Genomic DNA, 57,671 nt, shown 5'->3' with positions numbered 1-57,671 from the left:
AATCACCTTCCGGGGTTTCTATCACTGCTGGTACTTTTCTAATCGCTCCAAGAGCTAAAATCCCAACTTGCGGCTGATTTAAAATTGGCGTTCCAAAAACACTTCCAAATGTCCCTACATTGGTAACCGTATAAGTTCCGCCTTGCGTGTCATCCGGTTTCAATTTTCCTGCTTTAGCACGTCCACCAAGATCATTCACGGCTTTGGCCATTCCTACCAAGTTCAATTGATCTGCATTTTTAATAACAGGAACAATTAAATTACCGTTAGGCAATGATGCAGCCATACCCAAATTGATGTTTTTCTTTTTGATGATATAATCACCATCTACAGAAATATTCAAACCTGGAAAATCTTTCAATGCTTTAGCCACCGCTTCCATGAATATTGGAGTATAGGTCAATTTCTCCCCTTCTCTTTTTTCGAAAATATTTTTATTTTTTTCTCTCCATTTTACAATGTTAGTCACATCTACCTCGATGAACGATTGCACGTGTGCTGAAGTTTGTACAGAAGCGACCATGTAACCCGCAATAAGCTTGCGCATTCTGTCCATTTCTACAATCTCATCACCACCGTTTACCGAAACAGGTGCTGCTTTTTGTGCTAATGGAGCTGCTGCTTGCACAACCTTAGGAGCTTCAACCGTTTTTGCCGGAGCAACAACTGCTTGACTTCCTTTATTTTTAACGTATTCTAAAATATCATTTTTAGTAACTCTTCCGTCTTTTCCTGTACCATTAATCTGCTCTAATTCAGCAACAGAAATACCTTCTGCTGAAGCAATATTTTTCACCAATGGAGAAAAGAATTTATCAGAATCAGAAAAATCAGTTGGTGTTGCCACGCTATCTTTAGCGGCATCAACCGTTTTTGTTACTTCGGCTACAGCCTCTGGAGTTGCAGCTGTTTTAACAACTGAAACCATCTCTCCACCTTCGGTTTCAATAATAGCAATGGTTTGACCCACTTGAACTAAATCATCTTTACCAAATAATTGTTCCACCAAAATACCTGAAACCTCACTCGGTACCTCACTGTCAACCTTATCAGTTGCAATTTCAAGTACCGCTTCATCCGCTTCAATTTTGTCGCCTACTTCTTTTAACCAGTTTGTAATGGTTGCTTCTGCGACACTTTCTCCCATTTTAGGAAGTTTTAATTCAAATTTTGCCATATTGTTAACCTAAGAAGGCGTTTTTGTTTTCAGTTTGCGAAATTACTAAATATTTTAAACATAAATTACATTAAATGTAATTTATCACTCTAATTTTACAATCGCTCCTCTTTCATTAGAATTATCACTACCTATAAGAAAAGCGGTGTTTTTTGGTAATAATTTAAAGGATAACCCCTTGTTTTTTAACGATTCTATAAAATTTATAATCTCCTTAAAAGAAACATAATTATTATCCAATACCATTTCTGTTTTTGTATCCAATGAAATCTTTGACGAAATTACCATTTTTTCTGTTTTCAAATCGTGAAAAAATACTTTTTTTTGAAGTTTTGACACTATTTTTTCAATTAACTCATCACTAGAAGAATATAAGACATAGGACTGTGAGATCTTTTTTTCTTTGGCTTGACCTTGAAACATTTTAATAAAAGAAAAAAACAGAATTCCTGTTTTCATAAAAAACGAAAAAAACCTCGAAACCTCGAAGTGTTTTTTATAGAAAAACTCCATGGCTTCCTGAAACCGCTTCATGTAAACTCCGTCCTTAATAGTGCTTTCGCCCTTAAAATGCATCACTGTTGTTTTGGGATAATAATAGTTCGATTTTCCTTTAAGCAGCATTCTATAGGACAAATCTATGTCGTCTGAATACATGAAACAGTTCTCATCAAACCCCCCTAATTCCAGATATAAATTGTGTTTCATCAGCATAAAAGCGCCAACGAGAATATCTACTTTCGCCGTTTCGTTTTCCGATACATGTTGTGCATAATACTTTCCTAGGACTTTCACTTTTGGAAACGCCTTGTAAAGTCCCATCATTTTAGTAAAAGCGACAAAAGGCGTAGGCACCCCTCTTTTACTTTCAGGCAGAAAATTACCTGCCCCGTCGATTAGTTTTACCCCCACGATCCCTAAGTCTTTTTGCCTTTCGGCGAAAGCCAATACTTTTGTAAAAGTATCCTCGGCAACCACGGTATCGGGGTTCAAGATGCAAATATATTCGCCCTGAGCGGCGGCAACCCCTATATTATTCCCTTTTGGAAAACCGTAATTACCTTTGTTTTCTATGAGTTTTACATTTGGAAAACGCTGCTTCATCATTTTGCAACTATCATCTTGCGAGTTGTTATCGACGACGATTATTTCGCCCTCAATATGCTCTAAAGCACTTTGTACACTTAAAACGCATAATTCTAAGAAATAGCGCACGTTATAGTTGAGGATGATTACTGACAATTGCATGTCTCAAAGATATCTTTTAAGATGTAAAATCACAACGGTAAACTACAATACAGTAGCAATTGTCTAAATAAAACCTAATGATTCAATCTCAATTCTAATTTTAATCCCGCGAATAAATTACTTTTGAAAAACAAAAGACCGCAACAAATCTATTCCAAGTCATTGAAAAAAGCATTTTTATTAGTATTCCTATTTTTGATCAGTCAAATGCATGCCCAAATTTTGGGATGTACTGACCCATTGTCAAAAACCTTCAATCCGTCCGCAACTATAAATGATGGTAGTTGCAGCTATCGTTCAGCAAAAGTAAAACCGAGATATTCTGCGCAATTGCCAGCAGTTCTGCATGAAACATCTGGTTTAACCTTTAGCGATAATCTATTATGGACGACAAACGATGATACGGACACCACGATTTATGGAGTCGATACAAGCGGAGTGATTAAAAAGAAAATAGTACTACAAAAAGTAGCTAACAAAGACTGGGAGGAGATTGCGCAAGACAGCAGCTATTTCTATGTTGGTGATTTTGGAAACAATGTCTCCGGAAACAGAAAAGACCTTCATATTTTAAGAATTGAAAAAAAATCTATTGAAGGGAATATTCAGAAAATTGATACCATCTCATTCTCGTATTCTAATCAAACTAACTTTACAAAACTAAAATCTAATACGACTAATTTTGATTGTGAAGCCTTTGTCGTCATCGATGACAGCATCTACTTATTTACAAAACAATGGAAGCAAAAAAGAACGACTGTATATGTCATCCCAAAAATTCCCGGCAATTATACGGCACGATTGAAAGACACTTTTAATGTAAAAGGCTTGATTACGTCGGCTACAATTCTACCCGATAAAAAATTACTTGTCTTAAGTGGCTACAGTAAATCGCTATCTCCGTTTGTCTATCTTTTCTATGATTACGACCATTCAGCATTCTTTTCGGGTAACAAACGAAAAATAAAAATAGCGCTTCCTTTTCATCAAATTGAAGGGATTATTACCCAAAATGGCCTTCAGTATTATCTAACCAACGAAAATTTTACAAGAAAACCATTTATAGCTGTACCGCAACAATTACATCAGTTGGATCTAAGTCCCTTTTTGTCGCAGTATCTTCAAAAATAATTCCAGTACAACTATTATTTTTATGTTTCTCTTTTATAAAAAAAACGGTTTTCTGAAAAATATTCCACAATAATTACTTACATTTCTACTAGTTACGAAGTCCTTTTAAACTAATAATATTCATGAAAAACAACCTCGGATCGATCTCTTTATTTGTTGCCTTCGGAGGCCTAGTACTTTTTGAATCACTACTGCGTTTGGACATTCTAAACCATCAAGGATGGAAAATTGTCACAGCAGGTTTTGAGGCGGCAACCATCGGTGGATTTGCTGACTGGTTTGCAGTTAGTGCTTTGTTTCATGAAATTCCAATTCCCTTTGTACGTAAGCACACAAACATTATCGCCAAAAACCGAGAAAAACTGACAGAAGGAATCGTCGATTTAGTGACTAATAAATGGCTTTCGCCTGACGTTATTGCTGAGAAACTAAATGAAGTGGACTTGGCTAAAACCATTTTGAATTTCATCCAACAACCCAAAAATCAACAGAATGCAATTCATTTGATTCAAAATATAGTTTTAAAATTAGCCAACGAATTAGACAATCCAAAATTTGCAAATGCTTTGCAAAAAATATTACGAGAGCAGATTCTCAGTATAGATTTGGCTTCCCCGCTGGGAACTTGGATAGAAAAATCCATCAAAAACGGAGACCATCACCAAATATGGGAACTGATTATCGAGGAGAGCGCTTCCGCTCTTACTAATCCCGAGACAAAAAACTTGCTTCTTTCTAAGCTTAAAGATGCAGCCGATGAATACTCGGATAAAGGTTTTCTCAAAAAAACAGCCTTGTTTTTAGCCGAAAAAAGCGGAGGAATAGATTTAGACCTTATTGCAGATGAACTTCTGACTAAAGCAAAAGAACTCATATCTGAATCCAAAACAGATGTTAATCACCCCATTCGTGCCAAATTTGACAACTGGATTCTTGAATTTGCTAAAGAACTAACTTCGGGCGATGAAAAGTCTATCAAGCTAATCCAGAACCTAAAAGAACGTGTTATGCAGCATGTGGAAGAAGAAAAAGTGATTCATACTCTTTTAAGTCGTTCCAAACAAACTCTTGCAGCGCAGCTTGAAAATAATGAAACTCCATTGATGCAATTCTTAATTTCGAATCTAAATCGCATGTTAGCTGATTTACAGCAGGATTTAGACGCCCAACAAAAAATAAACATTTGGATTCGTGAAACCATTTCTGAAATGTTGGTGAAATTCCATAGTGAAATCGGGAATATGGTTCGCTCTAGCATGATGAAACTCAACAATAAAGAATTGGTCGAACAAATCGAAGATAAAGTTGGCAATGATTTGCAATATATTCGCTTGAATGGCGCTGTTGTGGGTGGTTTAGTTGGTATTGTACTTGCTTTATTGAAATTGCTTTAAGTTAAAGGCTAGAATGTCATACAACTGTCAACTATTCCCTACGAAGACTCATTTAACCAACTTAAAGTCGTTGAATTAGAGAAAGTTCTTCTTTCCAAATAATTTTAACCTAAAAATAATAAACTACCTTTGCACGGTGGTTTTTTTTTGGCACCTGATAATTAGATATCTAATTAGCGATTGCACATTAAAAAAGACCCTAATCATAACAAATACATCTCGTTACACGCATGAATTACTTATCTGTTGATAAGAGCTTTCGCTTGTCCGGCATCCCCTATAAACACTACGAAAATCTGTACCTAGCAATAGTTACAACGGTTATATCAAAAACCAAAGTTGTCAATTGCTTCCATAAGATATCAAATAATACCATAAAATTAGAGACCAAATTAGAGACTAGTTTGGGTACATTAGTATTTTTTGCAAAAAAAGAAAACTTTCTCTTCAATGTTTCATATAAGATAAAAAAAACATCATATGAGAAATATTAAGGTCAGATATCTATTGAAAGCAAAATGTAAAGACATAGCTAAAAGAACAGTAAAAGAAAGAGTATACGCTGAAATCAGTTGTGCTTTCAAACATAAGCTAAATCAAGATGCCATTTATGAAAAATTTCAGTTTTCACTGGAATGCACTGTTTTACCGTCGCATTTCGGAATAATAAAAGAAAATAGAGGTGTTTATAACTACTATTATGATAAAGGGGCAACATTAGAAAAAAACAGTAAGGTAACAAAGGCCGTTCGAGATAAAATAGCTCTTTTTGAAACTTATTTAAACGGTGCTGACAGCCATTTTACAAATCTAGGCTTAGAGCCTACTCCTAAAGATTTGAAAGATTATCTTATGGTCGCCAGCAAAAGATCAGCGCGTAAAATTAAAGAAACAACTTATATCACCGATTTTATAGAAACTGAAACTACGCGTCTATATAACCTTATTGGAAGTGTCGACATTGAAGAGTTGGCACATAAAACAATAGCCAACAGAGCTACCTTAGGTAATATAATAAAGAGATATGAAAAAGTAAAAAACATACGTTTGACTTTTGATAACCTAAACAAAGCTACCTACACAGACATTTGGACTGTTCTTGATGATATTGCTAAAGGCGTAATAAAAATTGACACCTACAAAAGAAAAGTCTACAATAAGGAAGGTCTAGCTGACAACAGTAAAAAGCAATATCAAACTAATCTACTATACTTTTGTAGACAAGCAGAGAAAAATGGTGTTGAAATAGGTCTTAATGCAGAGGATCGAGATTTAATAATAAAAGTCGACTCTAATGCAATTACTGAAAAAATCGAGGCTGTTTTAACCGAAAATGATATTCTAAAGGTAATAAGTTATAAATCAACCTCAATCAATTTAGAGCTTGCCAAAAATTATATTATAATTGCCTCCTTAATGGGAATGAGGCATCAAACCATGACACATACTAATGGAAAAAAAATTGAAACTTACTCAAAAGATAATGTTAATTTCGATTTTATACACAATTACCACGATAAAACAAAGACAGAATGCCACACGCCACTCTTTAAGGAAGTACATTTAATTTTACAAAAAAATGAAAATAAATTTCCTGATTTCACAGGTTTGACCCTGTGCAACTTAAACTTAAATATTAGAAGAGTCTTAAAGACGATTGGAATCAAAAATCATCAATTTTATAGTACTCATAATTTCAGAAGTACCTTCGTTACAAATTTAGTCTTGCTTGAGGTAGCAGAAAAAAACATCAGTTACATAACGCATCCAAGTAAAAAAAACAGGACAAGCAGCGTGCACATATATAATCGGACTAAAATGTCAGATAAAGCAAAAAAGTTTTTTAATGCTGTAAAGAAAGCGAACCGGACAAACCCGTCCAATCTTTATTCATTCTAGTCAAATGTAATTCTATCCTCGATGAAAGAGTCAGCGTACAAGCTAACTCTTTCATTGTTCTTATTGTAGTATTCCCTTTTCTAAAGCACATTATTTGAAGAAATTTGGGGACTATTAATAACTTTCAACACTGTTAAATCGTTTACATTCTTCTTTTGAAAAAGAAAGGTAAAAAAGCTTTTATTCAGTACGTTATTGGATATGTACGCGTAAGACAACTCATAGAGTGAAATAATAAGAACGGATATTAATGTATTACTTTCTACAAATCATAGCTATTATAACACCTTGAAAAAAAACTCAATCACCCCTTAGCATAAGTTATTTCAATGATCTCACTAGATCTTAACTTTCACCGAAGTCCGTCTTCTAAATCTTCCAGTAGGTCTGAGAAATTTATTTCATCAAAGACACCTAGGCTATCCCATACCCCATAACAACCTTGATATTTGAAAAATAACTTAAGATGATCGCGCGGAACCTCTATGTCCTCTTCCGACGTACAAACTTTTGAATTTCGAAATACTTGAGTAAAATTATTTACACAATAACCTGTGTAAAGATTTTTCACTGAATTATCAAACATAAAAGTACCCCCTACATCTATTGGTGCATATTCTAGGCTCATTAACTGATTAAATGAGCAATTAAAATCACCTCCTACTTTTTTAGGACAGTTTTCTAATGTGGTTAATCGCATCTTAGAACAATCAAAAGTTCCCGAGACAATATTGAAGACTAGGGGTATCTTTTTCGTCCCATTGTCGGTTAACTTGACATTACCTTCTACATCAATGCTTCCATTACTATTGATTTTGTACGTTCCATCTACTGCTATCCAATTCTCACGTAAAACTTTTTCAACTTCTGTCTCTTGTGGCAACAAGAAATCATTCCAATTATGTTCCGTATTCATACTCATTCATTTTATTAGAAAAAATAATAGGCAACTTTTTAAATTGGCAATTCATTCAATATTTTTTTTTGTACCCTCCATTCTGGCATAAAGCAATCCATGAGTAGCACAAAATTCTTATTGTGTTTACGTTCCAATAAATGAACCAATTCGTGAATCACTATGTACTCAATGCATTCCAAAGGCTTTTTTGCTAATTCAATATTAAAAAGCAATCGATTTGTCGTGGTGGCACAACTTCCCCACTTTGTTTTCATTCTTTGAATTTTGAATACAGGATAAGGCACTTGCATTTTAACCGCATGAAGACTAACTAATGCTTCTATTTTTAGCCGTAGTTCTTTACGGTAGAAATCATACAAAGTTTTTTGTTTCTGCGCTACTGTGGCATCTTTTACGGCATATAGAACTATTTTATTATGCTGTAATACGATTTTAGACCTTTTTGCTTCTTCTATTTGTAGCAAGTAACGCTTACCAAAGAACTGATGACTTTCCTTGGTTATATATAATTTCTCGGCTTCGCGATCTTGACTTGCAATTTTCTTTTGCTCCCTTTTTATCCAGCCCAATTTGGTAGCCAAATAGATGGCTACTTTCTCTAAATCATAGAAATCAGGTGAAGACACAGTCACCTTTCCAAAGGGGGGATGCACACTCAAGTGCAAGTTTTTTATTGGTTTAAATTGAACCTCTACACTAACCGAGCCAACATTTACTATAGTGATGCTCATTAATATTCGTCTTTATGTATCTCAATTATGTGATATACTTGATTGGCTAATTCTTCATTTTGAATTATATCATTGATGGCTTTTTTTACCTTGCGCTGCTTCATCATGTTTTCTCTAAAACCATCTTGTTTGGCATATTGTACAGCTTCGTCACATACCATAGCCAGTTTTTCATCTTCTAACAAATGATATAACGCTACTTTTCCTTTCGAATTCAATGCTCCCGGAATATCTTCTTGTTGTCCTTTATTCACCATTTTTGACAACTCAGCCATTTGAAGCAAGTACTCTTGGTAGGTAATCATTTCCCTCTTTCTAGCTTCAATCAATTCTTGTAACAAAAGTGACATTTTTTCAAAATACTTAGGATCTAAAAGATGTTCCTCAACAATCTTACTACGAACATTGTTTTCCATCACCTCAGAAACAGCTTCTTTATTTCCTCGGATAGATTTTGGTAAAGCATCTATTGCTTTGTCCATATCCGTCTCCATCAAATCCAATAAGGAAATATCATCGAATGGGGTGATTTTCTCTGATTCTTCGGCTCTAATATAAGTATCGATTAAAAAGCGCATATCTGCTTCGTACTGCTTCAAATCAATCACTTCATTACTAGCAATTCTAATTATTTCTCGTAGGCTTAAATAGTGTTCTAACTTGTCTTTGAAACGTTTGATGCTTTTAGCATCATAACCTGCATTTTCAAAATCTGCGGCCATGTTAGCGTAAGCTCGAATGTATTCCACTATGGATTTATATAACGCCATTCGTTTATATTCATTGCCTTTTAATTCTTCGGCGATCTCGGTATTCCCACAGAAATAACGAATATAACTTAAATCATTTTTTGGACTATCTACGTTCTCACAAATAGCCTCAACCGTTTCCATAGCCACTTCTAATCGGTCAGCAGCAACTTTTATTCTGTCTTTTAGTTGAATCGATACTTCCTCGTTGGTAAAACCTTCACTATCTAATTCTGAGGTATAAACATCAATGGCATCGGTAACTTTACCAAACAATTCCATATAATCGACAATATAACCATAGTCTTTATCATCAGTATCCAAACGGTTCACACGACAAATAGCTTGAAACAAAGTATGATCTTGCATTTTTTTGTCTATGTAAATGTAAGAACATGGTGGTGCGTCAAACCCAGTCAATAATTTAGAAACTACAATGAGTAATTTCATTCTTGATGGTTCTTTTCTGAATTGTTCCTTTACATCCGATTCGTAGGTTTCAGTCTTAGATTTATTCCCTTTTGGACTAACATTTTTCAGTAAATCAGTGTATACCTTATAAATAAATTCCTTATCCGTATCGGTATCAGCACCTGTATCTTCCAAACTAACATCTCTTGCCAATGGATTATAAGATGTTACCACCGCACATTTATTTTTGAATTCAGTATTTAAAAATAATTGGTAATACTTGGCTGCCTCATAAATAGATGAAGCTACCAAAATAGCATTTCCTGTTTCGTGTTTTAACCTTGGTTTGGTACTAAAATCCAATAAAATATCTGCAACAATTTTCTCCATTCTACTTTTGGAACTCAGTACATTCTGCATCGTACCCCACTTCTTTTTGATTTCATTTTTCTGGAAATCATTTAAGGCAGCAGTTTTTGCCTCAAACCATTGATCGACCCTTGTCTGCGAGGTCAAATTTTGCTCAATCGAGCGTCCTTCGTACATTAAATCTTTAACTACCCCATCAATTACCGCTTCGTTAAATTTATAAGTATGTATGTAGCGACCGAATACATGTTGTGAGGTTTTTTTGTCCTGTTTTAATAAAGGCGTACCAGTGAAACCAATAAAAACGGCATTGTGTAATGCTGCTTTCATAATCTCATTCAGTTTCCCGCCTTGTGAACGGTGACATTCATCTACAAACACAAAAATCTCCCCCTGTGTTTGAATAGGATTGTCTTTTAATTCTTTTAGAAATACATCATAATCCGTTTCGCCTTTAGCACCAAATTTATGAATCAATGAACAAATCAATCTTGGTCGAGACGATTGCAAATACCCCATTAAATCTTTACCTGATTTGGCTTTGGCAATATCAGTTTCTCCAACATCGTTAAAGACTCGTTCTATTTGATCGTCGAGTTCGGTTCTATCTGTCATGATAACGATACGTGAATTGGGGATATTTTCTAATATCCATTTCCCTAGCATAACCATCATCAGCGATTTTCCCGATCCCTGAGTGTGCCAGATGATTCCGCCTTCTCTTCGTCTTACGAAGTCTTGTGCTTCTTTCAAACAAAAATATTGGTGTGGTCTTGGTAATTTTTTTATCCCAGCATCATAAATAACGCCATTGTATATGATATCAAGCAATCGCTCCTTATCACATAACTTTTTCAAGTAGTTATCTAATTTGTAGTCATGATTTTCATTCTCATCTTCCTTCCAAGACAAATAATATTTCTCAGGTGTTTCAATAGTACCGTAACGTAAACCTTGTGTATTATTCCCTGCCAGAACAATTTGAGTGGTCGTGAAGAACCATTCACTAAACTTCCCTTGCTGGTTGGATATGTTCTGCCGAATACTCTCGGCTATATCTACTGTTCCTCTCTTTAATTCTAAAATCCCAACTGCAATTCCGTTGATGTATAGTACAATATCAGGTCTGCGACTGTGTTCTGTATTATTAAGTGTTACTTCTTCTGCAATAGCAAAATCATTCTTTTCCCAATGGTGCCAATCAATAGGAAAGACAGTATCAAACTGTTCTCCTAATTCAGGACGCGCTTTTACCCCGTAACGCAACAAATTGTACATTTTCTTGCTACGCTCGTACAAATTACCACTGTGACTATTCGCCAATTGACTAACTTCGCTTACGGCTTTGTTTACCAAGGTTTCTGTGTAGCCTTGTTTCAGTAAAAAAACTCGCAAGTAGTCTTGTTCTACATTACCATTATTAGGTCGCTCTTCCCAATTGCCATAGTAAGTGTAGCCTAATTGTTGGGTAAACAATTTGATGATTCGGTTTTGAGTGATGCGTTCGATTGGGTTAATCATGGTTTAAAGAATAATATATTGTGTAATTGTTAGATTCAATTGAAAATTTCGAATTACTATATAATGTTTCGTTTACATCAAATAAGAATAGATCTTTGAGGATATTAAGTTTATTATTTTCAACCAATCCTATTTCAAAATTTTTATAATCTGAAAGTCCTAAATTTAATTCATCTTTTGATATTTTAAAATATCTTCCATTAAAACTTTTAACTTCTAAATTTTTCCATTGTCCTAATTCATTTTTATACAGAATATCGTAATGAAAAGTATCACTCCTATCTGGTGTATCCGAATTAGAGGATACCCATCTCACATTGTTGTTACCATATTTTAGTACAAGTGCTCTATATGCTACAATTTCTGCCTTTTTTCCAAGTTTTCTATTTTTATCGTCGTCTTTTCTAGAGCTTTTCCAAGACCGATTCTCATCTTCATATTTTTTATTGGGAATAACAATACTAGTTGAAACTGATGTAACATCATTAATTTCAAATGTATCATAATTAACTTCATCGTTCTCAATCCCTTTTTCTTCAATAATTTCACAAAGACTCTTCAAATATTCTTCAATTTTAACTTCATTCAATGGAAAATACAACAGTCCCTGAATGGAATCTTCTATATCATTTTTATCTATGTTATATCTATCCAAAAGTTCAGTATATAGTATTGTTGGTTCCATGCTCGTATTAACATCTAATTCCAAGCCAACTACATTTTTAATTATATTTTTGAAAATTTTACTATAGTCTATATTAAGTTCATATTTTGCTTCACTATTATTTATAAAATAAATATTTAATGCTGCTTTAATGTCCCTTTTTAACTGTAAAATATTTACAATATAGTCTACTTGCTTTGTTGGATTTAGGGAAAAATAATACCAAATTAGCGAGTTAAGCATATATTCAGAGTCGTAATAAACATTTAATAAGTTTTTCTTATGCCATTCCAACAAACCATTTTCTCTGATATCTTTAATTGAAATATTTAATATCGAAGACAATTTACATATAAGTTGAAAAGAGTATTCATTTAAAAAATCATCATAATCAACATTCAAAATGGAAACATCTAAACCTAACGTCTCCTTAATTTTTACTTGAAAATCTTCCTCATTTTTAAATATAGAATTTTTTATATTCTCGTTTTTTAAAGCAAAAATATGACTCCAAAAAGTGAGTGCTTGTTTAGGAACGCCCAATAAAGTACTAATTAATTCTCTATGATCTGAAAATTCTTTTGAAATAATATGATCGGTATCCTTAAGGTCATTTTTTATTATGAATCTAAAATCTGATTTTAACTCATTAATTTTAAATTGAACACATAAGATTTCAGCCATAGAATCACAAACCAAAGAATCTTTGAAAATATCTTCACAATTATAGATTCTACGAGGAACATTAATGTAAAAGTTATTTCCTTCCGCAATAAAGTCATTCTCTGATAATGTGAATCTTTTTCCTTTAAAGTCATACATCAATTCATTTACTAAAGTTATATTTAATTTTTTTAATAAATTACTCTCGTCTACTCTTTGCTTTTCTTCATTTACTGACTTTCTAAGATTATCTGAAAATAATCGGTAGATTAAAATATAGGGTTTGTAATTCTCAAACACTTTATTAAAACTCACATTCAATGAATTACATTTTAAAGAATTGTAATCTATTTTAATGTCAGACTCTTTCAGACTTTTAATCCCAAAGTATTTCAAAATATTTGTTTCATTTATCCTCTTTGGTAAGTTTACTAATGGAATGTTTTCAAGAATTTGATTTGAGAATATAGAGTTCGCTATGTAAGATAATTCAGTATTATCGAAATAATTCTTATGGTTACCACTCTTGCCAAAAAATGACAATGGGAAAAACCCCTCTATTTCCTGCTCAGTAATATTATTTATCGTCAAATTTTCTAAAACACTAGTATACAATGTTTGAGTTCCTTTTCCGTCCTTCGCTAAATCAATTGATGGTACTTGCTTGATAATCTCAAACACTCTTTTAATTGATAATGTATTAAAATCTGTTTTTGCTCCAAGAAATACAAGTAATCTATCTATTTCAATCTTGTTAATTCCAAATTCAACGGGAATTTCATAATCAAATAGTCCATTATTAATAAATCTATTAACTTCTGTACTAAAAGGCTGTAATAGAATATTATCAAATATACCACTAACTATAAATTGATAATTAATAAAACTAATATCTGTTTTAATGACTCGATTTGAATTACTAAAATGCCAATCAACATCTTCAGTGTTTTCTATTATTAATCTTTTTACATTAGTCTCAAAATATAGCAAGATTAAAATTTTTTCGACAGAAATGGAAGATATAATCTTTTCGAAATCCTTAATCTTAGTCACTTGTGTCTTAGGAAGAATTCTATCAATTTTAAAATCACTAGATAAATTTTGCTTCCTTTTTATGAGGTCGAAATAATTTGTATATTCCCATTTGTGGCTAAGACTAATTTTTTCACATTTCAAAAAAGAATTAACTCCCAACCATTTAAAGAAACTTTCAACTAATTCTAAATCCTCTTTATCAAATTCCCAATAAGAAATTTGCTTTAAATAACAAGTTTCATCTAAAAACCCATCATAACAAAATGTAATAATTTTTTCAGTAGAATAACTCAATGCTAAAAAGAGGTTATCTGCTGAAATTATTTCATCTTTAGTATTAAGTAATAAAATTGATTGACTCAACACGTCAATTCTTCTATCCATGCTTTTGTAAATAGAGAAAAGAGTTTTAACCATTTCTTTAATTGCAATCTTCTTGTCACTGATATTTACTTCGTTTATGTTAATATATTGGTGAAAACTAATAATTATTTTATCAATTATATTACTACTATCATACGGTTGAATATTACAAACAGATCTTATATTTCTTTGCAATTCTCTGGCTTCAGTTTCTCCTCTTTTATAATTTACTTTGAATAAATTATTTAGATCATCAAATAACACTGAATCGATTATATCTAAACTTACATACTTATGAGGAATGTCAAATACTAAATCCTGATTATTCTGAGGCGTAAATGCTGTATTTGCTGATGATACAACTTTTGAATTCTTATTTATCAATAGATCAAAACGCAATTCTTCAGAATATAAACTTATAATTTTACTCAATTCGAAAATCAAATTTGACCTAGTTGGAATAGGAAGATTTCCTTTAGAAATCAAATTAATTTTTTCTAAAAATTCTAGGGGATTCAACATTTGAACCGCAATTTTATTATCGCTAGGAATGAGGAAGTTTGGAAATTGATATTTGAAATTATTTTTAACAAACTTATTGAACTCGTTGCCATAATAATAAATATTTGATTTTGCCCTATAGTGTTCATCAACACAAGGGTAAACTTTTTTAGTTTCAAGGCAGTTTTTAAGATGATCATATAAAATTGGAACTATCGTTGAATCTGATTCTATTTTGACGGGTAACAATAATTTATATGGCAACCAATTAACTTCTTTTGATTTTAAAAATTCACTTGCTTTATCAAATAACGAAATATATTTTTTAACGATAAATTTATTTACTTCTGAGTCATTTAGATGATCTCTACTATTATTTAACTCAAAAGTTCCATGTAAAACACATGGTAGATGCACCTTTACTTTTGTGGGAAAATAATTAAATAGATAATTATTTGAATCTGACAAATCATCTTGAAAGGCAATTTTTATATTATACTTTTGTTTATATGATAATCCAGTATCTTGATGTTCATTAGGTAATGAGTCTTCTTCCTCAAATACATTCCACTGTTTACTACCAATTTTAATTATTCCATATCCTTCGAAAGGAAATTTATCCCTTCTATGATTTAGTATATCAATATTATTTTTTATAATTTTTATACTATTGATATTATTTAAAAAAAGTAATATCTCCTCAGTAACCTGTTTTATTTGTTCGTCAATAGAACCGTTATGTTTTGGATAATATTTCAATTCAATAATAGTTGTCCAATCAGCTACTTCTTTATAATACTCAATATCAGGTGCAGCCATTATTGGAAATGGTTTTGTAAAATCCGAAAAACCACCTCTTTTATTTAATTGTTTTAGTTCTTCATCACTTATCTTTATTTCATCTACTAATACTCGCTCTGCACGATCTTTTGAAAATGAAACTTTGCAACCTGAACTATAAACTACAACTTCTTTTGACCAATTCAATAAAGATCTAAAGCCTAAACCTTTATTACCGATAAAAGTTCCTGACGTTTTTGAAGTATAGTTTGGAATCATCAAGGATTCAAATCCTTCGTAAGAAAAAGCGTTACCTTTATTACATATTTGTAAATTATGATTTATAGAGTCCCAATTTATTAAAACCTCAGAAGAATTTGCATCATCTGCATTTTGCAACATTTCGAGTAATTGTCTGCTGTTATAGTCCTTCGTAACTGCCATTTCATTTTTAAAATCTGAAACTTTTCTATGATCAGCATCCTTATAACCGCTAATAATTTTTTCTCTTAGTAACAATAACTTTTCTACCATGTACTTTTACATTAATTTTTCTATAAACCTATTCACCCACATCGTCATACCAAATCGTTATTTCAATACCTTTTTCACTACCGCCAAATCCTTGTTGTACTCCCTCAAAATCTTATCTTTTTTATCAAACCTAAAATCAGAATATGATATTTCAATTATGGTAATCCCATGTTTTGGCAACACTTCTAATCTTCGTTGATCGTATATTTTTCTTTGTTTGCCACGATGAACACCACTCACTGTGAACAAGTCAGGTTTATCAAAATGTTTATTAGGTTTGCTGTGCTGCTGTTCCTTATATTCTACAACCAAATTCAATTCTGGATAATAATTATCTACGGGTAATTTGGCTTTCCGTCCTTGTGCATTGGCATCACCTAACAAAAAATCAAACCGATGTTGTCGTAACCCCTTTATCTGCAATACCTCATCACACAAATCCAAAACATAATGTTCGTCACTATCTTTTCTGGAATTAGTTTTCTGTTCTTTAAGTTGTATCAACTTTAGCTTAATCTCTAATGGTTGTGATTTGTCTATTGCTTGACTAGTACTCCGTTGAAAAAACCAATTGGTATTCACCTCTTTTCGTTCTGCATACACATAAGGTATCAAATGCAATTGGTTGTTTTTATCTATTCGTCTCAACACATTACGGATGGGCAAACCATTTTTGATGTCTTTAGTAAAAACACCGGCCAAAATAAAATAAGGCATCATATCCTTTGCAGGAATGATTTTTACACTTTTATTTTCTTCAAAATAAGATTGAAGCACTTGGTTTATCTGGGCTGTTTTTGACATAGAGATCGATTTTAGTTTACCTACAAAATCACTGGGAAAATACTCATCGAAAAATGACCGATAACCGTTAAAAGGATATTGCTGCTACTAGCTGAGTTTCCTTTATAGAAATGTTTACCATCAAAAGTGTAAAGAATATTGCTACTACTCGTTGAGTTTCCTTTATAAATATGCTTACCGTCAAAAGTGTAAATGATATTACTGCTACTAGTTGAGTTTCCTTTATAGAAATGTTTACCGTCAAAAGTGTACATAATATTACTACTGCTATTTGAATTTCCTTTATAGAGATGGCAGCCGTCAATAGTGTATAAAATATTGCTGCTGCTAGTTGAGTTACCTTGTAAAAGGTGTTTCCCATCAAAAGTGAATAAAATGTTACTACTGCTTGTAGAATTTCCTTTGTGAATTGTGGATGCCATAGTACTATTATTTAATTGTAATTATCAAAATTATTTCAAATATCAATCGAAATACCGACAAAACCGATCGGTTTAAATCCCCTTCCAATTGTTGAAATCAGTTATAAGACGCTCCTTTTGATGCATTTTGCTTAGTGTCCATCAACTGTAAAGTGACATCCGTACAAATATGTTCAAATTCTATTTCAAGCGCTTCCAGTTCTATTTGATCTGTAAATCCATCAGTAAACAATTCTTTACTTATTTTAGCCAATATTTTTCTATCAATTTTGCCCCCCTTTGTATACTTTTTTATCACCGTAGTAATTTCTTGAAATAGTGAAAGATTTGATAGTTTTTCATTCATGATGGCTAACATAGGCTTCTCATGGTCTAAAACTATAAATTTAAGATGTTGAGTTGTAATAGGAACTACTGTTTTATTATCTGCCATTTTGGTGTAAACAGTATGTTCTCTATTTTTACTGGTAACATATACTTGTCCGTTTTTTAATTCTATATGAGAAATTTCTTTTAGTAGATAGTATCCGCTTTCATAAAATATTTTGGTGTGGTCTAACATTTTATTTATACAGGCATCAAAGACTATCTTCTGTTTTCGCTTGTAGAATATTTTTTTTATCAAACTGATTGGAAAATAGACATTGCTATAAAAACGATCTTGAGACAATAACCTTTGCGTAAAAACTTTATATAAATTTTTTTTATCAAAAGTAACGGCATCACCAATGGCAATTTCATAATCCAATACAAGAGCACTATTTTCTTCTACATTTTCTTGAATTCCTTCTTTACCATTTTCCGAATTCCATTCTATTAAAAATTCTCCATATTGCATTAAGGCACTTCGCCAGTTTTGAACGTACTTTTTAGAATATTGCAATTCATCTTCGATACCATTTGTGCATAAATACTGAAACAAAGTTAAAACAGAATCACTTATTAAATTTTCGTACCCAGATTGAACAGCTGCTTTTATTTGCTCAAAATATAAGTGCTCATGCTTACCAGAATTCTCACTAATCGCTCTAAGCTTTTGAAATGCCGATTGTAAATAGACTCCATAACTTTTGGCAGAATCGGTACTCACCGCTGTTGCTTCTGTAAGCCAATCTATAAACTCTAGTTCTAAATAAAACCTTTCTTTTATTTTTATGCTATTCATTTTCATACTTTTATTTAATTAAACCAGTCTAATTCTTCCCGTTAACAACTCCTGCATCATGCCTTGTTTTATTTGCCTTGCTTTTTCTAATTGCTGCTGCAGAGCTTCTAACTCCAAATCCATATCTGATATAATTGTGGCAATGTGGATCTGTTCAAATAAATTTGGTAAACTGATTAATATTTTTTCAAACTCTGTTTTATTTATCATTGGAAGAGCTTGTTCACTTGCGGAAGATTTTATTTTATCAGAAATTAAATTAAGATAGTAGTATAAAAATTCTGTTGAAAAAGAGCTATCAGGAAATACTGCATTTATTTGTTGATTAGATGTCATTTCAAATGAAGTAATACCAGATTTACCAATTGTTGAACCTATACAAGTAAATAATATTGAGTGTTTTGGAAATTTTCTTGAAATATTAAAACCCTTTTTAGAAAGATTTTTTACTGTTTTTAAAATATATTTAACCTCGCCTAAATCAGTTGGACTAACAAAGCAATAATCAGAACCATAATTATCTAAATCTCTTGTTGAAGGTGTTGTTCCTGTTGCAATCTCTGCAATTTCCCCCAACTTCTTAACTTCCCAATCTTCCTTTGGTGTCAACAATTCCTGCATAGCACCTTGTTTGAGTAGGCGTTTTTTAGCAATAAGTTGTCCTAAGCTTTCGATCCAAGCATCAGCATCGCTTAATGCTTCGGCTATGGCTTGTTGTTCTGGAAGTGGTGGTAGTGGGATTTGAATCGCGCTTAGAACCCTACCATTAGTTAAAGCCCTCGTTGTGTATGATGCATTACTAATTATTTGTGTTCTTACAATTTCATTATCAAAACAAAATCTACAAAATTCATTGTCAAAAAGTTCATTGTAAGGTTTAGCTCTTAATAAGAATCCACTAAATACAGTGTTTATTAAGTTCGAAGTAATAACAGCTGTCAATCCTATTTCTTCATGTGTTTCAGAAGTTCGAGTAAATAAAACATCTCCTTTATCAACTTTGAAGCCTCGTAATTCAGTGCTAGAAACATAAACTTTGCCCTTAATTTTGAAAGAGTTCAAATAAGTATTTTTATAAACATCCATATAATTTGCAATAGGATAGCCATAACCAAAATATTCTTTTTCTTTATTTAAACCATTCTTAAAAGCAAAGGAATCACCAATTTTTACAATATTCCAATCCTCAGGAATCAGACCAATCTCTGTATGTTTGTATCCTGTTTTTACCATGACCATCCCATTTTTTCAAGGTGTAACTTTACTTTGGCAGCAGCTTCATTGGCTTGGTTATCTAAGCTTATTAAAGTCGTTGTATATCGTTCTACCAATGTTTTAATGCGTTGGGTTAGGTTTTGGCTAATGCGTTCTTGTTCTTGTTGTAAGCAAGCTTGTAAATGTGCTTTCCATTTGTAGTTCAAAATAGCATCTTTAATAATGGCTTCGGGTAAAGTTGCATATTTGTCAACGACAGCTTTTTCCAAGGCTTCGTTTAACTTCTTAATCTCAGCATTGGTCTTTTTAATTACTTCTGTATTGGCAATGTATTCTTTTAACACTTCGACTTCGCTCAGTGTGACATTCGTCTTAGCTTCTTTTTGCTTTTCTTTCAATAATTTAGCTACCTCAGTTGCATTTACCTTTTCTAAATCGGCAAACAAGCCTTCTTCACCGCTATGTTCTTCTTCTAATTCTGTCAATCTGACTTGGGCAGTTTCTACCAATTGTTCTTGGGTTGAAATGATATTTTGCTCGGTAGTAAAAAATATCTTAATCAACAATTGGGGCGGTATAATTCTACCTTCTACGCCAGCCAGTCCACCAATTTCTTTGTCTTTGGCTAATTTACCATCTTTGCCTTTTTTGCCTTTTACCACCAAACGTTTGTACTCGTTACCCGCTTTCCATCCGTCTATGGCTATCGAGTACACATCGTCTTGCATCGTTTCGTTCCAGTAGTGCATTAGGTGTTGGTACATATCGTAACCATTCACCAATGCATTGCTTTCGAAAGAATCCAATAAGGTTTCGCCAGCTTGGGCAATAATTTCTTTAGGATGGGTTCCTACAGTTAGTTTTCCCCACTGTTCTTGCTGTTCACTCATCCATTGGTCAAAAGTCTCTTGTAAATTTGTATTAAAAGCCACAAACTCACTATGGTCGAAAATAGTAGTTTTCAGGTCCGTTATAGGAATGGTAACCTCGACAAATCCATTTCGCAATGGTTTGAATAAACTGTTGCGTAAATTAGGGAATACATTCCAGTAATTTTGTAAAGCGTCTACATCTACCAGTGGGATTCCTCCTTGTAAATGGGCTTCTATATTTTGTAAATCTTCTGCTTCTTGTGTGTCTATATAACGAGGGATGTTCAGGTTGTAATTGTTCTTAGCATCGGCTATTTCACTAATAGGTACCATTCTGCTAAACTTAGGCACTTCTATTTGGGTAGTAAATACATCGGTGATTTTTCGAATGTCTTGTTCGCGCAAGCGGTTCTTGTTACCATCTTTGGTAAATCCTTTACTGGCATCTACCATGAAGATCCCTTTACGGTGCTCTGCATTTTCTCTATCCAAAATAATAATACAAGCGGGGATTCCTGTCCCGTAAAACAAGTTGGCAGGTAATCCAATAATGCCTTTGATGTAACCTTTTTTTAATATGTTTTTTCGAATTTCGCCCTCGGCGTTTCCTCTAAACAAAACACCGTGAGGCAGAACAACTGCAGCTTTTCCTGTTGATTTTAAAGATTGTAAAATGTGTAATAAGAACGCATAATCACCATTCTTTTCGGGTGGTACTCCTAGTTCAAAACGATCAAATTCATCACTTTCGATATTTAAACCATTACTCCAGCTTTTTAACGAAAATGGTGGATTACTAACCACGTAGTCAAAACGTTTTAGCTTTCCGTTTTCAGTAAATGCAGGACGTGTTAGGGTGTTATCAGCTACAATGGTCGCCGTTTCAGCACCATGTAATATCATGTTCATGTGTGCTAAGTTGGCTGTAGCCGTCTCTTTTTCTTGACCGTATAAATCAATGCCTTTTCCTGCTTCGTTCATTACTTTCAGCAGCAAACTTCCGCTCCCCGCTGTCGGATCATAAGCCGTGGTTTGGGTGGTGGCATTGCTCGGACTAATACCAATTACTTTTGCCAGGATGCGAGATACTTCGGCAGGTGTATAGAACTGCCCTTTTGATTTCCCTGATTCCGTAGCAAAATGACGCATTAAGTACTCATAAGCGTCACCTAATATATCATCGCCTTCGGCAGAGTTTTTAGAAAAATCTAAACTATTATCATTGAATATACGCACCAAATTGGATACCGTATCAACCAGATCTTTTCCTTTACCTAATTTATTTTCATCATTGAAGTCAGGGAAATCGTTTAATCCATTTTCCTCTTTAATGACATTCAATATTTTTTTGTTGATGTCATCACCAATGTTAGGTGTGCCTATTAATTGAACCATAGCATCAAAAGAAGCTGCTGTTGGTACCACAATTGCAAAGCTATCGTCTTTCTTCGCCTTGTCTGAAATGTACTTTACAAACAACATGGTGAGTACGTAATCTTTGTATTGTGAAGCGTCCATTCCGCCTCGTAACTCATCGCAACTAGCCCATAATGAGCTGTATAATTCTGATTTTTTGATTGCCATTGAAAATTTTTATTGTGTATGTAGCAGTTAGTCAGTGACTTTTACGCTCGAGTTTATTTATAAAATTGATTTTGGGTAGCTAAAGTAACTATTATATAAGTTATTTAGCTTACTAATCAGCAAAATCAACTGAATAGCTTTTGAAAAATAGCACCCATATTTCGGTACACAATAAATACTTTTATTATCAGTATTACAATACCCATAATTAGTGATATTTAAAGAAATTTAGCACGTCATAATTTAGCGCTCGATAGCATTACCTTTGCAATGTAAATAAGACTAAAGAAGAAATTATAATAACTTAAGGTATAGCTATCTATACTTATAATAAAAAAATGATGCCTAAAATAAAAGTAAATACATTTGGTGAAGGCATTGAAATACGGCAGCTGCAGTTGGCCCCAGCTACCTATGAACTGTGGTCAGATTTTGGTTCTAGAAAAAACAGATCACTTACTGATTTACTTCTAGACCCCTTTTTTTATTATGATTTGAAAGATCCTCTGTTTAAAGAACTAGCGGATATTAATTCGGCCAAGGTTAGTGGTATGCTCAACACTACTAAAGGTCATATCGAAATTTGGTATAATCGGCACAAGGTATTAAAAATACAATCTCATGAATTGTTCAATAAAAATGTCCTATTTCCACTATTCAATTTAGAGGAAAATCAAAGTTTTGTTTCCAATAAACTTGAAAAAGGTATTTATGTAGTTCAAAAAACAATTGGACTACTGTGTCAGCAATATTTAGAAATTGATGACCAACAACTGTATATTGATGATTTTATCTTCACTGTAGCTGAATTTGACAACAATGTATTCTTGACTAATAATAAGTATCAACAGCACAATTTTAATTTTATCAAAAGCGAAACGGTGATAACCAATCAATTCGCTTTTGAGATTGAATGACTGCTTGACTCCTGTTCCACCTTCCATAAATCGCCATAATTCTTTTGCTCGACTTTGGGGTCGGCAAAAGCAGCATTAAATTGCTTTCTCATTAGGCTCAAGTGCACATTAGAAAGCTAATGATTATAGCAAAATAGTGATTTAGTAATTATTAAACACTATGACACTTTCATCCCTCACTTATAATTATCTCTATTTATTAAACCCCTCTTATGTAGTACACTTTTAAGGGGGCGATATACGTGTAAAGCCTTGTTATCAATGACGTAACCTCGGTTTAGGCATTATTATTTAAAAAACATGGAAATAATATAACAATCTAGTTTATTCCTTTTGCCATTTCGCCGGATCAACTCATTCTACTAGATATCTCTATTTATTAAACCTCTCTTATGTAGTACACTTTTGAAGAGGTAAAATACCGAAAAACCGTTGCTGTCACTGCCGTAACCTTGGTTTAGAGATTATTGATTATAAAACATGTAAATAACATAACAATCTACTTTGTTTCTTTTGCCACTTCATTGGACCCTGCTCTTTCTACTAGTAGTTATCTACATTCTTTAACCACTCTTATGCAGTACAATTCTCGACAGATAAAACACCTATAAAGCCTTACTACCATTGACAACATGATGATTTATGCGTTTTTAATTAAAAATTATCTAAACAAATGACTAAAGTCATCATATAAGTATATAGACAAAGGTTTTAATCCGTAGATGCCTTTATGAAGTTTTTGGTAATCAACTATAAAGGACCATAGAGAGCAATGAATTTTAATATATACACTAATAAATATTTTTATTCATCCACCTGGGAAGTAATTGACCCAGGGGTGTCTGGATGTAAAAAATTGACACAACTTAAAAAGTATGACACTAAATAATGACTAAAACAGTAAATCGTTATCTACCGCGCAAAGTATTAGCGCTCATTAAAAAATCAAAATACAGCAACAAAGAGCACCTTTATGTCATTTGTGACATGATATTTAGAATTTCCGTTTATCATAAAAAGGATACGAACTATAGTAGCACATATACGGACATACCAGGTAATTATTTCAGAGATATAATCACCAATGGGATTAGTTGTGAAAAAGCAAAAAACTATTTAAAAGACTATGGCATCATTGAGTGTGATGAGCTGTCTAGTGCCATAAGGGGTAAATCAAAAGGTTATAAGTTCAATGATGCATTGCTGTCTAAACTAGTGATTGTTAAATTATCTAACCAAACCCTTGTCAAGAATATTTTCCGTAACAAAAACGAAAGAAATAATTTTGTAAATGATACTCTAAAACCAGCACGTGATCATTTCATGAACACATTTGACATTGATTATGAGGCGGCAGCTAAGTATATCAAACAACAATATGCAAAAGCTATTAGAAATACCGATTCAAGTAACACAACAGGAATTATTAAAGCGCTTAATAGATATAACTCTCATTATATGTCCATAAATGCTATCAAAGATAGAGATCTATTTTTCAAAAAAAATAAAACCAATGGTCGCGTGGATACCAATCTCACCAATTTGAAATCGGAATTGAAGCAGTTTATAACGACAAAAGAACTTACGCAGATTGATATAACGAACAGCCAGCCGTACCTGCTGTCGTTGATGCTCAAAGATGCACATAATGATGAATTAGATAAAGAAGAACTGGCAAAATATTCTGAACTAACATCAACTGGACAATTTTACGAATACATGATGTATAAGTTTTATCGACAAGAAGTCAATACAATGACCGAAGATGAATTTAAAGTGAAGAGGAAAAAAATAAAAGAAATGATGTTTTGCATATTTTACTCTAAGAATGCATCGTATAGTAAAGAAAAGAGCCTGTTCAAAAAAGAATTTCCTACGATCATGAACTGGGTTGAAGCTCAAAAGCGTGAAAAGCACAACCAATTAGCCATAAAAATGCAAAAAGCAGAGTCCAAAATATGTATAGACATCATTACCTCTGAACTTAACGCAGCGGGGATAAAATATTATACCATTCATGATGCTTGGTTAGTAGGTGACAATGATGTGGAACGTACAACACAAATTATCAAGGGTTGCTTTACTGCCAAATATAGTGGACATCCAACTTTTGTTACGGAAAAACTAAATTGAAATTAATTAATCACGAAAAAAAATATATAAGTTTTGACAAATAAGTTGCTTGCCCTGCTAATGTATATTAATAGGGCATACTCTAAATTGTTACGGTTCCAGAACTATAATTTCACTATATATCAGGTGTATACTATTGCCACCCTAAAAATATACACTATATTTGCTAATAAATTCTGTAGTTATGACGAAAGTAAAATATATTCGTGTTTCAAGTGAAGACCAAAACACATCTCGTCAAGAGATAAATAGTAAGGAATTTTCCAAAATTTACGTGGATAAGATATCGGGATCGATAAAATTTTCAGAAAGAAAGGAAGCTAAAAAACTTCTAACCGATATAGAGAATTCATCTGTTACAGAGATACACATTTCGTCCATCGATCGACTTGGTCGCAACATAATAGATATTTTAACTATGATCGAGTTCTTTAATCAGAGGTCAATTAAATTGTTTGTAGAAAATATAGGTATGTTTTCATTAGTAGATTCCAACAGGCCTAATCCTACTTTTAAGATGATAGTCAGCGTACTTGGCAACGTGGCAGAAATGGAACGGGATAATATGCTTGAACGCCAGCGTCAAGGCATAGAGTTGGCAAAGATTAGTGGAAAGTACAATGGTAGATTATATGGTGCAAAAATGACGGATGATGAATTTATTAAAAAATATAAGGCAGTTGTAAAAGAGTTGAAAAATGGTGAGTCGCTCAGACGTGCTGCTAAGATTGGTGGTTGCAGTTTAGGGACTGCGCAGAAAGTTCATAGATTATTGGCAACTATACTATAAGGTTCCACAAAGGACAAATTACAGTTTCAACCACAAACTATTACGAAGCACTTTTCCTGAAAAAAGGTTTATTCAAACCAGTTATACCCATTCTAAAATTAACCATTTCAATACTTGCATTAAAGTGAATTGCAATATCTTCATTTCTCATATTTCTTTTTCTAGCCCAAAGAAGGCATGGCTTAGATAATAGTAGCGTTGCACCTAAATAAATTGCTTCTTCTTCCTGAATTTTGTCGAAATCTCTCATTCCAAATGGTATAATTAAGTCTTTAGGTAATTCTTTTACTTCATGCCCACATAATATATGAGCTATTTCATGCATGATATTACTCTGTTGACGCGCTGGATTATGAAAATTATTATGAATTATAATACGATTACCCTTTTTTGTAATCATAGTTAAAGCACTCCAGCCATACCCTTCACAATCCTTACCTTCTAATTTTATTAGCTCAATCTCTTCTTTCAAAAATTCAGTTGCATCAAAAACTTCAACATTTAAATATTTTGCTAATTTAAATGCACACAAAGGTGCGCAAGCATGAATCCCGAGAATTTCTCTATGTTCAGTTGCTATTTTTTCAGCCTTTGCTTTAAAACCTCTTCTAAGAATACTTGTTGATGCCAAAAGAATTATTTTGTTTCGTATGCCATGTCTATCATTTTAATAAGCATACTTACAGTATCCTGAGTCAATTCCTTATCTGCTCTCAAGTGAGCAACAACCTGCTCTTTATTAGTGACAGGATTAGAATCTGTATTACCTATAATAAAAGTATCAGTCGATACTTTTAACCAATTGCAAATGTTAATAAATGTATCCACATCTGGAATTTTTCCTTGTTCAATTCTTGATAAGGTAGCTGCACTTACATTGCCAATTTCCTCAGCAATAGCCCTTAATCCTTTACTTGCCCTTTTACTTTTTAACATACCTGCTAAAAGGTCTGTATTAAGTGTTGATTGCATGTTAATAAGTTTTACGTGTTAAACATTGTTTCACTTATGCAACAATAAAATAGTTTTGTATCTTTGATGAAACGTAATTGATATTTGTTTTATATATGAGACAAATATATCATTAATTTCTAAATTATAACTATTATGAGTAAAAAAAACCAACACGTAGTGCCAAAGGGAAATAATTGGGCAGTACAAGGGGCAGGAAACCAAAAAGCAACTAAAATTGTGTCAACACAGGCTCAGGCTATTAAAATTGCAAAAGAAATTGCTATTAATCAAAAATCTGAAATGTTTATTCATCGACCAAATGGACAAATTAGAGAAAGAAACACCTATGGCAAAGATAATTTTCCACCTAAAGGATAATCTGAATGACCAATAGAGGAATAATCAACTTCGGCACTGGAATAATGGGTTTGGCATCTAGTTTTTTACTAAAAAAAGGCGAAATTCAAGATGCCATATTTAATATTTCACTTGGAATTACTATAGCCTGTTTCATCGATTTTGTCATTTTCTTAATAGACAACAGTGAAAGGTGGAAATTAATAAAGCCACAATTTTGGAAATATAATTCGCCTGTAAGAGTAACTGTTGCTTATTTATTTAGGATTGAATTTAACGGCAAATATATGCTAATCAAGAGACATAAAAAAGATTTTACGGGTTACCAACCAATAGGGGGGGCATATAAATATTTCAAAGAGGAAAATAGAGAAAATTTTGACAATCTAGGAATTGTACCTTGTAATCAAGTGCCAAGAGATGAAGATACTGAAAACGATTTAAGAATTGTAATTAATAAAAGAAAAAAGTTAAGTGCTTTTTTTAAATGGTTTGAGAGCAGAAAAAATAGAGAAATTGATCCTTGGCGTGAATTTTATGAAGAATTGATCGAATCAGGTTTACTTCCTGAAAATCTTTTTAAACATATCAAATATACTTATGTAGGAAAACATGAAGAAGGTATACTACGCACAGTAGATTATTCAATAGAACAATTTCGTTATGCTGATATTTTCGAACTAAGATTTGAAACTGATGAGCAGAAAGAGGCAATAAAATCTTTAATCAACAATGATGAAATAGCCTTTGTAACCCCAGAGGAAATTAAAAGAGGAAACACGAATAACGGTATCAGAATACTACCGCATACATTTAAAATATTACCACAATGATGAAAATTTTTCAAAACAAAAATGTTCAATTAGATGATTTACTGGATAGAATGGCAGAAGATCTACAATTGGATACAACCCGCTATGAGTTGATGATCCAACACTATGAAGCAATAAAAAAATGGATAGAAACAGATGAAATATTTTTCAAACCATTTAAGTATGACTTTTACCCTCATGGCTCAGTGAAAACTAGAACCACAGTCAAACCAATAGGGAAAGATGAATTTGATCTAGACATTGCTTTACATCTTAAAGCAAATTTCAACAATCATACGCCTGAAAAAATCTACAATGAATTAAAGCGTAGATTAAGAGAACATGCTCTATAATAGTAAAATAGAATTAAAGAATAGATGTATTAGACTAAATTATGCTGGTGATTTCCATATCGATATTTTACCCGGCATTCAAGAAAATGAATGGGATGAAAACAAATTAAGAGTTCCAGATCGTGCATTGAAAACTTGGGTAAGTAGCAACCCAAAAGGGTATGCAAAGTGGTTTTTGGAAAAAACTAATGTAATTCAATTTAGCTTATTACAAAAAGCATTACGGGCAGAAAACTTGCCAGCAAATGACTTTGATAACAAAAAACCATTGCAACGAGCAGTTCAATTAATTAAGAGATATAGAGATATTTATTTTCAAAAAGATGATACATTTAAAACTTCCAGTGTAGTTTTGACAACAATAGCGGGGCAATTCTATAATGGCGAAGAAAGTATTTATTTAACTGTTGAGAACATTGTGAACAGGATATTGCTTCACACAAAAAATATGTCAGGAAGAATCAAGGTACTTAATCCTGTAAATTCAGAAGAAGATTTTACCGACAAATGGGAAGATGAACCACAATATTATTATGCATTTAAAGCTTTTAGCGAGCATTTATACAACGAATGGCAAGAACTTAAAAAAGAAAACGGTGTTATTCCAGAAGGAAACATCTTAAAAGGTTTGTTTGGTGATGAATTATATTTCGCAGCACAGACGTCACAGGCTAATGTTATTGAAAAAGCAAGAACTGATAATAAATTAGTAATTGATCGAACCACTGGTTCCCTAACATACGCAGGTATGATTTCGACTTCGGCTGTAAAACCAAATACTTTTTATGGAAGCAAATGAATATCAAAAATCTAATAAAAAACAAAACTATAGCACAACAAGCTAGTGCATTGAAATTCAAATTTCCAGAATGGGATGTGCATTTCAATGCTGTTAGTTTAACAGCGACAGGAAAGACAAAACCGACTTCAAGAAGTGATGTTTACACTGTTGAGATAAAATACTTCATCATTAAAAAGAGAAGACTAATTGAAGTAAAAATCTTGGATCCAACTTTAAAAAAGAGCCAAAAAGAAGAGGACATTCCACATATGTATTCGCAAGAAAGTTTATGCCTATTCATGCCAAAATATGACGAATTTAAGAAAACAGAATTAATCTGCGATACCATAATTCCCTGGACTTCACTGTGGCTTTATTATTATGAAGTATGGCATACAACTGGAAAATGGCTAGGCGGTGGTGTACATATCTAAAACTACACATCCCTTTTCAAGTATACTTCTGTTCTATCCTATGTTTACATTTGAGGTACCTATAATCACTAACCTAAATATTTAAAGCCCTGTGTACAAAAGACAGAGGTAATCTTTTAAAAACGAAAAACACCTTTCTACTTAGTAATCTGCCAAAGTTCAGAACTCTCTATGTCCACATTTTAAATATCACTCTACTCTGAATAAACAAATCTTTATCTCAATACTCTTTAAAGTAAGTTAATAACCTTTGAATAGGTAAAAAGTTAAAGGCATTGTAGGGGGAACTATAACGTCATGGTTAAATAATCCTCACAAAAACCTAAACTTTGATCGAACTTTTGAGTATACATATAAATATTAAATTATATGGAAAGCAATAAAAAATTTGTAGGTAGCAGAGAGGCAATGGACATTCTCAGCATAAAGTCATTGACAACGCTGGGGTCATATATTACTAATGGTATAATCAAAGCCTATACGCCCTTCAATAGCAACAGGCGACGATTCAAAGTATCCGAACTCGAGAAAGTTCTTAATTCTAAATAATGTCAACCTTAACAATAATAAACTACCTTTGCACGGTGGTTTTTTTTGGGTGCTCAAAAAATTAGAGACCGAATTAGAGACCAAGCATAAAAAAAAATAAAAAACTCAGCAAATACAACCCTTTTACGCATGAATTACCTTTCTGTTGAAAATATCTCGAAATCCTACGGAGAGAGAACGCTTTTTGAAAATATCTCTTTTGGGATTAGCAAAGACCAAAAAATTGCCTTTATAGCCAAGAATGGCTCGGGAAAAACCACCATAATGAGTATCATTAATGGTTTGGACGAATCAGATACTGGACAGGTAGTTTTGAGAAAAGGAATCAAAATGGCTTTCTTGTCTCAAAACAACAATCTACAGGACGAACTGACCATTGAGGAAAGTATTTTTGCCTCGGATAATGAAACTTTGAAAGTAATTGAAGCCTACGAAAAAGCATTAGAAAACCCAGAAGACGAAGAAGCGTATCAAAAAGCTTTTGACGGAATGGATCAACACAATGCATGGGATTTTGAAACCCAATACAAGCAAATTTTGTTCAAACTGAAGTTGGAAGACTTCAAACTGAAAGTAAAAAACCTTTCGGGTGGACAACAAAAACGTTTGTCTCTGGCTATCATTTTGATCAACCGTCCTGACTTATTAATTCTGGATGAACCTACGAATCACTTGGACTTAGAGATGATTGAATGGTTAGAAGCTTATTTTGCCAAAGAAAACATTACCTTATTTATGGTGACGCACGACCGTTTCTTTTTAGAGCGTGTTTGTAACGAAATCATCGAACTAGACAATGGAAAATTATATTCCTACAAAGGAAACTACTCTTACTACTTAGAGAAAAAAGAAGAACGCATTGCTTCTGAAAATTCAAGCGTGGACAAGGCTCAAAACCTTTTCGTTAAAGAATTAGAATGGATGCGACGTCAGCCAAAAGCGAGAACGACTAAATCAAAATCGCGTCAGGATGATTTCTACGACATTAAAGAAAAAGCACAAAGTCGCCGTAAGGAGAACAAGGTGGAACTAGAGATCAACATGGAACGTATGGGAAGCAAGATTATCGAGCTTCACAAAATCTCCAAGAAATTCAAGGATCATGTGATCATGGATAATTTCAGTTACGACTTTCAACCGGGAGAGCGTATTGGAATCATAGGAAAAAACGGAACAGGAAAATCAACTTTTTTGAACTTATTGACTGGTTCACTTCCGCTTGATGGTGGAAAAGTGGTGATTGGAGAAACAATAAAATTGGGGTATTATACTCAAAGTGGAATCAACCCAAAACCGGGACAACGTGTAATTGATGTGATCAAGGAATACGGAGAATTTATTCCGTTGATGAAGGGAAGAATGATTTCAGCATCGCAATTGCTGGAGCGTTTCTTGTTTGATGCTAAAAAACAATATGATTTTGTAGACCGATTGAGCGGTGGGGAATTGAAACGTTTGTACTTGTGTACGGTTTTGATTCAGAATCCTAACTTCTTGATTCTGGATGAGCCAACAAACGATTTGGATATTGTTACTCTAAACGTTTTGGAAAGTTTCCTTTTGGACTACCCAGGCTGTTTGTTAGTAGTTTCGCATGACCGTTATTTTATGGATAAAATTGTAGATCACTTATTCATTTTTAGAGGTGATGGTGTGGTCGAAGATTTCCCTGGTAACTATTCTGATTTTAGAGCCTACGAAGACAGTACAGATGTAGCTCAAAAAGAGGAAAACAAAGCGGAGAAAAAAGACTGGAAGCAAAACAACCCAACAGGTAATTTGACTTTCAATGAGCAAAAAGAATATCAGAAAATAGAAAAAGAAATCAAGGATTTAGAAGTTCAAAAAATTGCCATCGAGCAATTATTCACGGATGGAAAAGTACCAGATAACGACATATCAAAAAAAGCAAAAGAACTCGAAAACATCAATAATAAAATTGAAGATAGAGAAGAACGCTGGTTTGAGCTGAGCGCAAAGATCGAGGGATAAAATCCCCCTAGCCCCCGAAGGGGGAATAAAAAGACATACTTTATAAAATTAAACCCTCAACATTTTTAGCAAGATTGCTTGAAAGTGTTGGGGGTTGTTGTTATTAGGTAATTTTCTTATTAATAAAATTTTTTGTACGACAAATCAACTATATTTACTTTCGTTTTGTGCAAAAGTAATTTAGATCGAAAATAGAAATAACTGCATTTCGTTTCCATAAAGTTGAGAAACAAATAACAACCAAAAACAACAATAACACAAGCTTGTTCGAGTATCTATAATCTTTAGTCCAAAATGAAATACAAAACTATTTACACTTAAAACCCCATGAAACAAACCCTCAAATTGAATACAAACTGGGAAAAATTTATAGTGGGAACACTGTATATTATGTTTACAATGACTTTAGTTTTTACACTAATATCGCTATATGTTCCCCTAAAAGGACTATTCCTTGGGAAAAATTTTACGCTAATCGAATTTCTTTCCTACATAGAATTAAGGAAGTATATACTAGTGATTATTACCGTATCTATTGCGATAAATGCTAAAGAATTTAGAAAAAAAAACAATTATTTCTCCTGACCACAAGGATTAAAAACAAAAATCTTCGCAATCTATACCAATAAAATTATTCAAGGAAAACTAAAAAAGCAAAGAACCCATTAAAAGAACATTTTAAAATTCGAGTATTCATCTGTATATTTGAACTATAAATACAATCTCATGGATATCAAGCAAATTTTCGAAAATAACCAAAATTGGATTGCAAAACAACTTGAAACCGATGCTACTTATTTTGACAAATTAGCCAAAGGACAATCACCAGAATTTCTATACATAGGTTGTTCAGACAGCCGTGTTTCTGCCGAAGAGCTAATGGGTCTGCAACCCGGTACTGTTTTTGTCCATCGCAATATTGCTAATATGGTACCAAATACCGACCTCAATTCCATGTCGGTAATTAATTATGCGGTGACAAATCTAAAAGTAAATCACATTGTGGTTTGTGGTCATTATGGGTGTGGCGGTGTACTGGCAGCCATGCAACAAGTAGATTTAGGAATATTGAATCCTTGGTTAAGAAATATTCGTGATGTGTACCGGATTCATGTAAAAGAACTAGACGCCATAACTGATGAAGAAAAAAAATACAAAAGACTGATCGAATTAAATGTTCAGGAGCAATGCATCAATGTCATCAAGACAGCAGAGGTTCAAAAAGCAAATAGCGAACGAAATTTAAAAGTCTACGGTTGGATTTTTGACATTCACACTGGAAAATTAATTGATTTGAACATTGACTTTGATGAAATATTAAAAGACATTACAAAGATTTATAAAATAACAGACTAGTCAAACCCAAGCACATCAATCACAAACGCCATTACGGAATTACAACTAATGTCTGTAAAATGAAACAAAAGGCCGCAACAGAAACTATTTGAGTTGTTATTGAAAAAGAAGAAATATTACCTTGCTTACGAACTACTTTGGAAAAAGCAATTTTAGAGACAAAATTAATTAACACTAAAAAAAAATGAAGAATAATCATTACCTTTTTAATTCATCATTCAAATCATTATCAAGAACGCCTAATAAGATAATGCGAGGGTTTATACTGATGGCCCTTATTGTTTTTTGTATATTTCAATTAGGAAAAGATTGTGCAAATTATGACAAACGACATTCAGGATATGTAAATAAAACCCGATAACCTAGATTTAAACTCTCCCGAAAGGGATATGATTAATCAATAAAAACCGTAAAAGAGTCTATTTCTGTTGCGGTTTGTAATTTATAAAATTCCACAATTATAAAATGCCTTTGTATCTTCGCGTTTCCTTTGTGAAAATCCGTGTAATAACCGCTATGCTATTCCAAATCAAATCTTACCTAAAATTCCTTTGGCATTCTAAGAATGAGCATGCCGTACACTCCCCTTTTGTATTCAGTTTGATTACCAAATGTTTTTACGACCGCAAGCCAAAACTGGAATACCAAGTTTTAAAAGACTATCGAAAGGCACTTTTAGAAAATAAAAATACAATTGAAGTCACTGATTTTGGGGCGGGTTCGAAGGTCTTCAAATCCAACAAAAGAGAAATCGCCAAGATTGCCAAAACGGCCGGAATTACCGAAAAACGGGCTCAATTATTGTTTAGAATCACAAGCTATTTTCAGCCGGATGCAATTTTAGAAATTGGTACATCATTAGGATTGGCAACTTCTGCACTAGCCTTAGGATCCCAAAAATTGGTACCGAAAACAAAAATAACGACACTTGAAGGTTGCCCCGAAACATCAAAAATTGCCCAAGAGCAATTAGAGAAATTTGGCTTAACCAATGTAGAATTTGAAGTGAGTGAATTTAGTAGCTATTTAGAAAAAGTGAATACTTCAATGGAGCCCTTTTCCTTAATCTACTTCGACGGCAACCATCAAAAGAAAGCTACGCTAGAGTACTTTGATCTATTATTGCCCACAATAACTAATGATACGCTGTGGATTTTTGACGATATCCATTGGTCTGCAGAAATGGAAGACGCTTGGGAAACGATAAAAAAACATCCAAAAGTTACGGTAACTATTGACACCTTTCAGTGGGGATTCGTTTTCTTTAGACACGAACAGCCAAAAGAACATTTTATCATCCGAGTTTAATCCACAAAAAAAAGACAGCCATCTCTGACTGTCTTTTTCTAATATAAATTAGTAAAACCTTATTCTTTAGCTTCTTTCATTTCATCTGTTTTTGCTCCCATTCTGTTCAATGTGTACATTGGAGCAAATTTCAATTTTAATGATGCGATTTTTCTATTATCCTCTGATGTAAGCCCCTCTTTTTCAACAGTATTTTTTCTGTTGTCTAATGCTTCATACATCAATTTAATTTCATCCCAGTCTTCACGAGAATATTTATCTTTGTTATCTTCAACAGTATGAACAAACTGTTGGTATACGCCATGAATATTGGCTGCATTTACCCAGTCAAAATTCATATCATCACCAATTTTTCCTTCACCAAACAATGAATTTCTCATTTGTTGTTTAGAACTTGGCATTGAAGCTTCCATATCTGCTTTCATTCTAGCCTGTAATGCAGCATATTTTGCTTTACTAGCTTCTATTTTTGCTTTAGCTTCTTCATTTTCTTTTAAATCTACAAGTGCTGTTTCAGCTTGACTACTTCTTACTTCATAGGTAGCCTCAATTGAAGACCAGTTTGCTTTAGCATCCACTGCTGCTACATTTTCTAATGAGTCAACATAAACAACATAAGATTCAACTGTTTTATTTGCTTCCTCTGTCTTTTCGTCTTTACAAGATGTAAATCCTAAGGCTATAACCGCCATTCCTAATACTAAATTTGTGCTTTTCATAATGTTTGATTTTATATTTATTAAATATTATAAAGCGAATGTACATCGGATTGTATTGCATTCAATATAAACATGTTAATTATATAAACAATTCCTAAAATTGTGAAATAAATTAAAATTAACACCCTATTAGGAGCTGCAAAACAGTATGAAATTTACCCGTTTTAAAAATATTTCGCTATAAAACGACTGCTATTGTCAATAATAATCAGCCTAGTGCGCCATTAAAGTATAACGTCTCTTTACAGTGTGCTTAACAATGATATTAATTCATTATATGTACAAAACGAGCCTTCAAAAAATATAAAAAAGGCTATCCTATATTTTTTTGTAACAAAAATGTATTTTAAGCAACTTACCTATAATTCAAAAGTGTTTTGTACTTTTAAAATTCAAAAAACATAATTCACCAATTGCAAATAACAATGTCAAATCCATTAATAAAAATAACCAATATCAAAAGAGATTTTGTCCTTGGTAACGAGATTATTTATGTACTGAAAGGTATTGATTTAGAAATTAATAAAGGAGAATATGTCGCATTGATGGGACCTTCTGGTTCCGGAAAGTCTACCTTGATGAATCTTTTAGGTTGTTTAGACACGCCTACATCTGGAACATATATTCTAAATGGCCAAGATGTAAGCAAGCAAAAAGATGATGAATTAGCCGAAATCAGAAATAAAGAGATTGGTTTTGTTTTTCAGACGTTTAATCTGCTACCCCGCACCACAGCACTGGCCAATGTAGCTTTACCAATGATCTATGCAGGATATTCTAAATCAGAACGAACCGCTCGCGCTTCCGAAGTATTAGAACAAGTCAACCTTGGTGACCGAATGGATCACCAGCCCAATCAATTATCGGGTGGACAACGCCAGCGTGTGGCCATTGCCAGAGCTTTAGTCAACAAGCCTTCTATCATTCTCGCAGATGAACCTACAGGAAACTTAGACAGTAAAACCTCTGAAGAGATTATGAAGCTTTTTAATGACATTCATGAGCAGGGCAATACCGTTATTTTAGTAACTCACGAAGAGGAAGTTGCCGCTTACGCACATAGAATAATTCGTTTACGCGACGGTATGGTGGAAAGCGATATCACAAAATAGTTTTTTTTTCAGGAGCTTTTTCCGGCTATTCATTACAATCTTTTTTATCCTGAACTGCATTCAGAATAAAAAAGGATTTTCACTTCTATCCGGGCTAGGGGAATCGTTTCCAAAATAGCATCCAACTAACCCATTACACTATTCGAAAATGAAAATTGCCTTACTAACCTGCGGAAAACTGCCTGAATTAACGCCACAAGACCAACTTTTAATTCCTGAACTGGCCAAACATAACATTACTGCAACTGCCGTAATTTGGGATGATGCAAGTATAAATTGGAGTGATTATAACTATTTAGTTTTTAGAAATACTTGGGATTATTTCGAAAAAGAAACCGAATTCAACCTTTGGCTTGATCAAATAGAACAATTAGGAATTAAAACACTCAATCCCATTGCAATCATAAAACAGAATAAACACAAGTTTTATTTACGTGAAATGGAACAGCAGGGAATCAAAATACTCCCTACCGTATTTATAGATAAAACCAATAACCTGAATCTAAAAGAACTAATACCCTTCCATTGGAAAAAAGCGGTTATAAAACCCGCTTTTTCTGCCGGATCTTATCTTACTGAAGTCTTTGAAACAGCCGAAGCTGACAAAATAAATACCCAATATAAAACCATAGCGTCTCAAAAAGAATTGTTATTACAGCAGTTTATGCCAGAAATTCAAACGGTAGGCGAAACTTCCATCATATTCTTTAATAAAAAATTCTCCCACGCGGTCAATAAAAAACCTGTCCCAGGTGATTTTAGGATTCAAGTACAGTTTGGCGGGATATACAGAGTAACGCATCCCGATGCAGAGCTTATAGCCAAAGCGCAAAAAATTGTAGATACCTATCCAGGAAAGTTATTGTACGCCAGAGTGGACGGAATTGTAATTGACAATGAGTTGCATCTCATGGAAGTAGAATGCATCGAACCAGATCTATATTTTAACCTAAGTGAAGGTTCCTTAGAACGATTTGTTAACGCGATAGTGGAATTAATAAAGTAAATTTGGTGTTCCTTGGAAAAACAAGCAAATCCACGAATAAACAAATAAACAGCATATGAAAGTATATACTAAAACCGGCGATACAGGAACAACGTCACTTTTTGGAGGGACACGCGTTCCTAAAGACCATATAAGGATTGAAAGTTATGGAACTGTAGACGAATTAAACTCCTATATAGGACTGGTTCGTGACCAGGATATGAACTCGCATTACAAAGACACCTTGGCAGAAATCCAAGATCGCTTATTCACTATTGGAGCGATACTGGCAACTCCTCAAGAAAAAGAGGTGAAGAAAAACGGAGAACTTCGTTTAAAAAAATTGGGAATTGTAGAGAGTGATATTGAGTTGTTAGAAAATGAAATTGACAGCATGGAAAGCGAACTGCCTGAAATGACTCATTTTGTCTTACCCGGCGGACACACTACTGTGTCATATTGTCATATTGCACGATGCGTCTGCCGACGTGCAGAGCGCCTTGCCGTTCATTTAAGCCATAATGAGCCAGTAGCTGAAATTGCAATTAAATACCTGAACCGCCTTTCTGACTATCTTTTTGTATTGGCACGAAAGTTGTCTCATGACTTGCACGCTAAGGAAGTTAAATGGATTCCAAGGAAATAGTAATCAGTTAAAAAGTATTCAGAACGCAGTTAAAAAAATCTGAGAATACGAGACGTTTACAGCATAAGCTGAACACTAAAAACTGACTACTGAACACTAAAACAAAAACGTTCTTAACTTTTTTTAAAAATAAATAGATTTTTACTTGTCTTTTTCGGTAAAATTTTTATTTTTGCACAAAACTAAACCGACAAAAAATGTATTGGACATTAGAACTAGCATCTTATTTAAGTGATGCACCGTGGCCCGCTAACAAAGACGAACTTATTGACTACGCGATACGTGCAGGAGCTCCGTTAGAAGTAGTAGAAAATCTACAGTCTATTGAAGACGAAGGAGAGATATATGAGTCGATGGAAGAAATTTGGCCGGATTACCCCACTGACGAAGACTATCTTTGGAATGAGGATGAATATTAAATACATAATCAAAGAAAAAGTCTCAAAAGAGGCTTTTTTTTTGGTTAAATTTACATTTTAAAATAATTAGAAATACAACCATATTATGAGTTTCATAAATAGTATAATTAAAGCCTTTGTTGGAGACAAATCCGAGAAAGATGTTAAAGCTTTACAACCTTACCTTGACAAAATTAAGACTTTTGAAATCAGTCTTATCGCCCTTTCGCATGACGAATTAAGAGAGCGCACCTACTTTTTTAAGGAAAAAATAAAACTGAACCGTGCCGGAATCGATGCTAAAATAGCAGCGCTTAAAGCGGATGTTGAGGCGGTTGAAGACATCGACAAAAGAGAAGATATTTATCTTGAAATCGATGCTTTAGAAAAAGAAGCTTACGAATTATCTGAAAAAACATTATTGGAGATTCTTCCTGAAGCCTTTGCAGTAGTGAAGGAAACTGCAAGACGTTTCAAAGATAATTCAGAAATTGCTGTTACAGCAACGGCAATGGACAGAGAGTTCTCTGGAACTAAAGCCTATGTTAGCCTTGAAGGAGACCAATCCATCTGGCAAAACAAATGGAATGCTGCTGGAAAAGAAATTACTTGGGACATGATTCACTATGATGTTCAATTAATTGGTGGAATGGTACTTCACGAAGGAAAAATTGCAGAAATGCAAACAGGTGAAGGAAAAACATTAGTAGCTACTTTGCCACTATACTTGAATGCACTAACTGGAAACGGAGTGCATTTAGTAACAGTTAATGATTACTTGGCTAAACGTGATAGCACCTGGAAAGCACCTTTATTCGAATTTCATGGTATGACTGTGGATTGTATTGACAACCACCAACCAAGTTCTGAAGGAAGAAAAAAAGCATACAATTCTGATATTACGTACGGTACAAATAATGAATTTGGTTTTGATTATCTAAGAGATAACATGACACATTCTCCTGATGATTTAGTACAAAGAAAACATAATTATGCTATTGTCGATGAGGTCGATTCTGTATTGATTGATGACGCAAGAACTCCTTTAATTATATCTGGTCCAGTACCACAAGGAGATCGTCATGAATTCAATGAATTGAAACCAAAAATTGAAAACTTAGTAAGTTTACAACGTCAATTAGCAAATGGTTTTTTATCTGAAGCTAAAAAATTACTTAAAGAAGGAAAAACTAAAGAAGGTGGATTCTTGCTTTTAAGAGCCTACAGAAGTTTGCCTAAAAACAAAGCTTTGATTAAGTTTTTAAGTGAGGAAGGAATCAGACAATTGCTTCAAAAAACGGAGAACACCTACATGCAAGACAACAATCGCGAAATGCATAAGATTGATGAAGCCTTGTATTTTGTAATTGAAGAAAAAAACAATCAGGTTGAATTAACTGATAACGGAATTAAATTCCTTTCGGGAGATACTGACTCTGACTTTTTCGTTCTTCCAGATATCGGAACTGAAATTGCCGCTATCGAGAAGAAAAAATTAGACAAGGATGCTGAAGCCGAGGAAAAAGAAAGATTATTCCAAGATTTCGGAATAAAAAGTGAACGTATTCACACTTTGACTCAACTTTTGAAAGCATACAGTCTTTTTGAAAAAGATGTAGAGTATGTAATCATGGACAACAAAATCATGATTGTTGATGAGCAAACAGGTCGTATCATGGATGGTCGTCGTTATTCTGATGGATTACACCAAGCGATTGAAGCTAAGGAAAATGTAAAAATCGAAGCAGCAACTCAAACTTTTGCTACGGTTACTTTACAGAATTACTTTAGAATGTATAACAAACTTGCCGGTATGACCGGTACTGCTGTTACTGAAGCAGGTGAGTTATGGACAATATACAAATTGGATGTAGTAGAAATTCCTACTAACAGACCAATGGCAAGACAAGACAAAGAGGATTTTATTTATAAAACGACTCGTGAAAAATTCAATGCAGTTATTGAAGATGTAACACAATTATCAAATGCAGGAAGGCCAGTTCTTATTGGTACGACTTCTGTTGAGATTTCTGAATTACTAAGCCGAATGCTTAAAATGAGAGGTGTTGCACACAATGTCTTGAATGCAAAAATGCACAAACAAGAAGCGCAAATCGTAGAAGAAGCAGGTAAAGCCGGAGTGGTTACTATAGCAACTAATATGGCTGGTCGTGGAACCGATATTAAATTATCTGCCGAAGTAAAAGCAGCTGGTGGACTTGCGATTGTAGGTACAGAGCGTCACGATTCACGTCGTGTTGACAGACAGTTGAGAGGCCGTGCTGGTCGTCAAGGAGATCCAGGAAGTTCACAATTTTATGTGTCTCTGGAAGATAACTTGATGCGTTTGTTTGGTTCTGAAAAAGTAGCCAAAGTAATGGACAGAATGGGACTTGAAGAAGGTGAAGTGATTCAGCATTCTATGATGACCAAATCTATCGAGCGTGCACAGAAAAAAGTAGAAGAAAACAACTTTGGTGTCCGTAAACGTTTGTTGGAATACGATGATGTTATGAATGCACAACGTGAAGTAGTTTACAAACGTCGTCGTCATGCTTTATTTGGAGAACGTTTGAAACTGGATATTGCTAACATGTTATACGATACTTGTGAGTTAATTATACAAGACGCAAAAGCAACCAATAATTTCAAAAACTTTGAATTTGACTTGATTCGTTACTTCTCGATTACTTCTCCAGTAAGTGAGGCTGATTTTATGAAAATGACTGACATCGAGTTAACAGGAAAAGTATATAAAGAAGCTTTAAAATACTATCAAGAGAAAACAGAGCGTAGCGCAAGAGAAGCATTTCCTATTATCAAGAATGTATACGAAGATAAAAACAACCAGTTTGAACGTATCGTAGTACCATTTACGGATGGTGTGAAATCATTGAGCGTGGTTACTGATTTGAAAAAAGCATACGATTCTGAAGGAAAACAACTTATTGCTGATTTCGAAAAAAACATCACTTTATCGATTGTTGATGAAGCTTGGAAAAAGCACTTACGCAAAATGGATGAGTTGAAACAATCCGTTCAACTTGCCGTTCACGAACAAAAAGATCCTTTACTTATCTATAAATTTGAAGCATTTAACCTTTTCAACGCTATGTTGAACGGTGTAAATAAAGAAGTAATCTCCTTCTTATTCAAAGGGGATTTACCACAACAAAGTGCTCCTGAAATTCAAGAAGCTAGAGAAGAAGTTCGTCCCAAAGAAAATTTGCAATTAAGCAAAGATGAGATTACAAGTAGTGAAAGTGCCAATCGTGAAGCCGGTGAAACGCAACAAAGACAAGTTACTGAAACTATAGTGAGAGATATGCCAAAAATTAATCGTAACGATACCATTATGATTCAAAATGTGGCTAACGGTCAAACGCAAGAAATGAAATACAAAAAAGCCGAAAGTTTAATCGCTAGTGGCCAATGGGTTGTTGTAAAATAACAACTCCTTTTCTGTTATCGTTTTTAGGTCTTGAAAAAAAGCCGTAAATAATACAATCCCCAATTACGAAAGTAGTTGGGGATTTTTTTATATTTGAAACTTCTTAAAATCAAACGTCTTTGAAAACTGCTACTACCATCTACAACGACCTGTTTATAACAAAAGAACTTATATATGACCCCTGTGGTTTTAATTTTTCTTCATTAGAAAAAGAAGTCGAAAGTATTGAGTATGGAGCTGCTACTTTTGAACTTAACGGCGTTTCCGTTACATTTAGAAATGCAAAAATAACTCCAACTAAAACGGGCCAATTTGTTACATTGTGGAAAAGAATTGAGAAAGGGCCTATTCAACCCTTTGCCTATACAGACCCGATTGATTTCGTTATTATTAACACGAGAAAAGGCCAGCGTTTGGGTCAATTTATATTTCCAAAATTGGTATTGTGTGAACGAGGCGTAATAACGACAAGCAAAAAGGAAGGCAAGCGAGCCATTCGAGTTTATCCTCCTTGGAATCAAGCAAACAATGCACAAGCACAGAAAACCCAAAAATGGCAATTGGATTATTTCTTAGAAATCCCATCTGACAAACCAATCAATATAAACCGTGTAAAATTGCTTTACGGCCTATAAAGCAGTTTTATTATTTTCTAAAAAATACCTCTCCTCTATTCGTTTAATATCTTTGATGGAGTTCTTGGCCCACGCCAATCTTTTTACTAGAATTTCGTCTTCAGACAAATGCCAATCAATATCTGATTTTCGCAATCGGTTTGTTAAATCTTGAATGATAATAGCAGCTGACACAGAAATATTCAAACTCTCCGTAAAACCTACCATCGGAATTTTAAGAAAACCGTCGGCACGCTGTAAAATCTCTTCTGATAATCCATCACGCTCCGTTCCAAAAAACAAGGCACTGGGTTTCGAAATATCAAAATCTTCTAGTAAACAGTCATTATCGTGTGGCGTGGTCGCAATGATTTGGTACCCTTTGTTTTTGACTGTATCTAAACAATCCGTAATACTGTCGAAAGTATTAATATCAACCCATTTCTGGGCACCCATTGCAATTTCCTTGTCGATACTTTTACCATAGCGCTGTTCGATTACGTTCAATTCCTGAATTCCAAAAACTTCACAACTGCGCATTACCGCACTCGTATTGTGCATCTGGAAAATATCTTCTACGGCAATGGTAAAATGATTGGTTCTGTTTTCTAGTACTTTCAAGAATTTCTCTTTGCGGTTATCGGTTAGGATATTTTCAAGAAAAGCGAGGTAATCGATATCAATCATTTCGGATTATTTTTTATGCAAAAATAGTAAAAAATAAAAAATAGCCACAGATTCACTGATTTCTTATTTAATACCAAATATAAAACCAAAAATGAAACAAAAATTCATGGCAAATTCGCAGATTAAATTGTTTTTCTAATCCAACAAAAATCTTGAAATCTGTGACAAAAAAAAATGTAAACACTAAAATTTCCAATTCTTTTTAATAATTTTAACCTTTCTATTTAAAGCCTAATTCAAAAAAAATCTGTGAATCTGTGGCGAAAAAATATAACTATGAAAAAGAAACTCGTAGTCTTAACCGGAGCAGGAATAAGTGCAGAGAGTGGCATCAAAACTTTCAGAGACAGTGATGGACTTTGGGAAGGACATAATGTTCAAGATGTCGCTACACCCGAAGGATGGAACAAAAACCCAGCTTTGGTTCTTGATTTTTATAATCAAAGGCGAAAACAACTCAAAGAAGTGCAACCCAATTTAGGACATCAGATTTTGGCTGAATTAGAAGCTCATTTTGACGTTTTTGTAATTACTCAAAATGTAGATGATTTACACGAACGCGCAGGTAGTAAAAATGTATTGCACTTGCATGGCGAATTGTTAAAAGTACGAAGCAACGCGAATCCAAATTACATTTTAGATTGGACAGAAGATTTAAACTTTGGTGATTTAGACAATAATAAAAATCAGTTGCGTCCACATATTGTTTGGTTTGGTGAGGAAGTTCCTGCGCTTGAAGAAGCGGTTTCGATTACAGAAACTGCCGATTATTTTGCTGTTATTGGTACGTCTTTACAAGTATATCCAGCAGCGGGGTTAATTGATTTTACAAATTCTAAAATTCCTATTTATTACATTGATCCAAAACCCATACGCATTCCGAATTTGAGAAATCCACTCCATGTAATTCCAGAAGTCGCTTCTGAAGGAATGAAACTTCTACAAAAGACACTTATTGCCCTTATTTAAAAAAACAATCCTTTTCGAAATTGCCTTTAAAGGTTTATATTTGTGCCTTTCGAACAAACAACAAAACAATGACTACTTTAAACGAATTGAATGCTATTTCTCCAATTGATGGAAGATATAGAAACAAGACTCTTTCTTTGGCTCCTTTTTTCTCGGAAGAAGCATTAATCAAATACCGCGTATTAGTTGAAATTGAATATTTCATTGCTTTGTGCGAAGTGCCTTTGCCACAACTTTCAGGTGTAAATCCTGATCTTTTTGATACTTTAAGAAATATCTATAAAAACTTCTCTACTGAAGACGCGCTTTGGATCAAAGAAACTGAAAAAGTAACTAACCACGATGTAAAAGCCGTAGAATACTTTATCAAAGACGCTTTTGAAAAATTAGGCTTATCGCAATACAAAGAGTTCATCCACTTTGGATTGACTTCCCAAGACATCAATAATACAGCAATTCCTCTTTCTACAAAAGACGCATTCGAAAAAGTATACATGCCTTCGCTAATTACTTTGACTTCTAAATTAAAAGATTTAAGTGTCGAATGGAAGGATATACCAATGCTAGCACGTACACACGGACAACCGGCCTCTCCTACTCGTTTGGGTAAAGAAATCAGCGTTTTTGTGGAACGTTTAGAAGAGCAAATGCGTTTGTTGTTTAATATCCCATTCGCTGCTAAATTTGGTGGTGCAACAGGAAATTACAATGCACATCATGTGGCTTATCCGCAAATCGACTGGAGAAAATTTGGAGGTAAGTTTGTTGAGGACATTTTAGGTTTACACCACTCTTTCCCAACAACTCAAATTGAGCATTACGATCATTTTGCAGCCTTTTTTGATGCCTTAAAAAGAATCAATACTATTATCATAGATTTAGACAGAGATATCTGGACTTATGTGTCTATGGAATATTTCAAACAAAAAATCAAAGCGGGAGAAATAGGATCATCAGCGATGCCACACAAGGTAAACCCGATTGACTTTGAAAACTCTGAAGGAAATTTAGGGATAGCAAATGCTATTTTCGAACACCTTTCGGCTAAGTTACCATTGTCTAGATTACAACGTGATTTAACTGACAGTACGGTTTTACGAAACATAGGAGTTCCTATGGGACATACTTTAATTGGTTTTGAATCTACTTTGAAAGGACTGAGCAAATTATTGTTGAATGAGCCAAAATTCCATGAAGATTTAGAAAAAAACTGGGCCGTAGTGGCGGAAGCGATTCAAACTATTTTGCGTCGTGAAGGGTATCCAAATCCTTATGAAGCCTTAAAGGGTTTAACTAGAACAAATGAAGCGATTGATAAAAAAGCGATTCACGGTTTCATTGCCACTTTAGACGTGACAGAAGAAGTACGGGCAGAATTGATGCAAATCACGCCAAGTAATTTTGTAGGGATTTAATATCCGTAGCTGAGAATCGTGAATTGTTACTTTATATTTTTATGAAATTCAAAAAAATACATCGAGGATTGGTATATTAAATAAAACCAACTCCAAAAAAAGCTATCTTTAACGATAGCTTTTTTTCGGAAATCTTTCTATTAAAACAGATTAAATCAAGGAACGAATTGAGTTTAGCCCAGACTGCAATGGAAAGCCTTGCCGGAAAAGAACTATTTTTATGGCAAATTGCAGAGCGACCAACGGAAGCTCCTGCAATTGTCTAATAAAAAAGGTTTTAGACAAAAGCTTGCAATGAAAGGCTGGAAATAGCTCCTAAAAAAATAAAACATGAGTACTGTAGCAACAGTTGCTGAAGCATCACAACATTTAAAACCACTTATAAGCGACCTGGGACTCATACTCATGACAGCGGGAATTGCTGTGTTAATATTTAAATGGTTAAAGCAACCCTTAGTTTTAGGGTATTTAATCGCCGGTTTTCTTGCCGGAACTCATTTTGATTTCTTTCCGTCCGTAAAAGATGTTAAGAGTGTTGAAGTCTGGGCAGAAATAGGGGTGATTATTTTACTATTTAGCCTCGGACTGGAGTTTAGTTTTAAGAAACTGATGAAAGTGGGCGGTACCGCTTCTATAACTGCTCTTACCCAGATCATCACGATGGTCTTAATGGGATATTTAGTAGGGCAATGGATGGGTTGGAAACAAATGGACAGCCTCTTTTTAGGAGTAATTCTCTCTATTTCCTCCACTACCATTATTCTAAAAACTTTTGAGGAACTGGGCGTAAAAGCCCAAAAATTTGCGGGAATAGTAATCGGTTCATTGATCGTTCAGGATATTGTGGCCATTTTGATGATGGTTTTATTATCTACTGTGGCTGTGAGTCAGCAATTTTCAGGAACTGAATTAGTACTTTCTGTTCTAAAATTGATTTTCTTCCTGATCATTTGGTTTGTCAGCGGGATATTTTTTATTCCAACCTTACTTAAAAAAGCAAAACATTTACTAACCGATGAAATGATGCTAATCATTTCCCTCGCTTTGTGTCTTATGATGGTTATCCTGGCCTCTAATGTGGGATTCTCCCCTGCCCTAGGTGCCTTTATAATGGGATCCATCATTGCAGAAACTACTCAGGCAGAACGCATTGAACATTTAGTAAAGCCTGTAAAAGACTTATTTGGCGCAATCTTTTTCGTATCCGTTGGAATGCTAATTGATCCTACAACGTTATATGAATATGCATTTCCGGTGCTAATTTTAACTCTCATCACTATTTTTGGACAATCAATTAGTTCAACTATTGGTGCTTTAATTTCAGGACAACCTTTAAAACAATCCGTACAAACGGGAATGAGCTTATCGCAAATTGGAGAATTCTCCTTTATTATTGCTACTTTAGGAATGACAATGAATGTTACTAGTAGTTTCCTCTACCCAATTGTCGTAGCAGTATCAGCAATTACTACGTTCACGACCCCATTTATGGTAAAAATGGCTACTCCTTTCTCGGAATTTTTAGAACGGAAATTACCCCGAAAATGGTTAAAAAGAATAACCCGATACAGCACAAATACCCAAGCTATTAAATCAGCGACTAACTGGCAGGTGGTTTTAAAAGCCCATCTTTTACAAATAGTGATTCATACTGTAATTATAACTGCTATAATCCTGCTTTCTTCTAAATTTGTTTTGCCATTAGTGGAAAGCTCTAAATTTGGAAATGCGATCACGGCTTTGTTTACTATCATCATTATTTCGCCGTTTTTATGGGCGTTATCGTTACGCAGAGTCGCTGTAAAAGAGGTGGAAATATTGCGTCAAGAACGGAGATATAGAGGACCAATCATGATGATGGTTTTCTTTAGAATGGGATTAGCAATATTTTACATTGGTTTTTTACTGAACATCTTTTTCTCTCCGCTGGTCGCTTTCTTCGCATTAATTATTGCCATTGGAGTTTATTTCTTTTTTCCAAAGAGATTACATCGTCAATACCTTAGAATTGAAAATCACTTTCTACAGAATCTAAACAAAAGAGAGATCATCAACATAAATAGAAGATATGCTAGTTTAACCCCTTGGGATGGGCACATGACGACCTTCACCATTGCAAAAGAATCAAATATCGCAGGTAAAACCTTAAAAGAATTGCGCATGCGAGAGGATATGGGAATCAATATTGGTTTTATAAAAAGAGGAGGTATAATGGTGAAAATCCCGACCAAAAATGAACGCCTCTTTCCCGGCGACGAAATTTGCGTGATTGGTACAGATGCGCAAGTTAGTGAATTCAAGAATTATCTCCATCAAAACGAATTTGAGCCTCCTAAAAATGTCGAGAAAACCGAAATTATATTGCAACAACTGGAACTAAATAAAGAAGAGCTAATTGGGAAAAGCATAAGTGAATCTCAAATTAGAGAAAGGGCTAATGGTATGGTTGTGGGTCTCGAACGAAATGGGAAACGCCTTCTAAATCCAGAATCTGATGTAATATTACAGAAAAACGATATTTTATGGGTAGTAGGTGATAAAAAGCGAATGAATAAATTCTTTAAGGAGTAAGTTCTGGGAAATTAGTTTTGGGAATAATGGATAGTATTTCTGAATCCTGATTTTTTATTCTATTTATACTTTGCAATTGCAAACAGGCCCTGGATTCAATACATAAGACGATCAATTGAACAAAAAAGACGAGAAGTTCTAGTAAAAAATTTGAAAAAATGCTTTACTAACGATACGATGACAAATGGAATTAATCCCTATTTTGAAATTTCAGATAATGGAAATTCAATCCGCATTGAAATAGTTGAACTAATTTCTCCAGATGCCGAATTAGATTGGGATTGCAATTGGTTAAAATCAATAATTTCGATTAAAGCTGGAGGTTTTTTTGGGTAAATTTAAAGCTAATTTAATGACCACTGATTTTGAACTATTTAAGTTTGAGTTAGACAAACTTTACGATAAACTGGATGGGACTGCCACATTCGCTACTCTTGAAGGTCAAGTTGAAATGAAAATTATTGGTGATGGCCTTACATCTAATAGCAGATTGCATGGTAATGGACAATGCTGGATTTGGTAATAAATTAGAATTTAAAATAGCTTTTGACCAAACAAAAATTCCAAAAATAATCAATCAACTGGAAAAAATAATGAGTAAGTTTCCAAAAAGCGGAGACTTAGATTAATACATTCTGTCGCTAAAAGTAAGGACTCCCTATATAAAAGCACTAAAAAAAACCGATCTAACGTACTACTACGTTAGATCGGTTTTATATTTTATCCTACTCTTTAACTTATCTAGAATAATTAGGAGCTTCTTTTGTAATGGTTACATTATGCGGGTGACTTTCGTTGATACCACTTGCGGTGATACGAACAAAACGTCCTGTTTCCTGTAAAGTTGGAATATCTTTAGAACCACAGTATCCCATTCCGGCACGAAGACCGCCAATGAACTGAAGCATACTTTCGTTTAGTTCTCCCTTGTAAGGCACACGACCTACAATTCCTTCGGGAACTAGTTTCTTAACATCATCTTCTACATCTTGAAAATAACGGTCTTTAGAACCACCCTCCATCGCTTCTACAGATCCCATTCCGCGGTAAGATTTGAATTTTCTTCCTTCGAAAATAATAGTTTCTCCAGGAGATTCTTTAGTTCCTGCAAGAAGTGAACCTAGCATCACACAATCAGCACCTGCAGCAATTGCTTTAGGAATATCTCCTGTGTAACGTATTCCTCCATCAGCGATTACTGGAACTCCAGTTCCTTTTAATGCTGCTGCAACTTCAAGAACTGCAGAAAATTGAGGAAAACCAACACCCGCCACGATACGTGTGGTACAAATTGAACCAGGTCCAATTCCTACTTTCACACCGTCAGCGCCGTTTTCAACAAGGAATTTTGCTGCTTCAGGAGTAGCAATGTTACCAACAATAACATCTATTTGAGGGAATTTAGCTTTTACTTCTTTTAATGTATTTACCACACCTTGCGTATGTCCGTGAGCCGTATCAATAATAATGGCATCAACACCTGCATTTACTAAAGCGGTTGCTCTTTCTACTGCGTCACCTGTAACGCCAATAGCTGCTGCTACACGCAAACGCCCGTAAACATCTTTGTTAGCAATTGGTTTTTGAGTTAATTTAGTGATATCTCTAAAGGTGATTAAACCCACTAATTTACCTTCTTTATTGATAACTGGGAGTTTCTCGATTTTATGACCTTGTAAAACTACTTCGGCTTGTTCTAATGAAGTTCCTTCGGCGACGGTAACCAAATTTTCACTTGTCATTACCTCAATAATAGGTCTTGTATTGTTTTTCTCAAAACGCAAATCTCTATTGGTTACAATTCCTTTTAATCTTTGATCTTCATCGATAATAGGAATACCACCAATTCCGTATTCTTTCATCGCATTTTTAGCGTCCGCTACTGTAGAAGTAAGCGGTAAAGTAACTGGATCGATAATCATACCTGACTCCGCACGTTTTACTTTGCGTACTTTGGCAGCTTGTTGCTCGATTGTCATATTTTTATGCAAAACACCTATTCCACCTTCTTGAGCCATAGCAATTGCCATAGCACTTTCAGTAACGGTATCCATAGCTGCGGATACAATAGGAACATTAAGCGTTATATTTCTTGAAAATTTTGTTTGGATACTTACCTCTCGAGGAAGCACATTAGAGTAGTTAGGAACTAATAATACATCGTCGTACGTTAAACCTTCGCCGATAATCTTGGAGTTATGTGCTATCATGTTGCAATTTGTAGTTGAATTGCGTGCAAATATAGCAAATTATTTTGATTTAAAAAAGTGAAAAAATAAGGTTTCAAAAAAAAACCGACAACATGGTAAGAAAACAATACCGCTCGTTTGCACTAATCTTCTTTAAAAAATAATTCATTAAGAAATTGAAATAATTACAATCAGATTAAAGAAATAGATATCAGTGCAAAAAAAACACGCTTAGTACGGCGAATTACTGTCTTTAAAAATAAAATTAAAACCAAATTGAAAGGACAAACTATTGGCTTTCGCCAAATCCCTATATTCTAAAAGATTATCAGCCATGAGGTAGACATTGAATGCCCCCAACGTGCTTGACATTCCTAAACCTATATTTTTATAGGAATAGGAATCTACTGTATAGGTAGCTTTCATTTCCAACTTATCGAATAGGTTTCTCCTATAATACCCAGTCAATGCTGCCATAGGTGCTCTAGGAGTAGTCATTACAAACAGCTGTGCGCCTATTGCATTTTTATATTGCGATTCTGACACACTGCAATTACAGTCTGCTCCTCCTCTTGAATCATTAAAAGAATATTGATACGAACTATTGAATTTTATAGGTCTCCAAGTTTTGTATGCGTTGTAAATCGTGTCTAGCGGAATCGCATCAACAAACTGCTGATACGCATTGTCTGGAGTATTTGTACCATCGAAATTTGGATTTACGCCTTCATATTTATAATAGCCTTTATAGGTAAACGTCTCAACATCTTTGCTGTGTTTTACAAATCCAACATCTAGGATACTGGCTGTAAACTGAATGTTCTTTTTAGGGTAATACGTTAGTCCCAAATCAAATCCGAGTCCTAGGTCTCCACCAAACAGCATCTTTTTTCTGATATCGCGGGCTACATCCCCTTCATAACCTTCGGCAGTATATGCTGCAATTCCTGCCGTATTCAATTGCAAATCCGAATAAATAACTTGTTCATATGCAGTAGTCGTACCTGGAACCGTATAAATATATCCTGAATTTTTAGTCGAAGTTGCGTTAAAAGCACTTGAATATATTTTGGCTCTGCCCCCAAGGACAAGTCTATCGGTTACATTTTTATGAAATCCTACATGCAGTACCGAAAGCATCTCTGTTTTTAAACTCAAATCCCCTAAATTAAATGATTTACCTAGATAATCTCTATTTCCCTCCAAAGCAAGTATAGCAACATCTTTAGGCATAAACATCATGAAATCAAACTCCTGATACATTCCAAACGAAATATATCCTTTGTTTTCTAACCAGTCTCCTAATTTAAAACCGCCGCTAAACACTTCTAATTGCTCATTGAAAACCAATTTGTCATTTTGCGAAGAACGGTGTACTACATTCAGTAATTTAGTATTAAAATCTACTCCGTTATCCGCAAATAAGTCATAGGCTGAAAAACTAGTAGATCCAACATTCCCAGAAATACCCGATAGCAATGGAACTCCAAAATAAAATTTATAGCTGACATCAGCACCAGGATTAGTCATTAAAGACTGAGGCACTGTAGTGAAATTATATAAAATTTGTTTATTTTGAGAAAAACACCCCGCAGCTATAAACACCATCAAAAACAGATATACTTTTCTCATTCTACCAACAGATAAACAGTTGCACTTGAACGCAGTTTTAAGCTTCCCGGACTATTCGCATTTAAAGCAGGACCAGCACCCATTGTTATAACAAATTCCATTTTTTTGGTTCTTTTTAATAAGTCGAGTCTAGCATTCTCAAAAACTTCTGTTTGAGTGATTAATTTTTGTGTTCCTGAATAGGCAGGCACAATAAAAGAAATAGTCTCTAGTAGTTGGTCATTTCCATCCAATAATAGAATATCTATGGTATAAGACTTATTAATAGTATTATTAATTTCAAAAAAAAAGTCGGCTCGTCTTAAATTCTTTTGAAAAGAAGCATCCCTGAAAATATCAAAATCCTTAGCGCCAAAGACCATATTCTGCTCCATTCCATTCACAACAAATTGATTGGCAGGAATTTCAAAAGCACTCAAATTTGCAATAAAAACAGGTTCTAATTTAAAATCGTTTACTTGATCAAAATCTAACTTACTGCTACATGAAAAAGAGAGCAGCATAAGTAGCATCAATCCTAAAATTTTATTTGGGTTGTATTGATTCATATCAAAAGTGTAAGTAACAAAAGTAAATCATTGATTGCAATAACAACGATGCAGTTGTTAACTTATTATTACATTTATAGAATATTATAGCAATTTCATTATTCAAAGTTTTCTAATGAAACTCTCCAAATAGCTTAGAAGCCTCATTGTAAGCGCTTTCAAAACTTAATGGATTTAGATTTGTAATTTCTTTTTTAGCAGTAAAATAGGACAGTAACTTCTCCGTTGGCATATTACCCGTTAAATCGTCTTTAGCCATTGGACAACCACCAAATCCCTGAATAGCACCGTCATATCTTCGGCAACCCGCATTATAAGCTGCATCTATTTTCTCAAACCATTTATCTGGTGTGGTATGCAAATGAGCTCCAAACTCAATTTCGGGATATTTTGGAATCAAATTAGAGAACAAATAACTGATTACGTCTGGAGTAGAACTCCCCACAGTATCCGACAGCGACAAAATCTTCACTCCCATATTGGATAACTTCTCCGTCCAATCCCCCACAATTTCTACATTCCAAGGATCTCCATACGGATTTCCAAAACCCATAGACAAATAAGCAACTACTTCTTTATTGGTTTTATCGGCAATTTCCAGAATTTCTTCCAAGGTAACTAGCGATTCTGCAATGGTTTTGTGTGTATTACGCATCTGAAAATTCTCAGATATCGAAAAAGGATACCCTAAATATTGAATTTCAGCATGCTCAGAAGCCATTTCCGCTCCTCTAGTATTAGCTATAATAGCCAGTAATTTGCTTGTTGTTTGCGATAAATCCAATTGTGCCAATAGTGCAGCGGTATCCACCATTTGCGGAATCGCTTTTGGCGACACAAAACTCCCAAAATCGATCGAATCAAAGCCTACTCTCAATAAAGATTGAATGTACGCTACTTTTCTTTCGGTGGGGATAAATGGCTTAATGCCTTGCATGGCATCACGCGGACATTCTATAATTTTTATTGGCTCCATAGGTTTTCAAAGATAAGAAAACTTAGAAAGTAGCAAAGACTAAGATTATAAAATTTTTTAGGAAATAAAAATGCGTAATTCACAATGAAGAATTACGCATTTTGATAATAGTGTAAACCTATCCCTTTTACATGCGGCTTAATATCTTTTGATTTATAGCTTTCACCAAAGCGGGTCCTTCATAGATAAAACCAGTGTACAATTGTATTAAACTGGCGCCTGCTTGTAGTTTTTCTATCGCATCATCTGCAGAATGAATCCCTCCCACTCCGATAATCGGAAAGGCTTTGTTGCTTTTTTGAGACAGAAAACGAATCACTTCAGTAGAACGGCTTGTCAATGGCTTTCCTGACAATCCACCCATTTCTGTTTTATTTTCAGATTTCAAACCTTCGCGAGAAATAGTCGTATTAGTAGCTATAACTCCTGCAATTTTAGTTTCCTTCACAATATCTATAATGTCTAATAATTGCTCATCCGTCAAATCTGGAGCGATTTTTAGCAATATGGGTTTCTGTTTTGGCTTTGCCAAATTCTTATTTTGTAAGGTTTGCAGCAATTGAGTCAAGGGCTCTTTGTCTTGCAATGCACGAAGATTAGGCGTATTTGGCGAACTCACATTCACCACAAAATAATCAACATAATCAAACAAGGCTTCAAAACAAATTTCATAATCTAAGGTCGCGTCGTCGTTTGGCGTCAGTTTATTTTTTCCAATATTTCCTCCAATTAAAACCCCAGTATTTTTTTTAAGTCGTTCCACAGCTTCTAAAACCCCACCATTATTGAATCCCATTCGGTTAATAATAGCTGAATCCGCTTTCAAACGAAACAGGCGTTTTTTTGGATTTCCTTCCTGTCCTTTTGGCGTAAGCGTACCTATTTCAATAAACCCAAAACCAAAGTTGGATAATTCTTTGTACAACTTAGCGTCTTTATCAAAACCAGCTGCAAGTCCTACCGGATTTTTAAACTTCAACCCAAACACTTCGGTTTCTAATCGCTGGTCATTGATTTCATAAAGCGATTTAAATAGAGAAGAAAATCCTGGAATCCTCGATAAAAATCGAATCAGGGAAAAAGTAAAATAGTGTACTTTTTCTGGATCAAACCAAAAAAGAATGGGACGAATAATTAATTTATACATGAGTGTTTTGTTGTGTGCTGCAAAAATAGAACTATCTCGCCGATAAATAAATCTTTAGCCTTAAAATTTAATTTTACTATCCCATAAACAACATTGATGGATAAGAAAACAGTAATGCAAAACAAAGAATCCTTAATTAATTTCTAAATTAGCCTATGAAATTAATATCCAAAAACATGAAAAATTACTGCAGCTTTTTACTGTTATTTCTAACCGTTGGCCTTTTTGCGCAAGCAGAAAAACCAACGCGCATTTATTTAGTTCGCCATGCTGAAAAAATAACAAGCGATAAAAAAGATAACAATCCATTACTGACTGAGAATGGAAATCAAAGAGCCATTGCGCTTGCTGAGAAATTACAAAACACACCATTAAACGCAATTTATAGTACAAACTACAAACGCACTGAGGCTACCGCAAAGCCAGCATCCGAAAATCAGAAAAAGAAAATAAAAGTATATGACGCAAAAAAATTAAACGACGCAGCGGCAATGATCCTCAAGGAAAACAAAGGGAAATGCGCTTTAGTCATAGGCCATTCTAATACCATTTTAGAAACGATTGAAGCCTTCGGAGCCAAAAGACCAATACCAACTATTGAAGATCAAGAGTACGATTACCTATTTCTAGTTACTATTCGCACCAATGGAAAAATAAAAGTAAAAGTGATGCATTACGGAAAAGCAAATTCTCATAAAGAAGGAGCACAAATGATGCACTAAAACAATTACTTATTGTTAGCGGTATTCTAACTCAAAATGGGAGTTTTGAACCCTCCTTTCTAAATAAACCTTATATTTGTACCTCATTATAAAAATACTTTATGCAACATATTATAGACCGTTTTATCAGTTATGTTACTGTTGACACGGAATCAGATTCGAATTCGGAAACAACACCAAGCACAGCAAAACAATGGGTCCTAGCCAATCAATTGGTTGAAGAACTTAAAAAAATAGGAATGCAGGACGTGACCATAGATGACAAATCTTACATCATGGCAACCTTACCGAGCAACGTAGATCACGAAGTACCTACAATCGGTTTTGTATCGCACTTTGACACGACACCTGATTTTACAGGAGCCAATGTAAAACCTCAAATTATCCCAAATTATGACGGTAAAGACATCGTTTTAAATGCGGAACAAAACATCGTTTTATCTCCTAGCTATTTCAAAGATTTATTGCAATACAAAGGACAAACCTTAATCACAACTGACGGAACTACTCTTTTAGGCGCTGATGACAAAGCGGGAATTACAGAGATTGTGACTGCAATGGAATTCTTAATCAACAATCCAGAACTCAAACACGGAAAAATCAGAGTTGGTTTTACACCTGACGAAGAAATTGGTCGTGGAGCGCATCATTTTGATGTAGCCAAATTTGGTGCTGATTGGGCTTATACCATGGACGGAAGTCAAGTAGGTGAATTAGAATACGAAAATTTTAATGCGGCTGGAGCCAAAATTACTTTCAAAGGTAAAAGTGTGCATCCCGGTTATGCCAAAGGAAAGATGATTAACTCTATGTTAATTGCTAATGCTTTCATTACGGCATTACCTTCAGATGAAACACCAGAGGAAACAAAAGGATATGAAGGTTTTTATCATGTTCATCACCTAACAGGAAGTATCGAAGAAACTGTTTTAGAATTAATAATCAGAGACCATAACAAGATTAAATTCGAAAAACGAAAAGAAAAAGTAGAAAAGATTGTTCGTAAAATCAATAAGAAATTTGCGAAACAATTTGGTGAAGATGTTGCAATAGCTGAGATCAATGATCAGTATTACAATATGAAAGAAAAGGTAGTTCCTGTAAAATACATTGTTGACATTGCCGAAAAAGCAATGAAGGAATTAGACATTAAACCATTAATCAAACCCATTCGTGGAGGTACTGATGGTTGTCAATTATCATATATGGGATTGCCTTGCCCAAATATTTTTGCCGGTGGACATAATTTTCACGGAAAGTACGAGTATGTTCCTGTTGAAAGTATGCAAAAAGCAGTAAACGTTATAGTAAAAATAGCCGAACTGACTGCAATGCCCAACTTTGGATTGGATGAAAGTAAATCAAAAAAGAAAAAGTAAAACTCTTGATTCTGGAGAGCGAGGGTTTAAACGATAACTACAAATAAAAAAAACAATCTCTTTAACTTATTTAAAAAGTCCCAATCCCAATATCGGATGGGACTTTTTTATTTGCCGATGTCATTATATTTGGCTCGAATAATTTCACTACTTCACATTCACGTTTTACTCGACTGTCCAAAGTTTTGAAATAATTATATTTACTAAAAACAATTAAATTTCATAAAAAATTAACATTATAGATGAGATTAAATTATTATATTTAATGTCCTCTACAATGACAATAAAAATTGTCCCTGCTAATTGTTGTTAACAATAATTTATTTTAAAACTAACACTTGAAATTATGGCTGTAAAAAAAGAAAAAGTTGCGGAACAAAACATAACCGAGAAAATCGAGACAGTTCCCCCAACTAAAACTAGAAAACCCCGGGCAACCAAGACTACTGCAGCGCCTAAAACAGATATTGTAAATCCTACTGTAAAGAAAGTAATCACTTCTGAATACGAAACTGTAGAAAAAAAGGACAATATACTTAACCCAGAAGTAGAAAAGAAGAAGAAAAAAAGTAAAGCAAAGAAGAAGAAAGAGAAAGCTAAAAAGGCCGATGCAAAAGAAAAAGC

The 57,671-nt window shown here is 34.0% G+C and carries 48 protein-coding genes (1 of these 48 only partly in view); 28 read left to right on the top strand and 20 right to left on the bottom strand.

Annotated features, from left to right (window positions below; translation table 11 throughout):
- Together AC4PRO_RS08645 and AC4PRO_RS08640 are read right to left on the bottom strand one after the other, a co-directional pair.
- A protein-coding gene (locus AC4PRO_RS08645; RefSeq protein ID WP_074723903.1) for a dihydrolipoamide acetyltransferase family protein crosses the window boundary here: on the bottom strand, window positions 1–1,177 show its 5' portion. The gene continues 134 nt to the left of window position 1, outside the view; 1,177 of the gene's 1,311 nt are visible here — the first part of the coding sequence; its start codon is at window positions 1,175–1,177; the stop codon falls past the left edge of the window.
- 84 nt (window positions 1,178–1,261) lie between these two features.
- Entirely contained in the window at window positions 1,262–2,425 is a 1,164-nt protein-coding gene (locus AC4PRO_RS08640; protein ID WP_492117063.1) for a glycosyltransferase family 2 protein, read from the bottom strand.
- Between the two features lie 123 nt (window positions 2,426–2,548).
- Between AC4PRO_RS08640 and AC4PRO_RS08635 the strand changes: the two genes are divergently transcribed.
- The 3 genes from AC4PRO_RS08635 (at window position 2,549) to AC4PRO_RS08625 (ending at window position 6,849) form a co-directional block, all read left to right on the top strand.
- Entirely contained in the window at window positions 2,549–3,556 is a 1,008-nt protein-coding gene (locus tag AC4PRO_RS08635) for a T9SS C-terminal target domain-containing protein (protein WP_492117062.1), read from the top strand.
- Between the two features lie 122 nt (window positions 3,557–3,678).
- Window positions 3,679–4,950, top strand: a complete 1,272-nt coding sequence (locus AC4PRO_RS08630) for a DUF445 domain-containing protein (protein WP_492117061.1) — start codon at window positions 3,679–3,681, stop codon at window positions 4,948–4,950.
- Between the two features lie 480 nt (window positions 4,951–5,430).
- On the top strand, window positions 5,431–6,849 hold the full coding sequence (locus tag AC4PRO_RS08625; protein ID WP_492117060.1) for a site-specific integrase: 1,419 nt from the start codon (window positions 5,431–5,433) through the stop codon (window positions 6,847–6,849).
- A 352-nt stretch (window positions 6,850–7,201) separates the two neighbouring features.
- Here AC4PRO_RS08625 and AC4PRO_RS08620 read toward each other — a convergent pair whose 3' ends face one another.
- The 9 genes from AC4PRO_RS08620 to AC4PRO_RS08580 form a co-directional block, all read right to left on the bottom strand.
- Window positions 7,202–7,765 carry a hypothetical protein gene (locus AC4PRO_RS08620; RefSeq protein WP_492117059.1) on the bottom strand — a complete coding sequence of 188 codons (564 nt, stop codon included), beginning with the start codon at window positions 7,763–7,765 and terminating at the stop codon, window positions 7,202–7,204.
- Window positions 7,766–7,803: 38 nt separating this feature from the next.
- The gene (locus AC4PRO_RS08615; RefSeq protein ID WP_492117058.1) at window positions 7,804–8,499 is read right to left on the bottom strand and encodes a M48 family metallopeptidase; all 696 of its coding nucleotides are present in this window, start codon (window positions 8,497–8,499) and stop codon (window positions 7,804–7,806) included.
- Entirely contained in the window at window positions 8,499–11,549 is a 3,051-nt protein-coding gene (locus AC4PRO_RS08610; protein ID WP_492117057.1) for a type I restriction endonuclease subunit R, read from the bottom strand. Before AC4PRO_RS08610 ends, AC4PRO_RS08615 begins: the two co-directional genes overlap by 1 nt.
- Window positions 11,542–16,089 carry a sacsin N-terminal ATP-binding-like domain-containing protein gene (locus AC4PRO_RS08605; protein WP_492117056.1) on the bottom strand — a complete coding sequence of 1,516 codons (4,548 nt, stop codon included), beginning with the start codon at window positions 16,087–16,089 and terminating at the stop codon, window positions 11,542–11,544. The genes AC4PRO_RS08610 and AC4PRO_RS08605 overlap by 8 nt, the downstream gene beginning before the upstream one ends.
- Before the next feature lie 57 nt (window positions 16,090–16,146).
- Window positions 16,147–16,893, bottom strand: coding sequence for a hypothetical protein (locus AC4PRO_RS08600; RefSeq protein ID WP_492117055.1), 747 nt, complete (start codon window positions 16,891–16,893; stop codon window positions 16,147–16,149).
- A 20-nt stretch (window positions 16,894–16,913) separates the two neighbouring features.
- Window positions 16,914–17,315: a hypothetical protein gene (locus AC4PRO_RS08595; protein ID WP_492117054.1), complete on the bottom strand. Its 402-nt coding sequence runs from the start codon at window positions 17,313–17,315 to the stop codon at window positions 16,914–16,916.
- 97 nt (window positions 17,316–17,412) lie between these two features.
- On the bottom strand, window positions 17,413–18,480 hold the full coding sequence (locus AC4PRO_RS08590; RefSeq protein WP_492117053.1) for a hypothetical protein: 1,068 nt from the start codon (window positions 18,478–18,480) through the stop codon (window positions 17,413–17,415).
- A gap of 18 nt (window positions 18,481–18,498) precedes the next feature.
- A complete protein-coding gene (locus AC4PRO_RS08585) occupies window positions 18,499–19,713 on the bottom strand; it encodes a restriction endonuclease subunit S (RefSeq protein ID WP_492117052.1) in 1,215 nt (404 codons plus the stop codon).
- On the bottom strand, window positions 19,707–22,151 hold the full coding sequence (locus AC4PRO_RS08580; RefSeq protein WP_492117051.1) for a type I restriction-modification system subunit M: 2,445 nt from the start codon (window positions 22,149–22,151) through the stop codon (window positions 19,707–19,709). The genes AC4PRO_RS08585 and AC4PRO_RS08580 overlap by 7 nt, the downstream gene beginning before the upstream one ends.
- A 338-nt stretch (window positions 22,152–22,489) precedes the next feature.
- Here AC4PRO_RS08580 and AC4PRO_RS08575 point away from each other — a divergent pair, with 338 nt between their 5' ends.
- The 3 genes from AC4PRO_RS08575 (at window position 22,490) to AC4PRO_RS08565 (ending at window position 25,991) form a co-directional block, all read left to right on the top strand.
- Window positions 22,490–23,068 (top strand): hypothetical protein, encoded by a 579-nt coding sequence (locus AC4PRO_RS08575; RefSeq protein WP_492117050.1) that lies wholly within the window; start codon window positions 22,490–22,492, stop codon window positions 23,066–23,068.
- An 888-nt stretch (window positions 23,069–23,956) separates the two neighbouring features.
- Entirely contained in the window at window positions 23,957–25,201 is a 1,245-nt protein-coding gene (locus AC4PRO_RS08570) for a hypothetical protein (RefSeq protein ID WP_492117049.1), read from the top strand.
- A 184-nt stretch (window positions 25,202–25,385) separates the two neighbouring features.
- Window positions 25,386–25,991: a recombinase family protein gene (locus AC4PRO_RS08565; RefSeq protein WP_492117048.1), complete on the top strand. Its 606-nt coding sequence runs from the start codon at window positions 25,386–25,388 to the stop codon at window positions 25,989–25,991.
- Between the two features lie 40 nt (window positions 25,992–26,031).
- Here AC4PRO_RS08565 and AC4PRO_RS08560 read toward each other — a convergent pair whose 3' ends face one another.
- On the bottom strand, window positions 26,032–26,622 hold the full coding sequence (locus AC4PRO_RS08560; protein WP_492117047.1) for an ImmA/IrrE family metallo-endopeptidase: 591 nt from the start codon (window positions 26,620–26,622) through the stop codon (window positions 26,032–26,034).
- A 5-nt stretch (window positions 26,623–26,627) separates the two neighbouring features.
- The gene (locus AC4PRO_RS08555) at window positions 26,628–26,963 is read right to left on the bottom strand and encodes a helix-turn-helix domain-containing protein (protein ID WP_492117046.1); all 336 of its coding nucleotides are present in this window, start codon (window positions 26,961–26,963) and stop codon (window positions 26,628–26,630) included.
- Between the two features lie 135 nt (window positions 26,964–27,098).
- On the opposite strand from AC4PRO_RS08555, the gene AC4PRO_RS08550 reads away from it, so the two are divergent.
- From AC4PRO_RS08550 to AC4PRO_RS08515, 8 genes are all read left to right on the top strand, one after another.
- A complete protein-coding gene (locus tag AC4PRO_RS08550; protein ID WP_492117045.1) occupies window positions 27,099–27,323 on the top strand; it encodes a DUF2188 domain-containing protein in 225 nt (74 codons plus the stop codon).
- A gap of 44 nt (window positions 27,324–27,367) precedes the next feature.
- The gene (locus tag AC4PRO_RS08545) at window positions 27,368–28,135 is read left to right on the top strand and encodes an SMODS-associated NUDIX domain-containing protein (RefSeq protein WP_492117044.1); all 768 of its coding nucleotides are present in this window, start codon (window positions 27,368–27,370) and stop codon (window positions 28,133–28,135) included.
- A complete protein-coding gene (locus AC4PRO_RS08540; RefSeq protein WP_492117043.1) occupies window positions 28,132–28,467 on the top strand; it encodes an SMODS domain-containing nucleotidyltransferase in 336 nt (111 codons plus the stop codon). Before AC4PRO_RS08545 ends, AC4PRO_RS08540 begins: the two co-directional genes overlap by 4 nt.
- Window positions 28,457–29,266 (top strand): SMODS domain-containing nucleotidyltransferase, encoded by an 810-nt coding sequence (locus AC4PRO_RS08535; RefSeq protein ID WP_492117042.1) that lies wholly within the window; start codon window positions 28,457–28,459, stop codon window positions 29,264–29,266. Before AC4PRO_RS08540 ends, AC4PRO_RS08535 begins: the two co-directional genes overlap by 11 nt.
- Complete coding sequence (locus AC4PRO_RS08530; RefSeq protein ID WP_492117041.1) at window positions 29,263–29,682, top strand: type II CBASS E2 protein; 420 nt, start codon at window positions 29,263–29,265, stop codon at window positions 29,680–29,682. The genes AC4PRO_RS08535 and AC4PRO_RS08530 overlap by 4 nt, the downstream gene beginning before the upstream one ends.
- A 678-nt stretch (window positions 29,683–30,360) precedes the next feature.
- Entirely contained in the window at window positions 30,361–32,223 is a 1,863-nt protein-coding gene (locus AC4PRO_RS08525) for an ABC-F family ATP-binding cassette domain-containing protein (RefSeq protein ID WP_492117040.1), read from the top strand.
- Between the two features lie 726 nt (window positions 32,224–32,949).
- Complete coding sequence (locus tag AC4PRO_RS08520; RefSeq protein WP_074723908.1) at window positions 32,950–33,579, top strand: carbonic anhydrase; 630 nt, start codon at window positions 32,950–32,952, stop codon at window positions 33,577–33,579.
- A gap of 516 nt (window positions 33,580–34,095) precedes the next feature.
- Window positions 34,096–34,887 carry an O-methyltransferase gene (locus AC4PRO_RS08515; protein WP_492117097.1) on the top strand — a complete coding sequence of 264 codons (792 nt, stop codon included), beginning with the start codon at window positions 34,096–34,098 and terminating at the stop codon, window positions 34,885–34,887.
- A gap of 59 nt (window positions 34,888–34,946) precedes the next feature.
- On the opposite strand, the gene AC4PRO_RS08510 is transcribed toward AC4PRO_RS08515, so the two are convergent.
- A complete protein-coding gene (locus tag AC4PRO_RS08510; RefSeq protein ID WP_492117039.1) occupies window positions 34,947–35,606 on the bottom strand; it encodes a DUF6565 domain-containing protein in 660 nt (219 codons plus the stop codon).
- 425 nt (window positions 35,607–36,031) lie between these two features.
- On the opposite strand from AC4PRO_RS08510, the gene AC4PRO_RS08505 reads away from it, so the two are divergent.
- The 6 genes from AC4PRO_RS08505 to AC4PRO_RS08480 all read left to right on the top strand — a co-directional run bounded on the left by AC4PRO_RS08505 (window position 36,032) and on the right by AC4PRO_RS08480 (window position 42,833).
- Window positions 36,032–36,718, top strand: a complete 687-nt coding sequence (locus AC4PRO_RS08505) for an ABC transporter ATP-binding protein (protein ID WP_074723910.1) — start codon at window positions 36,032–36,034, stop codon at window positions 36,716–36,718.
- Window positions 36,719–36,866: 148 nt separating this feature from the next.
- Window positions 36,867–37,724: an ATP-grasp domain-containing protein gene (locus tag AC4PRO_RS08500; protein WP_492117038.1), complete on the top strand. Its 858-nt coding sequence runs from the start codon at window positions 36,867–36,869 to the stop codon at window positions 37,722–37,724.
- Between the two features lie 55 nt (window positions 37,725–37,779).
- On the top strand, window positions 37,780–38,349 hold the full coding sequence (locus AC4PRO_RS08495; RefSeq protein ID WP_492117037.1) for a cob(I)yrinic acid a,c-diamide adenosyltransferase: 570 nt from the start codon (window positions 37,780–37,782) through the stop codon (window positions 38,347–38,349).
- Between the two features lie 197 nt (window positions 38,350–38,546).
- Window positions 38,547–38,768 (top strand): DUF2795 domain-containing protein, encoded by a 222-nt coding sequence (locus AC4PRO_RS08490; protein WP_007138072.1) that lies wholly within the window; start codon window positions 38,547–38,549, stop codon window positions 38,766–38,768.
- Between the two features lie 85 nt (window positions 38,769–38,853).
- Window positions 38,854–42,198: a preprotein translocase subunit SecA gene (gene secA, locus AC4PRO_RS08485; RefSeq protein WP_492117036.1), complete on the top strand. Its 3,345-nt coding sequence runs from the start codon at window positions 38,854–38,856 to the stop codon at window positions 42,196–42,198.
- A 119-nt stretch (window positions 42,199–42,317) separates the two neighbouring features.
- Window positions 42,318–42,833: a MepB family protein gene (locus tag AC4PRO_RS08480; protein ID WP_074723914.1), complete on the top strand. Its 516-nt coding sequence runs from the start codon at window positions 42,318–42,320 to the stop codon at window positions 42,831–42,833.
- Here AC4PRO_RS08480 and AC4PRO_RS08475 read toward each other — a convergent pair.
- Window positions 42,828–43,499: a TrmH family RNA methyltransferase gene (locus AC4PRO_RS08475; RefSeq protein WP_074723915.1), complete on the bottom strand. Its 672-nt coding sequence runs from the start codon at window positions 43,497–43,499 to the stop codon at window positions 42,828–42,830. The genes AC4PRO_RS08480 and AC4PRO_RS08475 overlap by 6 nt on opposite strands.
- A gap of 276 nt (window positions 43,500–43,775) precedes the next feature.
- On the opposite strand from AC4PRO_RS08475, the gene AC4PRO_RS08470 reads away from it, so the two are divergent.
- From AC4PRO_RS08470 to AC4PRO_RS08450, 5 genes are all read left to right on the top strand, one after another.
- Window positions 43,776–44,468 carry an SIR2 family NAD-dependent protein deacylase gene (locus AC4PRO_RS08470; protein WP_492117035.1) on the top strand — a complete coding sequence of 231 codons (693 nt, stop codon included), beginning with the start codon at window positions 43,776–43,778 and terminating at the stop codon, window positions 44,466–44,468.
- A gap of 68 nt (window positions 44,469–44,536) precedes the next feature.
- Window positions 44,537–45,883: an adenylosuccinate lyase gene (gene purB / locus AC4PRO_RS08465; protein WP_074723917.1), complete on the top strand. Its 1,347-nt coding sequence runs from the start codon at window positions 44,537–44,539 to the stop codon at window positions 45,881–45,883.
- Between the two features lie 330 nt (window positions 45,884–46,213).
- Window positions 46,214–48,454 (top strand): monovalent cation:proton antiporter family protein, encoded by a 2,241-nt coding sequence (locus AC4PRO_RS08460; RefSeq protein ID WP_492117034.1) that lies wholly within the window; start codon window positions 46,214–46,216, stop codon window positions 48,452–48,454.
- Between the two features lie 177 nt (window positions 48,455–48,631).
- Complete coding sequence (locus AC4PRO_RS08455; RefSeq protein WP_492117033.1) at window positions 48,632–48,790, top strand: WapI family immunity protein; 159 nt, start codon at window positions 48,632–48,634, stop codon at window positions 48,788–48,790.
- Between the two features lie 16 nt (window positions 48,791–48,806).
- On the top strand, window positions 48,807–48,977 hold the full coding sequence (locus AC4PRO_RS08450; protein WP_492117032.1) for a hypothetical protein: 171 nt from the start codon (window positions 48,807–48,809) through the stop codon (window positions 48,975–48,977).
- Window positions 48,978–49,191: 214 nt separating this feature from the next.
- Here the strand turns inward: AC4PRO_RS08450 and guaB are convergent, their stop codons facing one another.
- The 5 genes from guaB to AC4PRO_RS08425 form a co-directional block, all read right to left on the bottom strand.
- Entirely contained in the window at window positions 49,192–50,664 is a 1,473-nt protein-coding gene (gene guaB / locus AC4PRO_RS08445) for an IMP dehydrogenase (RefSeq protein WP_492117031.1), read from the bottom strand.
- A 210-nt stretch (window positions 50,665–50,874) separates the two neighbouring features.
- The gene (locus tag AC4PRO_RS08440) at window positions 50,875–52,275 is read right to left on the bottom strand and encodes a DUF5723 family protein (protein WP_074723921.1); all 1,401 of its coding nucleotides are present in this window, start codon (window positions 52,273–52,275) and stop codon (window positions 50,875–50,877) included.
- Window positions 52,272–52,823: a hypothetical protein gene (locus AC4PRO_RS08435; RefSeq protein WP_492117030.1), complete on the bottom strand. Its 552-nt coding sequence runs from the start codon at window positions 52,821–52,823 to the stop codon at window positions 52,272–52,274. The genes AC4PRO_RS08440 and AC4PRO_RS08435 overlap by 4 nt, the downstream gene beginning before the upstream one ends.
- A 112-nt stretch (window positions 52,824–52,935) precedes the next feature.
- Window positions 52,936–53,799 (bottom strand): hydroxymethylglutaryl-CoA lyase, encoded by an 864-nt coding sequence (locus AC4PRO_RS08430; protein WP_492117029.1) that lies wholly within the window; start codon window positions 53,797–53,799, stop codon window positions 52,936–52,938.
- Window positions 53,800–53,926: 127 nt separating this feature from the next.
- Window positions 53,927–54,946: a quinone-dependent dihydroorotate dehydrogenase gene (locus AC4PRO_RS08425; RefSeq protein WP_492117028.1), complete on the bottom strand. Its 1,020-nt coding sequence runs from the start codon at window positions 54,944–54,946 to the stop codon at window positions 53,927–53,929.
- A gap of 176 nt (window positions 54,947–55,122) precedes the next feature.
- Here AC4PRO_RS08425 and AC4PRO_RS08420 point away from each other — a divergent pair, with 176 nt between their 5' ends.
- From AC4PRO_RS08420 to AC4PRO_RS08410, 3 genes are all read left to right on the top strand, one after another.
- A complete protein-coding gene (locus AC4PRO_RS08420; RefSeq protein WP_492117027.1) occupies window positions 55,123–55,668 on the top strand; it encodes a histidine phosphatase family protein in 546 nt (181 codons plus the stop codon).
- Window positions 55,669–55,769: 101 nt separating this feature from the next.
- Complete coding sequence (gene pepT / locus AC4PRO_RS08415) at window positions 55,770–57,047, top strand: peptidase T (protein ID WP_074723926.1); 1,278 nt, start codon at window positions 55,770–55,772, stop codon at window positions 57,045–57,047.
- 346 nt (window positions 57,048–57,393) lie between these two features.
- Window positions 57,394–57,671 (top strand): hypothetical protein (locus tag AC4PRO_RS08410; RefSeq protein WP_492117026.1); only part of this gene is annotated, 278 nt, incomplete at its 3' end.

It is taken from the genome of Flavobacterium sp. DW-iso2 (assembly GCF_058725285.1).
Note: the sequence above shows the minus strand (reverse complement) of the source record. Positions and strands in the feature narration are given on the sequence as shown.

What these genes read in the sequence shown, in the direction of transcription:
- AC4PRO_RS08640 (WP_492117063.1), bottom strand. Translation starts at nt 2,425, where the DNA reads ATGCAATTGTCAGTAATCATCCTCAACTATAACGTGCGCTATTTCTTA.
- AC4PRO_RS08630 (WP_492117061.1), top strand. Translation starts at nt 3,679, where the DNA reads ATGAAAAACAACCTCGGATCGATCTCTTTATTTGTTGCCTTCGGAGGC.
- AC4PRO_RS08625 (WP_492117060.1), top strand. Translation starts at nt 5,431, where the DNA reads ATGAGAAATATTAAGGTCAGATATCTATTGAAAGCAAAATGTAAAGAC.
- AC4PRO_RS08620 (WP_492117059.1), bottom strand. Translation starts at nt 7,765, where the DNA reads ATGAATACGGAACATAATTGGAATGATTTCTTGTTGCCACAAGAGACA.
- AC4PRO_RS08615 (WP_492117058.1), bottom strand. Translation starts at nt 8,499, where the DNA reads ATGAGCATCACTATAGTAAATGTTGGCTCGGTTAGTGTAGAGGTTCAA.
- AC4PRO_RS08610 (WP_492117057.1), bottom strand. Translation starts at nt 11,549, where the DNA reads ATGATTAACCCAATCGAACGCATCACTCAAAACCGAATCATCAAATTG.
- AC4PRO_RS08605 (WP_492117056.1), bottom strand. Translation starts at nt 16,089, where the DNA reads ATGGTAGAAAAGTTATTGTTACTAAGAGAAAAAATTATTAGCGGTTAT.
- AC4PRO_RS08600 (WP_492117055.1), bottom strand. Translation starts at nt 16,893, where the DNA reads ATGTCAAAAACAGCCCAGATAAACCAAGTGCTTCAATCTTATTTTGAA.
- AC4PRO_RS08595 (WP_492117054.1), bottom strand. Translation starts at nt 17,315, where the DNA reads ATGGCATCCACAATTCACAAAGGAAATTCTACAAGCAGTAGTAACATT.
- AC4PRO_RS08590 (WP_492117053.1), bottom strand. Translation starts at nt 18,480, where the DNA reads ATGAATAGCATAAAAATAAAAGAAAGGTTTTATTTAGAACTAGAGTTT.
- AC4PRO_RS08585 (WP_492117052.1), bottom strand. Translation starts at nt 19,713, where the DNA reads ATGGTAAAAACAGGATACAAACATACAGAGATTGGTCTGATTCCTGAG.
- AC4PRO_RS08580 (WP_492117051.1), bottom strand. Translation starts at nt 22,151, where the DNA reads ATGGCAATCAAAAAATCAGAATTATACAGCTCATTATGGGCTAGTTGC.
- AC4PRO_RS08575 (WP_492117050.1), top strand. Translation starts at nt 22,490, where the DNA reads ATGATGCCTAAAATAAAAGTAAATACATTTGGTGAAGGCATTGAAATA.
- AC4PRO_RS08570 (WP_492117049.1), top strand. Translation starts at nt 23,957, where the DNA reads ATGACTAAAACAGTAAATCGTTATCTACCGCGCAAAGTATTAGCGCTC.
- AC4PRO_RS08565 (WP_492117048.1), top strand. Translation starts at nt 25,386, where the DNA reads ATGACGAAAGTAAAATATATTCGTGTTTCAAGTGAAGACCAAAACACA.
- AC4PRO_RS08555 (WP_492117046.1), bottom strand. Translation starts at nt 26,963, where the DNA reads ATGCAATCAACACTTAATACAGACCTTTTAGCAGGTATGTTAAAAAGT.
- AC4PRO_RS08550 (WP_492117045.1), top strand. Translation starts at nt 27,099, where the DNA reads ATGAGTAAAAAAAACCAACACGTAGTGCCAAAGGGAAATAATTGGGCA.
- AC4PRO_RS08545 (WP_492117044.1), top strand. Translation starts at nt 27,368, where the DNA reads ATGGGTTTGGCATCTAGTTTTTTACTAAAAAAAGGCGAAATTCAAGAT.
- AC4PRO_RS08540 (WP_492117043.1), top strand. Translation starts at nt 28,132, where the DNA reads ATGATGAAAATTTTTCAAAACAAAAATGTTCAATTAGATGATTTACTG.
- AC4PRO_RS08535 (WP_492117042.1), top strand. Translation starts at nt 28,457, where the DNA reads ATGCTCTATAATAGTAAAATAGAATTAAAGAATAGATGTATTAGACTA.
- AC4PRO_RS08530 (WP_492117041.1), top strand. Translation starts at nt 29,263, where the DNA reads ATGAATATCAAAAATCTAATAAAAAACAAAACTATAGCACAACAAGCT.
- AC4PRO_RS08525 (WP_492117040.1), top strand. Translation starts at nt 30,361, where the DNA reads ATGAATTACCTTTCTGTTGAAAATATCTCGAAATCCTACGGAGAGAGA.
- AC4PRO_RS08520 (WP_074723908.1), top strand. Translation starts at nt 32,950, where the DNA reads ATGGATATCAAGCAAATTTTCGAAAATAACCAAAATTGGATTGCAAAA.
- AC4PRO_RS08515 (WP_492117097.1), top strand. Translation starts at nt 34,096, where the DNA reads ATGCTATTCCAAATCAAATCTTACCTAAAATTCCTTTGGCATTCTAAG.
- AC4PRO_RS08510 (WP_492117039.1), bottom strand. Translation starts at nt 35,606, where the DNA reads ATGAAAAGCACAAATTTAGTATTAGGAATGGCGGTTATAGCCTTAGGA.
- AC4PRO_RS08505 (WP_074723910.1), top strand. Translation starts at nt 36,032, where the DNA reads ATGTCAAATCCATTAATAAAAATAACCAATATCAAAAGAGATTTTGTC.
- AC4PRO_RS08500 (WP_492117038.1), top strand. Translation starts at nt 36,867, where the DNA reads ATGAAAATTGCCTTACTAACCTGCGGAAAACTGCCTGAATTAACGCCA.
- AC4PRO_RS08495 (WP_492117037.1), top strand. Translation starts at nt 37,780, where the DNA reads ATGAAAGTATATACTAAAACCGGCGATACAGGAACAACGTCACTTTTT.
- AC4PRO_RS08490 (WP_007138072.1), top strand. Translation starts at nt 38,547, where the DNA reads ATGTATTGGACATTAGAACTAGCATCTTATTTAAGTGATGCACCGTGG.
- secA (WP_492117036.1), top strand. Translation starts at nt 38,854, where the DNA reads ATGAGTTTCATAAATAGTATAATTAAAGCCTTTGTTGGAGACAAATCC.
- AC4PRO_RS08475 (WP_074723915.1), bottom strand. Translation starts at nt 43,499, where the DNA reads ATGATTGATATCGATTACCTCGCTTTTCTTGAAAATATCCTAACCGAT.
- AC4PRO_RS08470 (WP_492117035.1), top strand. Translation starts at nt 43,776, where the DNA reads ATGAAAAAGAAACTCGTAGTCTTAACCGGAGCAGGAATAAGTGCAGAG.
- purB (WP_074723917.1), top strand. Translation starts at nt 44,537, where the DNA reads ATGACTACTTTAAACGAATTGAATGCTATTTCTCCAATTGATGGAAGA.
- AC4PRO_RS08460 (WP_492117034.1), top strand. Translation starts at nt 46,214, where the DNA reads ATGAGTACTGTAGCAACAGTTGCTGAAGCATCACAACATTTAAAACCA.
- AC4PRO_RS08455 (WP_492117033.1), top strand. Translation starts at nt 48,632, where the DNA reads ATGACAAATGGAATTAATCCCTATTTTGAAATTTCAGATAATGGAAAT.
- AC4PRO_RS08450 (WP_492117032.1), top strand. Translation starts at nt 48,807, where the DNA reads ATGACCACTGATTTTGAACTATTTAAGTTTGAGTTAGACAAACTTTAC.
- guaB (WP_492117031.1), bottom strand. Translation starts at nt 50,664, where the DNA reads ATGATAGCACATAACTCCAAGATTATCGGCGAAGGTTTAACGTACGAC.
- AC4PRO_RS08440 (WP_074723921.1), bottom strand. Translation starts at nt 52,275, where the DNA reads ATGAGAAAAGTATATCTGTTTTTGATGGTGTTTATAGCTGCGGGGTGT.
- AC4PRO_RS08435 (WP_492117030.1), bottom strand. Translation starts at nt 52,823, where the DNA reads ATGAATCAATACAACCCAAATAAAATTTTAGGATTGATGCTACTTATG.
- AC4PRO_RS08430 (WP_492117029.1), bottom strand. Translation starts at nt 53,799, where the DNA reads ATGGAGCCAATAAAAATTATAGAATGTCCGCGTGATGCCATGCAAGGC.
- AC4PRO_RS08425 (WP_492117028.1), bottom strand. Translation starts at nt 54,946, where the DNA reads ATGTATAAATTAATTATTCGTCCCATTCTTTTTTGGTTTGATCCAGAA.
- AC4PRO_RS08420 (WP_492117027.1), top strand. Translation starts at nt 55,123, where the DNA reads ATGAAAAATTACTGCAGCTTTTTACTGTTATTTCTAACCGTTGGCCTT.
- pepT (WP_074723926.1), top strand. Translation starts at nt 55,770, where the DNA reads ATGCAACATATTATAGACCGTTTTATCAGTTATGTTACTGTTGACACG.